General features: G+C 72.7%; 53 protein-coding genes and 1 tRNA gene. 27 read left to right on the top strand and 27 right to left on the bottom strand.

Going from position 1 to position 55,970, the window contains the following annotated elements; translation table 11 throughout:
• The first annotated feature begins 308 nt into the window (after positions 1-308).
• The 4 genes from ACZ58N_RS28990 (at position 309) to ACZ58N_RS28975 (ending at position 6,828) form a co-directional block, all read left to right on the top strand.
• A complete protein-coding gene (locus ACZ58N_RS28990; RefSeq protein WP_471165625.1) occupies positions 309-2,606 on the top strand; it encodes a molybdopterin-dependent oxidoreductase in 2,298 nt (765 codons plus the stop codon).
• A 73-nt stretch (positions 2,607-2,679) separates the two neighbouring features.
• Entirely contained in the window at positions 2,680-4,215 is a 1,536-nt protein-coding gene (locus ACZ58N_RS28985) for a CitMHS family transporter (RefSeq protein WP_471165623.1), read from the top strand.
• Positions 4,216-4,312: 97 nt separating this feature from the next.
• Complete coding sequence (locus tag ACZ58N_RS28980) at positions 4,313-5,725, top strand: aldehyde dehydrogenase family protein (protein WP_471165620.1); 1,413 nt, start codon at positions 4,313-4,315, stop codon at positions 5,723-5,725.
• Between the two features lie 23 nt (positions 5,726-5,748).
• Positions 5,749-6,828: a zinc-binding dehydrogenase gene (locus ACZ58N_RS28975; RefSeq protein ID WP_471165618.1), complete on the top strand. Its 1,080-nt coding sequence runs from the start codon at positions 5,749-5,751 to the stop codon at positions 6,826-6,828.
• Positions 6,829-6,994: 166 nt separating this feature from the next.
• On the opposite strand, the gene ACZ58N_RS28970 is transcribed toward ACZ58N_RS28975, so the two are convergent.
• Positions 6,995-7,639 (bottom strand): TetR/AcrR family transcriptional regulator, encoded by a 645-nt coding sequence (locus tag ACZ58N_RS28970; protein ID WP_471165616.1) that lies wholly within the window; start codon positions 7,637-7,639, stop codon positions 6,995-6,997.
• Between the two features lie 78 nt (positions 7,640-7,717).
• Between ACZ58N_RS28970 and ACZ58N_RS28965 the strand changes: the two genes are divergently transcribed.
• From ACZ58N_RS28965 to ACZ58N_RS28955, 3 genes are all read left to right on the top strand, one after another.
• A complete protein-coding gene (locus ACZ58N_RS28965) occupies positions 7,718-8,869 on the top strand; it encodes an acyl-CoA dehydrogenase family protein (protein ID WP_471165614.1) in 1,152 nt (383 codons plus the stop codon).
• A 59-nt stretch (positions 8,870-8,928) separates the two neighbouring features.
• Positions 8,929-9,234 (top strand): YiaA/YiaB family inner membrane protein, encoded by a 306-nt coding sequence (locus ACZ58N_RS28960; protein ID WP_362877310.1) that lies wholly within the window; start codon positions 8,929-8,931, stop codon positions 9,232-9,234.
• Between the two features lie 129 nt (positions 9,235-9,363).
• Complete coding sequence (locus ACZ58N_RS28955) at positions 9,364-10,002, top strand: TetR/AcrR family transcriptional regulator (RefSeq protein ID WP_471165611.1); 639 nt, start codon at positions 9,364-9,366, stop codon at positions 10,000-10,002.
• Here the strand turns inward: ACZ58N_RS28955 and ACZ58N_RS28950 are convergent.
• Positions 9,993-10,454 carry a MaoC family dehydratase gene (locus tag ACZ58N_RS28950; protein WP_281205846.1) on the bottom strand — a complete coding sequence of 154 codons (462 nt, stop codon included), beginning with the start codon at positions 10,452-10,454 and terminating at the stop codon, positions 9,993-9,995. The genes ACZ58N_RS28955 and ACZ58N_RS28950 overlap by 10 nt on opposite strands.
• Positions 10,455-10,590: 136 nt before the next feature.
• On the opposite strand from ACZ58N_RS28950, the gene soxR reads away from it, so the two are divergent.
• Entirely contained in the window at positions 10,591-11,040 is a 450-nt protein-coding gene (gene soxR / locus ACZ58N_RS28945) for a redox-sensitive transcriptional activator SoxR (protein WP_471165608.1), read from the top strand.
• Between the two features lie 24 nt (positions 11,041-11,064).
• Here soxR and ACZ58N_RS28940 read toward each other — a convergent pair whose 3' ends face one another.
• From ACZ58N_RS28940 to ACZ58N_RS28925, 4 genes are all read right to left on the bottom strand, one after another.
• Positions 11,065-11,895, bottom strand: coding sequence for a 3-keto-5-aminohexanoate cleavage protein (locus tag ACZ58N_RS28940; RefSeq protein WP_471165605.1), 831 nt, complete (start codon positions 11,893-11,895; stop codon positions 11,065-11,067).
• Entirely contained in the window at positions 11,892-12,491 is a 600-nt protein-coding gene (locus ACZ58N_RS28935; RefSeq protein WP_471165602.1) for a hypothetical protein, read from the bottom strand. The genes ACZ58N_RS28940 and ACZ58N_RS28935 overlap by 4 nt, the downstream gene beginning before the upstream one ends.
• A 147-nt stretch (positions 12,492-12,638) precedes the next feature.
• On the bottom strand, positions 12,639-14,177 hold the full coding sequence (locus ACZ58N_RS28930) for an alpha/beta fold hydrolase (protein WP_471165600.1): 1,539 nt from the start codon (positions 14,175-14,177) through the stop codon (positions 12,639-12,641).
• 105 nt (positions 14,178-14,282) lie between these two features.
• On the bottom strand, positions 14,283-15,545 hold the full coding sequence (locus ACZ58N_RS28925) for an exo-beta-N-acetylmuramidase NamZ family protein (protein ID WP_471165597.1): 1,263 nt from the start codon (positions 15,543-15,545) through the stop codon (positions 14,283-14,285).
• Between the two features lie 176 nt (positions 15,546-15,721).
• On the opposite strand from ACZ58N_RS28925, the gene ACZ58N_RS28920 reads away from it, so the two are divergent.
• The 3 genes from ACZ58N_RS28920 to ACZ58N_RS28910 are packed head-to-tail and all read left to right on the top strand — an operon-like array spanning position 15,722 to position 18,978.
• Positions 15,722-16,495, top strand: coding sequence for an SDR family oxidoreductase (locus ACZ58N_RS28920; protein ID WP_471165594.1), 774 nt, complete (start codon positions 15,722-15,724; stop codon positions 16,493-16,495).
• Entirely contained in the window at positions 16,492-18,306 is a 1,815-nt protein-coding gene (locus tag ACZ58N_RS28915; RefSeq protein ID WP_471165591.1) for a class I adenylate-forming enzyme family protein, read from the top strand. The genes ACZ58N_RS28920 and ACZ58N_RS28915 overlap by 4 nt, the downstream gene beginning before the upstream one ends.
• A 60-nt stretch (positions 18,307-18,366) precedes the next feature.
• Positions 18,367-18,978, top strand: coding sequence for a TetR/AcrR family transcriptional regulator (locus ACZ58N_RS28910; protein ID WP_389709134.1), 612 nt, complete (start codon positions 18,367-18,369; stop codon positions 18,976-18,978).
• A gap of 13 nt (positions 18,979-18,991) precedes the next feature.
• Here the strand turns inward: ACZ58N_RS28910 and ACZ58N_RS28905 are convergent, their stop codons facing one another.
• Positions 18,992-20,101 (bottom strand): alkene reductase, encoded by a 1,110-nt coding sequence (locus ACZ58N_RS28905; RefSeq protein ID WP_471165588.1) that lies wholly within the window; start codon positions 20,099-20,101, stop codon positions 18,992-18,994.
• Between the two features lie 59 nt (positions 20,102-20,160).
• On the opposite strand from ACZ58N_RS28905, the gene ACZ58N_RS28900 reads away from it, so the two are divergent.
• A complete protein-coding gene (locus tag ACZ58N_RS28900) occupies positions 20,161-20,541 on the top strand; it encodes a MerR family transcriptional regulator (RefSeq protein WP_471165586.1) in 381 nt (126 codons plus the stop codon).
• A gap of 14 nt (positions 20,542-20,555) precedes the next feature.
• Here ACZ58N_RS28900 and ACZ58N_RS28895 read toward each other — a convergent pair whose 3' ends face one another.
• The 9 genes from ACZ58N_RS28895 to ACZ58N_RS28855 all read right to left on the bottom strand — a co-directional run bounded on the left by ACZ58N_RS28895 (position 20,556) and on the right by ACZ58N_RS28855 (position 28,103).
• The gene (locus ACZ58N_RS28895; RefSeq protein WP_471165583.1) at positions 20,556-21,209 is read right to left on the bottom strand and encodes an acetate uptake transporter; all 654 of its coding nucleotides are present in this window, start codon (positions 21,207-21,209) and stop codon (positions 20,556-20,558) included.
• 267 nt (positions 21,210-21,476) lie between these two features.
• Positions 21,477-22,676 (bottom strand): S8 family peptidase, encoded by a 1,200-nt coding sequence (locus tag ACZ58N_RS28890; protein ID WP_471165581.1) that lies wholly within the window; start codon positions 22,674-22,676, stop codon positions 21,477-21,479.
• A 190-nt stretch (positions 22,677-22,866) separates the two neighbouring features.
• Complete coding sequence (locus tag ACZ58N_RS28885) at positions 22,867-24,111, bottom strand: acyl-CoA dehydrogenase family protein (RefSeq protein ID WP_471165578.1); 1,245 nt, start codon at positions 24,109-24,111, stop codon at positions 22,867-22,869.
• A gap of 9 nt (positions 24,112-24,120) precedes the next feature.
• Positions 24,121-25,161 (bottom strand): phosphotransferase family protein, encoded by a 1,041-nt coding sequence (locus ACZ58N_RS28880; RefSeq protein WP_471165575.1) that lies wholly within the window; start codon positions 25,159-25,161, stop codon positions 24,121-24,123.
• Positions 25,162-25,361: 200 nt separating this feature from the next.
• Positions 25,362-26,285 carry an MBL fold metallo-hydrolase gene (locus tag ACZ58N_RS28875; protein WP_471165573.1) on the bottom strand — a complete coding sequence of 308 codons (924 nt, stop codon included), beginning with the start codon at positions 26,283-26,285 and terminating at the stop codon, positions 25,362-25,364.
• 88 nt (positions 26,286-26,373) lie between these two features.
• Entirely contained in the window at positions 26,374-26,670 is a 297-nt protein-coding gene (locus ACZ58N_RS28870) for a hypothetical protein (protein ID WP_471165570.1), read from the bottom strand.
• 180 nt (positions 26,671-26,850) lie between these two features.
• Entirely contained in the window at positions 26,851-27,168 is a 318-nt protein-coding gene (locus tag ACZ58N_RS28865) for a DUF202 domain-containing protein (protein ID WP_471165567.1), read from the bottom strand.
• Complete coding sequence (locus tag ACZ58N_RS28860) at positions 27,165-27,563, bottom strand: YidH family protein (RefSeq protein ID WP_471165564.1); 399 nt, start codon at positions 27,561-27,563, stop codon at positions 27,165-27,167. Before ACZ58N_RS28860 ends, ACZ58N_RS28865 begins: the two co-directional genes overlap by 4 nt.
• A 9-nt stretch (positions 27,564-27,572) precedes the next feature.
• A complete protein-coding gene (locus ACZ58N_RS28855; protein ID WP_471165561.1) occupies positions 27,573-28,103 on the bottom strand; it encodes an NUDIX domain-containing protein in 531 nt (176 codons plus the stop codon).
• Positions 28,104-28,181: 78 nt separating this feature from the next.
• Between ACZ58N_RS28855 and ACZ58N_RS28850 the strand changes: the two genes are divergently transcribed.
• Entirely contained in the window at positions 28,182-29,837 is a 1,656-nt protein-coding gene (locus ACZ58N_RS28850; protein WP_471165559.1) for an FAD-binding dehydrogenase, read from the top strand.
• A gap of 12 nt (positions 29,838-29,849) precedes the next feature.
• On the opposite strand, the gene ACZ58N_RS28845 is transcribed toward ACZ58N_RS28850, so the two are convergent.
• Positions 29,850-30,305 (bottom strand): ASCH domain-containing protein, encoded by a 456-nt coding sequence (locus ACZ58N_RS28845; RefSeq protein WP_471165557.1) that lies wholly within the window; start codon positions 30,303-30,305, stop codon positions 29,850-29,852.
• Between the two features lie 256 nt (positions 30,306-30,561).
• Between ACZ58N_RS28845 and ACZ58N_RS28840 the strand changes: the two genes are divergently transcribed.
• From ACZ58N_RS28840 to ACZ58N_RS28830, 3 genes are all read left to right on the top strand, one after another.
• Positions 30,562-31,512, top strand: a complete 951-nt coding sequence (locus ACZ58N_RS28840; protein WP_471165555.1) for a hypothetical protein — start codon at positions 30,562-30,564, stop codon at positions 31,510-31,512.
• Positions 31,513-31,578: 66 nt separating this feature from the next.
• Positions 31,579-33,123 (top strand): APC family permease, encoded by a 1,545-nt coding sequence (locus ACZ58N_RS28835; protein ID WP_471165552.1) that lies wholly within the window; start codon positions 31,579-31,581, stop codon positions 33,121-33,123.
• Between the two features lie 218 nt (positions 33,124-33,341).
• Positions 33,342-34,781 (top strand): amino acid permease, encoded by a 1,440-nt coding sequence (locus tag ACZ58N_RS28830; protein ID WP_471165549.1) that lies wholly within the window; start codon positions 33,342-33,344, stop codon positions 34,779-34,781.
• A gap of 121 nt (positions 34,782-34,902) precedes the next feature.
• Here ACZ58N_RS28830 and ACZ58N_RS28825 read toward each other — a convergent pair.
• Positions 34,903-34,987 (bottom strand) — tRNA-Leu (locus tag ACZ58N_RS28825).
• Between the two features lie 167 nt (positions 34,988-35,154).
• On the opposite strand from ACZ58N_RS28825, the gene ACZ58N_RS28820 reads away from it, so the two are divergent.
• From ACZ58N_RS28820 to ACZ58N_RS28810, 3 genes are all read left to right on the top strand, one after another.
• Positions 35,155-36,480: a M20/M25/M40 family metallo-hydrolase gene (locus ACZ58N_RS28820; RefSeq protein WP_281205872.1), complete on the top strand. Its 1,326-nt coding sequence runs from the start codon at positions 35,155-35,157 to the stop codon at positions 36,478-36,480.
• 151 nt (positions 36,481-36,631) lie between these two features.
• Complete coding sequence (chpH, locus tag ACZ58N_RS28815; protein WP_281205873.1) at positions 36,632-36,865, top strand: chaplin ChpH; 234 nt, start codon at positions 36,632-36,634, stop codon at positions 36,863-36,865.
• Between the two features lie 158 nt (positions 36,866-37,023).
• Entirely contained in the window at positions 37,024-37,839 is an 816-nt protein-coding gene (locus ACZ58N_RS28810) for a chaplin (RefSeq protein WP_471165545.1), read from the top strand.
• Positions 37,840-37,876: 37 nt separating this feature from the next.
• On the opposite strand, the gene ACZ58N_RS28805 is transcribed toward ACZ58N_RS28810, so the two are convergent.
• Entirely contained in the window at positions 37,877-38,065 is a 189-nt protein-coding gene (locus ACZ58N_RS28805) for a DUF5703 family protein (RefSeq protein ID WP_281205875.1), read from the bottom strand.
• Between the two features lie 47 nt (positions 38,066-38,112).
• On the opposite strand from ACZ58N_RS28805, the gene ACZ58N_RS28800 reads away from it, so the two are divergent.
• Positions 38,113-38,775: a hypothetical protein gene (locus tag ACZ58N_RS28800; RefSeq protein WP_471165543.1), complete on the top strand. Its 663-nt coding sequence runs from the start codon at positions 38,113-38,115 to the stop codon at positions 38,773-38,775.
• Positions 38,776-38,850: 75 nt separating this feature from the next.
• Here the strand turns inward: ACZ58N_RS28800 and ACZ58N_RS28795 are convergent, their stop codons facing one another.
• Together ACZ58N_RS28795 and ACZ58N_RS28790 are read right to left on the bottom strand one after the other, a co-directional pair.
• On the bottom strand, positions 38,851-41,196 hold the full coding sequence (locus tag ACZ58N_RS28795) for a helix-hairpin-helix domain-containing protein (protein WP_471165541.1): 2,346 nt from the start codon (positions 41,194-41,196) through the stop codon (positions 38,851-38,853).
• A complete protein-coding gene (locus tag ACZ58N_RS28790; RefSeq protein ID WP_471165539.1) occupies positions 41,193-42,176 on the bottom strand; it encodes an aldo/keto reductase in 984 nt (327 codons plus the stop codon). The genes ACZ58N_RS28795 and ACZ58N_RS28790 overlap by 4 nt, the downstream gene beginning before the upstream one ends.
• Positions 42,177-42,285: 109 nt before the next feature.
• On the opposite strand from ACZ58N_RS28790, the gene ACZ58N_RS28785 reads away from it, so the two are divergent.
• Both ACZ58N_RS28785 and ACZ58N_RS28780 read left to right on the top strand, forming a co-directional pair.
• Positions 42,286-43,335 (top strand): LLM class F420-dependent oxidoreductase, encoded by a 1,050-nt coding sequence (locus ACZ58N_RS28785; protein WP_281205879.1) that lies wholly within the window; start codon positions 42,286-42,288, stop codon positions 43,333-43,335.
• 244 nt (positions 43,336-43,579) lie between these two features.
• The gene (locus ACZ58N_RS28780; protein WP_471165536.1) at positions 43,580-44,368 is read left to right on the top strand and encodes a ferritin-like domain-containing protein; all 789 of its coding nucleotides are present in this window, start codon (positions 43,580-43,582) and stop codon (positions 44,366-44,368) included.
• A gap of 28 nt (positions 44,369-44,396) precedes the next feature.
• Here the strand turns inward: ACZ58N_RS28780 and corA are convergent, their stop codons facing one another.
• On the bottom strand, positions 44,397-45,389 hold the full coding sequence (gene corA, locus ACZ58N_RS28775) for a magnesium/cobalt transporter CorA (RefSeq protein WP_471165533.1): 993 nt from the start codon (positions 45,387-45,389) through the stop codon (positions 44,397-44,399).
• A gap of 53 nt (positions 45,390-45,442) precedes the next feature.
• Between corA and ACZ58N_RS28770 the strand changes: the two genes are divergently transcribed.
• The 4 genes from ACZ58N_RS28770 to mshC all read left to right on the top strand — a co-directional run bounded on the left by ACZ58N_RS28770 (position 45,443) and on the right by mshC (position 48,956).
• Positions 45,443-46,150 (top strand): histidine phosphatase family protein, encoded by a 708-nt coding sequence (locus ACZ58N_RS28770; protein ID WP_471165531.1) that lies wholly within the window; start codon positions 45,443-45,445, stop codon positions 46,148-46,150.
• 75 nt (positions 46,151-46,225) lie between these two features.
• Positions 46,226-46,816: a DUF3090 domain-containing protein gene (locus ACZ58N_RS28765; RefSeq protein ID WP_281205883.1), complete on the top strand. Its 591-nt coding sequence runs from the start codon at positions 46,226-46,228 to the stop codon at positions 46,814-46,816.
• The gene (locus ACZ58N_RS28760; protein WP_471165529.1) at positions 46,780-47,616 is read left to right on the top strand and encodes an SCO1664 family protein; all 837 of its coding nucleotides are present in this window, start codon (positions 46,780-46,782) and stop codon (positions 47,614-47,616) included. The genes ACZ58N_RS28765 and ACZ58N_RS28760 overlap by 37 nt, the downstream gene beginning before the upstream one ends.
• Before the next feature lie 110 nt (positions 47,617-47,726).
• Positions 47,727-48,956, top strand: a complete 1,230-nt coding sequence (mshC, locus tag ACZ58N_RS28755) for a cysteine--1-D-myo-inosityl 2-amino-2-deoxy-alpha-D-glucopyranoside ligase (RefSeq protein ID WP_471165526.1) — start codon at positions 47,727-47,729, stop codon at positions 48,954-48,956.
• Between the two features lie 65 nt (positions 48,957-49,021).
• Here mshC and ACZ58N_RS28750 read toward each other — a convergent pair whose 3' ends face one another.
• The 5 genes from ACZ58N_RS28750 to ACZ58N_RS28730 form a co-directional block, all read right to left on the bottom strand.
• The gene (locus tag ACZ58N_RS28750) at positions 49,022-50,116 is read right to left on the bottom strand and encodes a PAC2 family protein (RefSeq protein ID WP_471165523.1); all 1,095 of its coding nucleotides are present in this window, start codon (positions 50,114-50,116) and stop codon (positions 49,022-49,024) included.
• A gap of 127 nt (positions 50,117-50,243) precedes the next feature.
• Positions 50,244-51,851, bottom strand: a complete 1,608-nt coding sequence (locus ACZ58N_RS28745) for a glycerol-3-phosphate dehydrogenase/oxidase (RefSeq protein WP_471165520.1) — start codon at positions 51,849-51,851, stop codon at positions 50,244-50,246.
• A gap of 38 nt (positions 51,852-51,889) precedes the next feature.
• Entirely contained in the window at positions 51,890-53,416 is a 1,527-nt protein-coding gene (gene glpK / locus ACZ58N_RS28740; RefSeq protein ID WP_389709080.1) for a glycerol kinase GlpK, read from the bottom strand.
• A gap of 79 nt (positions 53,417-53,495) precedes the next feature.
• The gene (locus ACZ58N_RS28735; RefSeq protein ID WP_281205888.1) at positions 53,496-54,278 is read right to left on the bottom strand and encodes an MIP/aquaporin family protein; all 783 of its coding nucleotides are present in this window, start codon (positions 54,276-54,278) and stop codon (positions 53,496-53,498) included.
• Between the two features lie 325 nt (positions 54,279-54,603).
• The gene (locus ACZ58N_RS28730) at positions 54,604-55,371 is read right to left on the bottom strand and encodes an IclR family transcriptional regulator (RefSeq protein ID WP_389709077.1); all 768 of its coding nucleotides are present in this window, start codon (positions 55,369-55,371) and stop codon (positions 54,604-54,606) included.
• Positions 55,372-55,623: 252 nt separating this feature from the next.
• On the opposite strand from ACZ58N_RS28730, the gene ACZ58N_RS28725 reads away from it, so the two are divergent.
• Positions 55,624-55,970, top strand: a 347-nt coding sequence (locus tag ACZ58N_RS28725; protein WP_471165515.1) for a homocysteine S-methyltransferase family protein, incomplete at its 3' end; no start/stop codon positions are given.

The raw sequence follows: 55,970 nt of genomic DNA, 5'->3' as shown, positions 1-55,970 counted from the left end.
CCCCACGCCGAGACCCCATGCGCGCGATCTTCGCCGCCGCGTCGGGGCCCCTGCCTCGGGCATCCGGACCCGGGCCTCGCCCTCCGGGGTGGCGTTCCCGGTCGGGTCCCCGACGCGAGGCCCGGGCCGTCGCCCCCGTCCGTCGGTCCCCGTCGTCGGCCCCTCGCTCCCGGTCCAACCCGTCGCCGCCGACCCCTCCCGCCCGTCCCTACCGGTCGGTATGCTCGGGGTCGCCCGCTGCCCGTCCGCCCCCGCGGCCGGGTCCGGCCCGTGTCCGCGCCGCAGCCCGCCGCCTCCCAGGAGCGCCCATGCCTCGCACCGCCCCGCGCATCTGCCCGCTCTGCGAAGCCACCTGCGGCCTCACCCTCACCATCGAGGGCGCCGACGTGATCGGGGCCCGCGGCGACCGCGACGACGTCTTCAGCCGCGGTTTCATCTGCCCCAAGGGCGCGGCCTTCGGTTCGCTCGACGCCGACCCGGACCGGCTGCGCGCACCCCTCGTCCGCCGCGACGGACGGCTGAGGGAGGCCACCTGGGAGGAGGCCTACGACGCCATCGCCGCCGCGGTGCCCGCACTCGTCGCGGAGCACGGAGACCGGTCCGTCGGCGTCGTCCTCGGAAACCCCAACGTCCACACCATGGCCGGAGCCCTCTACCCGCCGCTCCTCATCAACGCCCTCGGCACCCGGAACCTGTTCACCGCAAGCACCCTCGACCAGATGCCCAAGCACGTGTCCAGCGGGCTCCTGTTCGGCGACCCCTTCGCCATCCCGGTCCCGGACCTGGACCGCACGGACTTCCTCCTCGTCCTCGGCGCCAATCCGGTCGAATCCAACGGATCGCTCTGCACGGCCCCCGACTTCCCCGGCCGCCTCAAGGCACTTCGGGCCCGCGGCGGCACACTCGTGGTCGTCGACCCGCGCCGTACGCGCACCGCCCGGCTGGCCGACCGTCACCTCGCCCCGCGCCCCGGCAGTGACGCCCTGTTGTTGGCCGCCCTCGCACACACCCTGATCACGGAGAAGCTCGCGGAGCCCGGCCCGCTCGTCGAACACCTGGAAGGACTCCGGGAACTCGGCGACGCCCTCGCGAGTTTCACCCCTGAGGCCGTCGCCCCCGCCTGCGACCTACCGGCCGCCGAGATCCGCGCCCTCGCCCGCGACCTCGCGGCCGCGCCGACCGCCGCCGTCTACGGGCGGATCGGCAGCTGCACCGTCGAGCACGGCACCCTCGCCAGTTGGCTGGTCGACGTACTGAACATCCTGACCGGCAACCTCGATCGTCCGGGCGGCGCCCTCTTCCCGCTCTCCGCGACCGGCCCGCGTCCCCGCGCCGCCGGGCCGGGCCGGGGGTTCGCACTCGGTCGCTGGCACAGCCGGGTCAGTGGCCACCCCGAGGTGAAGAGCGAGCTGCCCAGCGCCGCGCTGGCAGAGGAGATCGACACGCCCGGGGAAGGGCGGATCCGCGCCCTGATCTGCATCGCGGCCAACCCGGTGCTGTCCGCGCCCGACGGCCGTCGACTCGATGCCGCCCTGGCCGGACTCGACTTCATGGTCAGCGTCGACCCGTACCTCAACGAGACCTCGCGCCACGCCCACGTCGTCCTGCCCCCGCCCCCGCCCTCCCGGAGCGCGCACCACGACTTCGCCTTCAACGGGTTCGCCGTCCACAACCAGGTCCGCTACACGCGCCCGGCCGTCCCCCTCGAAGCGGACCGGCTGGACGAGTGCGAGATCCATGCCCGCCTCGTCCTCGCCGTGTCGGGCATGCACGGCGCAGCCGAGCCCGCCGCCGTGGACGACCTCGCCATCCGCGCCACGCTCGCCAAGGAGACCGCAGACCGGCGCTCCCCCCTGCACGGCGCCGACCCGGAACGCCTCGCAGGTCTCCTCACCGGCGAGAACGGTCCCGAGCGGCGCCTCGACCTGATGCTCCGACTCGGCCCGTACGGCGACCGCTTCGGGACGACCGATGCCGAACCGGGCGCCGGCCCTGCCGGCCCCGGCGCACCGGACGGCGGCCCCGGTGCACCGGCGCGCGACGCCGGGCTCAACCTCGAACGCCTCCTCGCCCACCCGCACGGCATCGACCTCGGCCCGCTGCGGCCACGCCTGCCGGGCGTGCTCAGGACCCGCAGCGGCAGGATCGAGTTGCTCCCGGACCCGATCGCGGCCGAGCTCCCCAGGCTCCGCGCGGCGCTCGCCGAACGCCCCGCCGCCCTGGTGCTCGTGGGCCGCCGCCACCTGCGGTCCAACAACAGCTGGTTGCACAACGTCCCGGCCCTCGTCGGAGGTTCCAATCGCTGCACCCTTCAGGTCCATCCGCAGGACGCGGCGCACCACGGCCTCACCGACGGCGGTCGCGCCCGGATCAGCGCGGACGGCGGCAGCCTGGACGTACCCGTCGAGGTCACCGACACCGTCCGCGCGGGTGTCGTCAGCCTTCCGCACGGCTGGGGCCACGACCGGTCCGGCACCCGGCTTTCGGTGGCCGCCGCCGATCCGGGCGCCAACGTGAACCAGCTGCTCGACGGCACCCGGCTGGACCCCCTGTCGGGCACGGCGGTGCTCAACGCCTTCCCCGTCCACCTGGCACCCCTGCCCTGAGCTGGGGTTTTGCTCGTATTGCTCACGCGCGGACATCTTGTTGGGCGTAGCGGAGGGCACCTACGTTCCCTGCATGCTGACCTTCCTGGGCTTCGCCATGATCGCGACCTTCCTGGTCCTGATCATGCTGAAGAAAATGTCGCCCATCGCGGCGCTCGTGCTCATCCCCGCGCTCTTCTGCGTGTTCGCCGGCAAGGGCGCGCATCTCGGGGACTACGTCATCGACGGGGTCGGCAAACTCGCGCCGACCGCCGCGATGCTGATGTTCGCCATCGTCTACTTCGGCCTGATGATCGACGTCGGCCTCTTCGACCCGATCGTGCGCGGCATCCTGCGCTTCTGCAAGGCCGACCCGATGCGGGTGGTGGTGGGCACGGCCGTGCTCGCCGCCATCGTCTCGCTCGACGGGGACGGTTCGACCACCTTCATGATCACGGTTTCGGCCATGTACCCGCTGTACAAGCGGCTCGGCCTGAGCCTGGTGGTCATGACCGGTGTCGCGGCCACCGCCAACGGCGTCATGAACACCCTTCCCTGGGGCGGTCCCACGGCCCGTGCCGCCACGGCGCTCAAGCTCGACGCCGCCGACATCTTCGTCCCGATGATCCCCGCCCTCGCTGCGGGCCTGCTCTTCGTCTTCGCCCTGGCCTACGTTCTGGGCGTCAAGGAGCGCCGCCGGGTCGGTTCCCTGGTGATGCCCGGCGGAGAAGGGGCGGGGCACGCGGAGGAAGCGACCTCGCAGGACATGGCCGCGTCCGGCACGCGCACCGCCGCCACGGCCACCGCCGGCGCCGCCGCCTCCGTGACCCGCTCCGCCCTCCCGGCCTCCGGTGACGCGCGCGGCGAACACGGTCCCGGCTCCACCGGATCGACCGGCTCCACGAAGACCGCCCCGACCGCAGCGCCCCCCGCACCCGCCCCGCGGACCGGAACCGACGCGAGCGACACCGCGCCGGACGCGGACGGCTTCCAGGGCCTCGACCCCCACCGCCCGACGCTGCGCCCCCGCCTCTACTGGTTCAACGCGGGTCTGACCGTCGCCCTGCTGTCGGCCATGATCATGGAGTTGCTGCCGATCCCGGTGCTCTTCCTGCTCGGCGCCGCCCTCGCGCTCACCGTGAACTTCCCGCACATGCCCGACCAGAAGGCCCGGCTCGCCGCACACGCCGAGAACGTGCTGAACGTGGCGGGCATGGTCTTCGCCGCCGCCGTCTTCACCGGGGTGCTCACCGGTACGGGCATGGTCAAGGACATGGCCGACTGGCTGGTCGGGGCCATCCCCGAGGGCATGGGACCGCACATGGCCCTGGTCACCGGACTGCTCAGCCTGCCCCTCACCTACTTCATGTCGAACGACGGCTTCTACTTCGGCGTCCTGCCGGTGCTCGCCGAAGCGGGCGCCGCCCACGGGGTGTCCCCGCTGGAGATCGCCCGTGCCTCCCTGGTCGGCCAGGCCCTCCACATGTCCAGCCCGCTGGTTCCGGCCGTCTACGTGCTCGTCGGCATGGCCAAGGTCGAGTTCGGCGACCACACCCGCTTCACCGTGAAGTGGGCGGCCCTCACCTCCCTCGTGGTGCTCGCCGCGGGGATGCTTTTCGGCATCATCTGATCCGGACCACCTCTGGCCCCGGAAAACTACCGACGCTAGTTTGTAGGGTGTTGGTGACGTCAGGTCTACGCGCTCGTGCGTGCTCGGGAGGAATGCCATGAAGGCCCACGACGGGATGTACATCGGCGGGGCGTGGGTGCCCGCTGCCGGCGCCGGCCGGATCGAGGTCGTCAACCCGGCGGACGAGCAGGTCATCGCCGAGGTCCCGGCCGGCGGCGCCGAGGACGTGGACGCGGCCGTACGGGCCGCCCGCGCGGCCTTCCCCGGCTGGGCGGCCACGGCCCCGGCCGACCGGGCGGCCCTGATCGGCGCACTGCGTGACGTACTGGTCGCGCGGAAGAGCGAGATCGCCGAGACGATCACCGCAGAGCTCGGTTCCCCGCTCGGATTCGCGGAAGCCGTGCACGTCGGGTCGCCGATCGCGGTCGCCGGCTCGTACGCCGAGCTGGGGGCCTCGTACGACTTCGAGGAGCGGATCGGGAACTCCACCGTGCTGCTGGAGCCGGTCGGCGTGGTCGGGGCGATCACGCCCTGGAACTACCCGCTGCACCAAGTCGTTGCCAAGGTGGCACCCGCACTCGCCGCCGGCTGCACCGTCGTCCTCAAGCCCGCCGAGGACACCCCGCTGACCGCACAGCTCTTCGCCGAAGCCGTGCACGAGGCGGGCATCCCGGCCGGGGTCTTCAACCTGGTGACCGGTACCGGTCCGGTCGCCGGGCAGGCCCTCGCCGAGCACGAAGGGGTGGACCTCGTCTCCTTCACCGGCTCGACCGCCGTCGGGAAGAAGATCGGCGCGATAGCCGGCGCGTCCATCAAGCGGGTCGCCCTCGAACTGGGCGGCAAATCGGCCAACGTCATCCTGCCCGGGGCGGACCTCGCCAAGGCCGTCGCGGTGGGCGTCGGCCACGTCATGAACAACTCCGGTCAGAGCTGCAACGCCCTCACGCGCATGCTCGTCCACCGGGGCCAGTACGAGGAGGCGGTCACCCTCGCGACCGCCGCCGTCGCCAAGTACCCCTCCGGGGACCCCCGCGACCCGGGCACCCGCCTCGGCCCGGTCGTCAACGCCACCCAGCGCGACCGCGTCCGCGCGTACATCGCCAAGGGCGTCGAGGAGGGCGCGCGCCTCGTCGCGGGCGGTCTCGACAGCCCGCACGAGCAGGGGTACTTCATCACCCCGACGGTCTTCGCGGACGTCACCCCCGGGATGACCATCGCCCAGGAGGAGATCTTCGGCCCCGTGCTGGCGATCCTCCCCTACGAGGACGAGGACGACGCCCTGCGCATCGCCAACGGCACCGTCTACGGTCTGGGCGGCGCGGTGTGGGCCGCCGACGAGGAGACGGCCGTGGCCTTCGCCCGACGCATGGACACCGGGCAGGTGGACATCAACGGGGGCCGCTTCAACGTGCGCGCGCCCTTCGGCGGGTACAAGCAGTCGGGTGTCGGCCGCGAGCTGGGCCCGCACGGCCTGGGGGAGTACCTCCAGACCAAGTCCCTGCAGTTCTGACCGCCCGAGACGGAGAAAAGATCATGGTCCGCGCCGCCGTCCTTCCCGCAGTCGGAGCCCCGCTGGAGATCCGGGAGATCGTGCTGCCCGAGCCCGGCCCCGGCCAGGTCCGGGTGCGGCTCGCCGCAGCCGGCGTCTGCCACTCCGACCTCTCCCTCACCAACGGCACCATGCGGGTGCCCGTTCCGGCCGTCCTCGGGCACGAGGGCGCGGGGACGGTCCTCGCCGTCGGCGAGGGCGTCACCCACGTCGCCCCGGGGGACGGGGTGGTCCTCAACTGGGCGCCCTCCTGCGGGGAGTGCCACCACTGCCTGATCGGCGAGGTATGGCTCTGCGCCAACGCGCTGACGGGTGTCGGGGCCGTGCACGCCCATGACTCCGAGGGGAACGAGCTGCATCCCGGGCTGAACGTCGCGGCCTTCGCCGAGGAGACCGTCGTCGCGGCGAACTGCGTACTGCCCGCGCCCGCCGGGATCCCGCTCACCGAGGCCGCGCTGCTCGGTTGCGCCGTCCTCACCGGCTACGGCGCCGTGCATCACAGCGCGCAGGTCTTCCCGGGCGAGTCGGTGGTCGTGTTCGGGGTCGGCGGGGTCGGCCTGGCCGCGCTCCAGGCGGCCCGGATCGGCCAGGCGGGCCCCATCGTCGCCGTGGACGTGTCACCGGCCAAGGAGGAACTCGCCCGCGCCGCCGGGGCCACCGAGTTCGTGCTCGCCTCGGACACCACGGCCAAGGACGTCCGCGCGGTCACCGGCGGACGGGGCGCGGACGTCGCCATCGAGTGCGTGGGCCGCGCGGAGTCCATCCGCGCCGCCTGGGACGCGACGCGGCGGGGCGGCCGGACGACGGTCGTCGGGATCGGTGGCAAGGAGCAGCAGGTCACCTTCCACGCCCTGGAGATCTTCCACTTCGCGCGCACCCTCAGCGGCTGCGTCTACGGCAACAGCGACCCCGCCCGCGACCTCCCGGTGATCGCCGAACACGTTCGGGCCGGCCGCCTCGACCTGGGGAGCCTCGTCACCGACCGCATCACCCTCGACGGCATCCCGGCCGCGTTCGACGCGATGCTCGCGGGCAAGGGAGGCCGCTCGCTGGTCGTCTTCTGACCCGCGCGCGGGTGGGCCGGCACGCGGTTGCCGGCCCACTCGTGGTTCGGACGCCGGCACGGTCGGCCCGCAACCGGTCCGGCCCCGACGCGGTCCTGACGCGGGCCGGGCCCGCGCCCGGCCCGGCACCCGACCCCGCCTGACCTCCGCCCCCGTCGGGCGGGGGTCAGTCGGGGTCGGACGGAAGGGCTGCGAACTGGAGGGTCAGGCCGTCCAGGAGGGCGGCCAGGCCCGTCTCGAAGGCGCCGTCGTCCACTTCGCGATGCCGCTCCGCCAGGAGGTGGGCCTGGCCCAGGTGGGGGTAGTCCGCCGGGTCGTAGGCCGTCTCGTCGTCGACGAACCCGCCGGCGAAGGAGGCCACCGCCGAGCCCAGGATGAAGTACCGCATCAGCGCGCCGATCCGGGTCGCCTGCGCCGGGGGCCACCCGGCCTCGGTCATCGCGCCGAACACCGAGTCCGCCAGCCGCAGTCCCGCCGGGCGTCGGCCCGGCCCCCGGGCCAGGACCGGCACGATGTTCGGATGGTCCGACAGGGCGTCGCGGTACGAGTGCGCCCAGGCGTGCAGCGCCCGACGCCAGTCCCGGCAGTCCTCGAACATCGACAGGTCGACCCGCGCGCTGACCGCGTCCGCGACCGCCTCCAGGATCTCGTCCTTCGTACGGAAGTGGTTGTACAGGGACGGCCCGCTGACTCCCAGCGCGGCGGCGAGCCTGCGCGTCGACACGGCCTCCAGGCCCTCCGCGTCCACCAGCGCACCGGCCGCCTCGACGATGCGGGCTCGGCTGAGGAGGGGCTTGCGCGGTCTGGCCATGCGCCACATAGTAGGGCCTGCCCGCCGTAAACTACCGGTGCTAGTTAAAGGTCGGTCGAGACGTCCCGGAGGTGCCCCGTGAACCTGGAACCGAGTGAGGAGCAGAACGCCGTACGCCGGCTGGCCCGCGCGTTCACCGATCGTGAGATCGTTCCGTACGCCGCGGCCTGGGACCGGGCCGAGAGCGTGGACCGGGGCATCGTGAAGAAGCTCGGTGACCTGGGGTTCCTCGGCCTGACGGTGCCCGAGGAGTACGGGGGATCCGGCGGGGACCACATGTCCTACGTCCTGGTCACCGAGGAGCTCGGGCGCGGCGACTCGGCCGTGCGCGGCATCGTCTCCGTCTCCCTCGGCCTCGTCGCCAAGACCATCGCGGCCTGGGGCGACGAGGAGCAGAAGCGTGACTGGCTGCCCCGTCTGTGCTCCGGAGACGCCCTCGGCTGCTTCGGCCTGACCGAGCCCGGCACCGGCTCCGACGCGGGCAACCTCACCACCCGGGCCGTGCGCGAGGGGGACTCGTACGTCATCGGCGGCAGCAAGATGTTCATCACGAACGGCACCTGGGCCGACGTCGTGCTGCTCTTCGCCCGTACGAACGACACCCCCGGCCACCGAGGGATCTCCGCCTTCCTGGTGCCCGCAGACGCCCCCGGGCTCACCCGCCGCGAGGTCCACGGCAAGCTGGGCCTGCGCGGCCAGGCCACCGCCGAACTCGTCCTCGACGGCGTCCGCGTGCCCGCCTCCGCGATGCTCGGCCCCGAGGGCAAGGGCTTCTCCGTCGCGATGTCCGCCCTGGCCAAGGGCCGCATGTCGGTCGCCGCGGGCTGCGTCGGCATCGCCCAGGCTGCGTTGGAGGCGGCCGTCTCGTACGCCGCCGGGCGCGAACAGTTCGGCAGGCCGATCGCCCACCACCAACTCGTCCAGGAGCTCATCGCCGACATCTCGGTGGACGTCGACGCCGCGCGGCTGTTGACCTGGCGGGTCGCCGACCTCATCGACCGCGGGCAGCCCTTCGCCACCGAGTCCTCCACCGCCAAGCTCTTCGCGTCGGAAGCCGCCGTGCGCGCCGCCGGCAACGCCCTCCAGGTGCACGGCGGCTACGGCTACATCGACGAGTACCCCGTCGGCAAACTGCTGCGCGACGCCCGCGTGATGACCCTCTACGAAGGCACCAGTCAGATCCAGAAGCTGCTGATCGGCCGCGCCCGCACGGGGGTCTCCGCGTTCTGAGTACCCGGCTGAGTACGTGCGCCCATGTGCGGCCGGCCGCCGCCGCCGATGCTGGACCCATGAACGAGACACCGGTCAAGCAGCAGAACACGGGGGCCTATTACGGCCAGGCCGTCGCCTCCTTCGGCGTGGCCATCGCCGCCGTGGCGCTCGGGATCTACAACATGGACGCCGACGGCTGGGTCCGCGCCTTCCTCGGCATCGCGGTGCTCTACCTGACCACCTCGGCGTTCACCCTCGCCAAGGTCATCAGGGACCGCCAGGAGGTGACGCAGATCGTCACCCGCGTCGACCAGGCCCGGATGGAGAAGATCATGACCGGCTACGACCCCTTCGCGCCGAAGCCCCCCACCCAGGACCGCTGAGCGCGCGTCCCGGGCCCCCGGGACGCGCCCCCGCCGACAGGACCGGCCACCCGCCCTCCCGAAGCGCTAAGCGCTTGCTCACCCTCCGGTAGGGTGTTCCTTCCTACAAGCGGAAGAGGTGGACGGGCCATGGAGAGCGCGGCGGAAACCGGCGGATACCAGCCGTGGTCGGAGGTCACCCCCGACGCCGCGCGGCGGCTGCTCGTCGCCGCCGTCGAGGCCTTCGCCGAGCGCGGCTACCACGCGACCACCACCCGGGACATCGCGGGCCGGGCCGGGATGAGTCCGGCCGCGCTCTACATCCACTACAAGACCAAGGAAGAACTGCTCCACCGCATCAGTCGCATCGGTCACGACAAGGCGCTGGAGATCCTGGAAACCGCCGCCTCCGGTCCCGGTACCGCCGCCGATCGGCTCGACGGTGCCGTGCGGTCCTTCGTCGGTTGGCACGCGGCGCACCACACCACCGCGCGCGTGGTCCAGTACGAGCTCGACGCCCTCGCGCCGGAGCACCGCTCCGAGATCGTGACCCTGCGCAGGCGGACCGACGCGGCCGTGCGGCGCATCATCGCCGACGGCGTGCGGGCGGGGGAGTTCGCCGTCCCGGACGTCGCGGGCACCACCCTGGCCGTGCTGTCGCTGTGCATCGACGTGGCCCGCTGGTTCAGCGCGGCCGGCCCGCGCACGCCCGACGAGGTCGGCGCGCTCTACGCCGACCTCGTGCTCCGCATGGTGGGCGCGACGCCCGCCGGGGCCGCTCAGAAGTAGTAGCGGGACACCGACTCCGCCACGCACACCGGCTTCTCGGCCCCCTCGCGCTCCACGGTCACCGTCGCCGCCACCTGCACACCTTCGCCGACCTCGGTGACCGAGGTGATCAGCGCGGTGGCGCGCAGGCGCGAACCGACGGGCACGGGGGCGGGGAAGCGCACCTTGTCCACGCCGTAGTTGATGCCCATCCGCATGCCCTCGACCAGCATGATCTGCGGCACCAGGCTCGGCAGCAGCGACAGCGTGAGGTAGCCGTGCGCGATCGTCGAGCCGAACGGCCCGGATGCCGCCCGCTCGGGGTCGACGTGGATCCACTGGTGGTCACCCGTCGCGTCCGCGAACAGGTCGATCCGCTTCTGGTCCACCTCCAGCCATCCGCTCGGACCGAGCGGCTCGCCGATGCCGGCGCGCAGTTCCTCGGCGGATGTGAAGATCCTCGGTCCGGCCATGCCCTGCCCCTGTCTGTCGACGTCTGCTGGGCGCTCTTCGGCACGTCCACCCGGCCGCCCCGATCGAATAAGCGCTTGCTCAGCATGCTGCGCCGCGTGTGTGAATGTCAACGGACCTCCGACTAGGCTCGGTCGGGTGCCGCAGATTCCCGAGAAGATCCACGAACTCACCGTCGGTCAGCTGTCCATGCGCAGCGGGGTCGCCGTCTCGGCGCTCCACTTCTACGAGACCAAGGGCCTGATCAGCAGTCGGCGCACCTCCGGCAACCAGCGCCGCTACAGCCGGGACGCGCTGCGCCGGGTCGCGTTCGTGCGCGCCGCGCAGCGGGTGGGCATCCCGCTCGCCGACATCGGCGAGGCGCTGTCCCAACTGCCGGAAGGGCGCACGCCGAACCGCGAGGACTGGGCGCTCCTGTCGGAGGCCTGGCGTTCCGAACTCGACCAGCGCATCGAGCAACTCAGCGACCTGCGGGACCGTTTGACGGACTGCATCGGCTGCGGCTGCCTCTCCATGAAGACCTGCGCGCTGTCGAACCCGGACGACGTCTTCGGTGACCGCATGAGCGGCTCCAGGCTCGCGTACTGACGCCGCCCCCACCCGGGCCGGGCATCACCGCCCGGCCCGACCGGCGGACTCCCTCTCCCGGCCCCCCGCCGGAGCGGCTCCGGCAGTGATCCCCACGGCGGCCGCCACCAGTTCGGCGTTCGACCGGGCGGGCCTGCCGTCCGGCAGGTGCAAGACCTCTCCTACGCCGATCCGCGCACCGGCACCGCACCGGGAGGCCAGCCGCAGTACGGGCCAGGCCGCGCCCTCCCTGCCGTACAGCACGACGGGTACGGGAGGCAGCCACCGCAGCCCCGCCACCAGGGCGGGATCGGCCCGCGCCAGCTCCGCCACCAGCCGCACCCGCCGGTGGTCGGTCGGGGCCCATGCCAGGAACCGGGCCAGCGGCTCCGGCCCGGCCCCACCGCCCAGCGGCACCACCGCGTCGACCGCCACCCCGCGCGCCAGCAGGGCGGAGCCCAGCTCGCCGGCGTCGGGCTCGGCGAAGGACACCGTCGCCCGGTCCGGCAGCACCCGCCAGTCCCGCACCCGCTCCCGGCGCCCCGCCGGATCAGGCTCCGCCGCGATGGAGGCGGGCACCGCCAGGGGTACGCGGACCCCCGCGCCGCGCAACTCCTCCAGCAGGGGCCCGACCACCCGGGGCGAGAGGCTCTCCCGACCGCACGGGGTCCGTGGGTGCACCAGTACCTCGTCGGCCCCGGCGGCCACCGCGGCCAGCGCCGCCTCCGCGAGCGCCCGCGGGGACATCGGTACGGCCACCCCGTCGGCGGCGTCCCGCGAACCGTTGAGCCCGACCTGGAGCCGCGCGCCGGCCCCGCCCCGGAGCGGCGGCCCGCCCCGACCGGCCGATCCCGCGCCCGACCCCGTCCCGCTCATGCCGCGTCCACCGCGGCCGGACGCACCACCGCGGCGTAGGTGAGGGCCGGCCCGGGAACCACGATCCCGCAGCCCCCGCACACCGGCCCCTCGCACGCCCAGGCCCCGCCCCAGTCGCCGTGCCCGGACTGCGCGGCCGGCCAGCGCAGCTCCTCCTCGCCACACACCGGACACGAGGTCCCCGGCTCGGATTCCAGCACCGTCACCAGCCTCCGCAGCACCTCGGCCAGCGTCCCCTCCGGCCGGACCCAGGGGTCGGCGCAGCGCACCACCGCGTCCCCGTTGGCGCCCCAGGCCCACTCCGGGCGGCGCACCCCGTCGTGCTTCTCACGTCTGCGTCGCGCCGCGAACTGCCGCTCGTACTCCAACCAGACCGCCCGCGCCTCTTCCAGCTCCTCCAGCGCCGCGACCAGCCTCAGCGGGTCCGCACCCCGGTCCTCGGGGGCGATCCCGTGCCGGTCGCACAGGTGCCACCACGTCGCGCGGTGCCCGTACGGGGCGAACCGTTCCAGGCAGCGGCGCAGCGAATGGCGCCGCAGGGCCCGGTCGTTGCGCGCGTCGCGCACCTGATAGGCCAGACTTCGAAAACCCGCCATCGCACCTTCACCTCCGCCGTCCCCCCACACCCGTGCCCGTGCCACTCCGTCGAACGAAGCAGCCCGCCCCGACGTGCCCAACATGCCCGGCGGGATGTGGGCGCATGCGGGGGCGGTCGAGGCGTGTGGGTGGCACATGGCCGGAATTCAGCGCCCCATGCGCCCCGCGGACACCACGAGCCGGGCCAATTCCTCGTGGCAGATGTCACTGTGCGCCCCCGACGGAGCCCCTCCCCGGCGGACCACGGAGCCCGCATCGACGCTGACGCAGCCGGTACGCGGCAGTCCGTCGCGCAGCGCGGCGGCGAGGTCCAGCCGGGGCGCGCCCGGTAGGGCCCGCACCCCGTCGTGCCCGATCGCGCCCCACCGCTCGTCGAAACCGAGGAGTCCGGCCGAATCCCCCGCCATCCGGGAGGCCAGCGGATAGAACACCCCGAGCGAGGAATCGTGTGCGGAGTGACAGGCCACGAGGGGGCCGTCCACCCGGCTCTGGAGCCCGCGCAGGGCCCCGCCGCGGCTCGGGTCGTGGGGGAGTCGCTCGCTGAAGGCGTAGTGCGAGAAGGCTCCTTGGAGCAGCGTCAACGACTTCGGGTTCCGTCCCCCCTCGGGCAGGGCACGCAGCGCGAAGGACACCACGCGAGCGCCGAAGCTGTGGCCGATGAGGTGGACCCGCAGGGCGGGCCGGCGTCCCGCCAGGTCCGCCAGGACCGGTCCGAGTCCGCGTTCGCCGACCACCCCGGCCCGCCTCTTCATCTCGTAGTACGTGGCCTGCCGCAACAGTTCCTTGGCCCCGCTCCACAGGGCCCGCAGCCCGCCCCCGAGCGCCAGGCCCGGCGCCCCGGCGGGCGCGGGCGCCGCGTCCGCGTCGGCGTCCCGCGCGCCCCCCACCTGCTCCAGCGCGTCCGCGAGGCTCCGGCAGACCGCCAGGACGTCCTCGGCGAAAATGGCCGGTACGTCGTGCCGGGCGGCCGCCCCGGCGCCGGCCCCGGCCGGTTCCGGGGCCGGCATGGGGCCGAGCAGGTCGACGGGCGTGCCGACCCGGTCCGCCCGCAGCAGCTCCCGCACCAGCGCGCCGAACTCGACGAGGGCCGCAGCCGACTCCGGCCGCTCCTCCAACAGCTCCGCGATCCGGCCGAGTTCCGCCTCGCGGCCCGGCCAGAACTCCGCGAGGGCCCGCCGCGTCCCGGGGTCCAACGCCGTTGCGGAACCCGGCGGGGCCGCCGCGCCACGGGGTTCGAAATCGGGTATCGGCTCGTCGGAGAACCGGATCGAAGGCCATACGACACCCACGTACCCGAGCCGCACGCCCGTCCCCACCAGCTCGGGGAAGGGCGCGAAGAACCGGTCGTAGAGCCGGGTCGCGGTCGAGCGGTCGCTGTTCCAGCCGTGTGCGAAGACCAGCAGGTCCGTGGCCTCGATGCGGGCCACCGTCTCCCGGGTCGCCGGGTCCACGTCGCCCTGCGCGTCGAAGGTCAGCTCCCGGTACGGGCCGACGCCGATCCCGGCCGGGACCGCGGCCGGGCCGACCGCCGCGACGCCTCCAAAGCCCCGGCCACCCACCCCCGCCCCGAACGAGCCCTCCGCCCCGAACGAGCTCCCCGCCCGGGCCCGAGGCGCCGCCGCCCCGCCCGCCGTGCCCGTGGTCCCGGTCCCGCCGTCGGATCCGCCCGGCCGTCCACCCGCCATGAGGTCCCCCCTCCGCGCCGCGCCTGTGCTGCATGCAGCATCCCGCCGCGCGGGCCGCCCGACCAGCCCCGCGACGCCACGGATCGGGGGCGGGCCGCCCGGCGGTCAGGGGTAGAGCAGGTACTTCTCCCGCACCGCCGCGAAGCGCGCCAGTCCGGCCGACCAGTCGTCCACGATCTCCGGCACCCCGGCCCCGGCGTCCACCATCGTGCGCACCCGGTCCGAACCCGTCAGCCGGTCGATCCAGTGGTCGGAACGCCACGCGAACCCGGACCACACCCGGCGCGCGGTGACGAGCAGCCCGATCCCGGTCCGCACCGGATCGAAGGCGTCCCGGTCGTGCACGATCAGCCGGACCCCGCCGCAGACCTTCCCGGAGTGCTTGGAGAAGGACGGGGTGAACCAGGTCTCGCGGAACCACACCCCGGGCAGCCGCAGGTCGTTCGCCGCCTCGGCCCACCGCCGGTCGACGCCCTCCGCGCCCACCACCTCGAAGGGGGTGGTGGTGCCCCGGCCCTCCGACAGGTTGGTCCCCTCGAACAGGCAGGTCCCCGCGTAGGCGAGCGCCGTGTCCGGGGTCGGCACGTTCGGGCTCGGCGGCACCCAGGGCAGCCCGGTCGCCCCGAAGAACGAATCCCGCCGCCATCCGGCCATCCGTACCGTCAGCAGCCGCACCGGCCCCTGCGGGAAGGCCGTGCCCCGGAGGAACTCGCCGTTGAACAGCAGCGCCAGCTCGGCCGCGGTCATCCCGTGCGCCAGCGCGATCGGCTCCCGACCGACGAAACTCGCGTACGGCCGTTCCAGCACCGGTCCGGCCGCCCGCCGCCCACCGACCGGGTTCGGCCGGTCCAGCACCACCACCGACTTGCCCGCGAGCGCGGCCGCGCGCATGCAGTCGTAGAGGGTCCAGACGTAGGTGTAGAACCGTGCCCCGACGTCCTGGATGTCGAAGACGACGGTGTCGATGCCCGCCTTGGTGAACAGGTCGGCGAGCTGTTGCCCGCTGGTGGAGTACGTGTCGTACACGGGCAGCCCGGTAGCGGGATCGCGCCCCGCCCCCTCCGAGCCGCCCGCCTGGGCCGTGCCGCGGAATCCGTGCTCCGGCCCGAACACCGCGACCAGGTCGACCCGTTCGTCCTCGTGCAGGACGTCGACCAGGTGACGGGCGTCCGCGGTGATCCCGGTGGGGTTGGTGACCACCCCGACCCGCTGCCCGGCCAGCGCCGCGTACCCGTCGGCGGCGAGCTGTTCGAAGCCGGTACGGACCCGCTCCGATCGCGGGCCCGCCGCCGCGGCGGCCCCCGAGTTCGCCCCGAGGGCGCCCACGGCCCCCGCCAGTCCCAGCACCCCGCGTCGTGACAGCGTCATCCCGCCACGCTAGGTCCTCCCCTCCGGATCCCGCCCGACCCACGCCGTCCGGTGGCGCGCCCGAGCGGGGACGGGCACGGGGCTTCGGCGCGATCCATGGGCGCCACGCCCTTCCGGCCGGGCATACCGACTGGTTAGTCTGCCCGGAACCGGCCCCACCGGGGCAGCGACGAAAGGTGACCCCCGTGAGCGCGTACCAGGACCAGCGAGTCGTCGTCACCGGCGCGGGCGGCGGTATCGGCGCGGCACTCGCGCACCGGTTCGCCGCCGAGGGCGCGACCGTCGTCGTCAACGACCTCGACCCCGCCAAGGCCGCCGCCGTGGCGGACGCGATCGGCTCCCGGGCCGTCGCCGTGCCCGGCGACGCCTCGACGGTGGTCGCCGAGGCCCGGGAGGCGCTGGGCGGAGCCGTGGACGTCTACTGCGCCAACGCCGGTCTCGCGTCCGGCGGTGACGCCTTCGCGGACGAGGCCGTGTGGGAAGCCGCCTGGGACACCAACGTCATGGCCCACGTGCGCGCCGCGCGTACCCTGCTGCCCGACTGGCTGGAGCGGGGCGGCGGCCGTTTCGTGTCCACCGTCTCGGCCGCAGGGCTGCTGACCATGATCGGAGCGGCGCCGTACAGTGTGACCAAGCACGGCGCCCTCGCCTTCGCGGAATGGCTCTCGCTGACCTACCGGCACCGGGGCGTTCTGGTCCACGCCATCTGTCCGCAAGGGGTGCGCACCGACATGCTGACGGCCGCCGGATCGGCGGGCGAGCTGGTCCTGGCGCCGACCGCGATCGAGCCCGACGCGGTCGTGGAGGCACTGTTCGACGGTATGGAGAAGGGCCGGTTCTTGATCCTCCCGCACCCCGAGGTGGCGGACTACTACGCCGCGCGCGCCACGGAACCCGACCGCTGGCTGAGCGGCATGAACCACCTCCAGCAGAAGTGGGAGTCCTCGTGACCCCGGCCCACGCCGCCCCGCCACCCGAAGCCCCGACCGCTTCCCCGGCCGCCGCAGCCCCGCCCGTCGCCGTCGACCCGCCCGCCGGGGCCCTCGGCTCCCGGTACGCCGCCCGCCCCTGGCTGCGGCAACTGAGTCCCGCCCAGTCGGCCGCCGTCTCGCCGCCGCCCAGCGTGCTGCACGCGTTCCGGGCGGCCGTCGCCCGCGCACCCGGCCACCCGGCCCTCGCGTACTTCGACGGCCGGATCTCCTACGCGGAGGCCGAGGCCCTCTCCGACTCCCTCGCCGGTCACCTGTCCGCGCGGGGCGTCGGCCGGGGCGACCGGGTCGCCGTCATGCTGCAGAACACCCCGCACTTCGTGCTCGCGGTGCTGGCCGCCTGGAAGACCGGGGCGGTGGTCGTCCCGCTCAACCCGATGTACAAGTCCGCCGAGGTCCGCCGCGCCCTGCGCGACTCCGGCGCCGTCGCGCTGGTCTGCGAGGAGCGGTCCTGGCCGGCGTACCTGCGGGAGGCCGTGCGCGGGACGGGCGTACGGGCCGTCCTGACCGCCCGCGACCGGGACTTCCAGACCCGCGACGACCCCCGCGTCCTGCCCGAGGGCCCCCCGCACGCCGAACCCCCGCACGCCGAGCCCCCGTACCCCCCGGAGGACGCCGCCGACGCCGCGCGCGGGGCCGAGGTCCCCGTCCCCGTCGACCTCGCCGAGACGGCCCGCCTGGGGCACCGGGCGCCGCCCGACCCGCACCTGACGGCCGCCGACACCGCCCTGATCAGCTACACCTCCGGTACCTCGGGCACCCCCAAGGGCGCGGTGAACCCGCACGGCGCGCTCACCTACAACGCCACCCGCCAGGTCACCGGACACCCCCTCCCGGAGGGCGCCGGCTACTTCGCCCTCGCCCCGCTCTTCCACATCACCGGCATGGTCTGCGAGCTCGCCGCCTGCTTCACCAACGCCGGCACCCTCGTCCTCGCCCACCGCTTCGACGCCGGGACCGTGCTGGACGCCTTCCTCGAACACCGCCCCGCCTACACCATCGGGCCGGCCACCGCCTTCATCGCGCTCGCCGCTCACCCCGCCGTCACCCGCGACCACTTCGCCTCCTTCCAGGTGGTCTCCTCCGGCGGCGCACCGCTGCCGCCCGCGCTCGTCGCGCGGCTGCGCACCGCCTTCGGCTTCTACCTGCGCAACGGCTACGGACTCACCGAGTGCACCGCCCCCTGCGCCTCCGTCCCCGCCCACCTCGAAGCCCCGGTCGACCCCGCCTCCGGCACCCTCTCGGTGGGTGTCCCCGGCGCGCAGACCCTCGTACGGATCCTCGACGAGCGGGGCGCCGAGGTCCCCTTCGGCGAGACCGGGGAGATAGCCGTCCGCGGCCCGCAGGTGGCGCTCGGCTACTGGGGGCTGCCCGAGGAGAGCGCCGAGGCCTTCCCGGACGGCGAACTGCGCACCGGTGACGTCGGCTTCATGGACCCGGACGGCTGGCTCTACGTCGTCGACCGGAAGAAGGACATGATCAACGCCTCCGGGTTCAAGGTGTGGCCGCGGGAGGTGGAGGACGTCCTCCACACCCACCCCGCCGTCCGCGACGCGGCCGTCGTCGGGGTGCCCGACCCGTACCGGGGCGAGAGCGTGAAGGCGTACGTGAGCCTGCGGCCGGGGGCCTCGGTGGAGCCCGCCGAACTGGCCGCCCACTGTGCCGAACGCCTCGCCGCCTACAAGTACCCGCGCGTAGTCGAGATCCTGCCTGTTCTTCCCCGGACGACCAGTGGCAAGATCCTGCGACGGGAACTGCGCGAACGAGGCTGAAAACAGTCGGATGGTCGTACGACGCAGCAGCTGGAACATCAGGAGAGGAAGGCGAGCGCCATGGCAGCCAGGACCACCACGGAGCCGGCGGAGAACAACCGGGAGACCCCGGTGCCGCAGCGGCTGCTGGCCGTGGCCACCAGGCTGTTCGCCGAGCGCGGCTACGACCGCACCTCCGTCCAGGAGATCGTCGAGGCCGCGGGCGTCACCAAGGGGGCGCTGTACCACTACTTCGGGTCGAAGGACGACCTGCTGCACGAGGTGTACGCGCGCATGCTGCGCCTCCAGCAGCAGCGGCTCGACGCGGTGGCCGGATCCGATGCCCCCGTCGAGGAGCGGCTGCGGGCCGCGGCCGCCGACGTGGTGGTCACCACCATCGAGAACCTCGACGACGCGATGATCTTCTTCCGGTCGATGCACCAGCTCAGCCCGGAGAAGTACAAGCAGGTGAGGGCCGAGCGCAGGCGCTACCACGAGCGCTTCCGGGCCCTGGTCGAGGAGGGCCAGCGCACGGGGGTGTTCGCCGCGGCCACCCCCGCCGACCTGGTGGTCGACTTCTACTTCGGCTCCGTCCACCACCTGTCCACCTGGTACCGCACGGACGGCCCGCTCACCCCGCTCCAGGTCGCCGACCACCTCGCCGACCTGCTGCTGCGCTCCCTGCGCCCCTGAGCGGCGGTCCTGCTCACACGCGGGCCAGGGCGGGGTAGTCGGTGTACCCCTCCGCGCCCCGCACGTGCATCAGGAACTCCGGGCGGAGCTCGTTGAGCGGGGACCCGGCGCGCAGCCGTTCCACGAAGTCCGGGTTGGCGATGAAGCCCCGCCCGAGCGCGATCAGGTCGGCGCCCGCCTCCAGCAGCCGCTCGCCCCGCCGCTTGCCGCCGTCGTCCGCGACCTCCTCGCGCGTGAGCGCGGGGTTGGCGATCAGCGTGCCCGGCCAGGCCGCCCGGAGCCCGGCGAAGCCCGGCCCGTCCGGATCGGCGTACACCTGGTGCAGGTAGACCGGTCCGACGTCCGCCAAGGCCGCGATGAGCGCCGGATAGATCTCCTCGGTGTCGCCCTCCTCGATGCCGTTGACCCCCAGCCCGGGCGAGACGCGCACGCCCACCCGGTCGGCGCCGATCGCCTCCACGACGGCCCGGACCACCTCGACGGTGAAGCGGATCCGGTGGCGCACGGGGCCGCCCCAGTCGTCGGTGCGGCGGTTCGTGTTCCGCGAGAGGAACTGGTGGAGCAGGTGCCCGTTGGCCGAGTGCACCTCCACACCGGCGAAGCCCGCCTCGACGGCGTTGCGGGCGGCGGTCGCGAAGTCGGCGACGGTGGCCCGGATGTCGGCGACGGTCATCGCGCGGGGCGGCAGGGCGTCCCGGAGCCCGGAAGGGGTGTGCAGCGGTTCGGGGAAGCGGACCGCGGACGGGGCGAGCGGGACGAGCCCGCTGGTGGCGGGGTGACCGACCCGACCGCCGTGCTGGAGCTGGAGGAACATCCGCCCGCCGGCGGCGCGCACCGCGTCGGTGACCCGCCGCCAGCCGGCGATCTGCCCGGGGGAGTGGATGCCGGGGATGTACGGGTACGTCTGGCCGACGGCGTTCGGGGTGGTGCCCTCCGCGATGATCAGCCCTGCCGAGGCGCGTTGCGCGTAGTGGGCGGCCATGAGCTCGCCCGGCACGCCGTCGGCCCCGGCCCGGTTGCGCGTCAGCGGCGCCATCACCAGGCGACTGGGCAGTTCCAGGCCGCCGAGGCGGGCGGGCTCGAAGAGGCGGGATGCGGCGGGTACCTGCTCGGTGTGCGTCATGCCGGTACCGTAGAACCTCACATCGGTGTCAGGTTCAAGGTCTCGGGTCGGGGGACGGCATGCGGATCGGTGAACTGGCGGCGCGCACCGGGGTCGGCGCGCGGTCGCTGCGCTACTACGAGGAGCAGGGGCTGCTGGCCTCCGACCGGACCCCGGGTGGCCACCGAGACTACCCGGAGCGGGCCGTCGACCGGGTCATCCGGATCCAGGAGCTCTACGCGGCCGGACTGCACAGCGGGAGGATCGCCCGGATCCTGCCCTGCATGCGGGACGAGGACGGTGGCCCGTCGGTGCGCGCGACCCCGCTGCTCGTCGCCGAACTGACCGCCGAACGGGAACGGATCGACCGGATGATCGGCGATCTGGAGCGTTCCCGCGACGTGCTGGACGAGGTCATCGGCACGGCCGCCGGCCTGCTCGCCGCCGACGGCCCCGCCTGATCGTCCCCGGGACCTCAGCCCAGCGGGAGGACCTTGCGGCCCCAGGTCTCCTCGGCCACCACGGCGAAGGAGACGTACCAGGCGATGCCCGCGCACAGCAGTCCGAGGAAGCCGCCGACGTGGCCGAGGGCGGTGACCTCGGTGAGGTCGCCCAGGGCCAGGAAGAGGAAGGTCAGGGCGAGCACGGTGAAGAGCAGTCGGTGCGCCAGGTCCAGCTTCAGGGCGGCGACGGCCATGTAGGCGGTGAAGACGAACCAGGCGATGAGGAACCAGCCGGTCGCGATGTGGGCCTGGCCGGCGGGCAGGGTCGGGACGACGAACTTCACGTACCCCGCGAAGGACATCCAGAACGCGCCGTAGGAGACGAACGCCGTGGTGGCGAAGGTGTTGCCGCGGCGGAACTCCATCGCGCCGGCGACGAACTGCGCGAGGCCCCCGTAGAAGAGGGCGAGCGGCAGGACGACCGCGCTCAGTGCCGTGTCCGCGATCAGGCCGGAGTTGAAGAGGCTGAGCACGAAGGTGGTCAGCGCGAACGCGGCCAGGCCCAGCGGGCCCGGGTTGGCGACGCGGGGCGCCGGCTCTCGCGGGGCGGCCTGCGGGGCGGTGATCCGCGGGGCGGTCGTGCCGGCCGGGGCGGGGGCGGCCGGGGTCAGGGTGGAACTGGGCATGGCGATATGCACCTTCGGTGGGGGGATGTTCCGAATATAGCCCACCGTGCGGGACCCCTCCGACCGGTTCGACCGGGACCCGGCAGGGCCGAGGTCCCGTCCCGAAGGGGCCGATCGGCCGGGTCGGTCGAGGGGTCCCGCCCGGCGGAGGCGCCCCGCACGACGGACCGGCCCGCCCCCCGGCGCGCCCCTGGTGGGGGCGGCAGGAGGACGGGCCGGTCCGGTTCATCGACTGTGCCCGGTGCGTCCGGTACGTCGGGTCACCCGTTACGGGGCGACCTTCAGCAGCTTGTTCGCCGTGCCGGTCGAGGGGTTGGTGACCGCTCCCGCGGTCGCCGCCGCGGTCAGGGCCGCCGCGGTCTGCGCCGGGGTCGAGTCCGGGTGCCCGGACAGGTAGAGGGCTGCGGCGCCCGCCACGTGCGGGGCGGCCATCGAGGTGCCGGAGATGGTCTTCGTGCCGGTGTCGCTGTCGTTCCAGGCCGAGGTGATGTCCGAGCCGGGAGCGTAGAGGTCCACCACGGAGCCGAAGTTGGAGAAGTCGGACTGCGCGTCGTCGATGGTGCTCGACGCCACGGTCAGGGCCTCCGTGACCCGGGAGGGCGAACCCTGACCCGCGTCGCTCGACTCGTTGCCCGCCGCGACCGAGAAGGTGACGCCCGCGGCAACGGCACGCCGCACCGCCTCGTCGAGCGCCTCGTCGGCGCCGCCGCCCAGGCTCATGTTGGCGACGGAGGGGCCGGAGTGGTTCTTGGTGACCCAGTCGATGCCGGCGACGACCTGCTCGGTGGTGCCCGAGCCGTTGTCGTCCAGCACCCGCACCGCCACCAGCTTCGCCTTCTTGGCGACGCCGTGCGCGGTCCCCGCGACCGTGCCGGCGACGTGCGTGCCGTGGCCGTTGCCGTCGTCGGCGCTGTCGTCGTTGTCGACGGCGTCGAAGCCGTGCGTGGCACGACCGCCGAAGTCCTCGTGCGTCACGCGTATGCCGGTGTCGATGACGTACGCCGTGACCCCTTCACCGGCCTTGTCCGGGTAGTCGTACTTCTTGTCACCTTCCTTCGCGGTCTGGTCGATGCGGTCCAGCCCCCAGGACGGCGGGTTGGGCTGACTGGCCTTGATGGTGAACTTCTTGTTCTGCACGACCTTGCCGACGGCAGGGTCCGCCGCGAGCCGCTTGGCCTCGGTCTCGCTCAGCCCGGAGGCCGAGAAGCCGTTGACCTGGGAGCCGTAACTGCGTTGCAGTTCGCCTCCGTACTTGTTGGCGAGCTTCGCCTTGTCCGCGGATTCGTCCAGGATGACGACGTAGCTTCCGCTGATCGCACCGGGGGCGCCCAGTCCGTAGACCGTGCCCTCGGCCGGCGCCGCCGCCCCCGCGAAGGGGGTGGCGATCAGGGTCACGGCGGCCGCGGTGGCGGCTCCCGCACCGATGGCCGCGTAACGGAAACCGCGCGAACGCTTGTGAGTTGCCATGTGGAGGGTTCTCCTCGTGGGTGACGTGTGGGGCGTCGAACCTTCTGGAGAACCCTGTTCCGATTGACAGGCGCAAATCAAGATCGCCCCTGCCTTTCAGCCTTATTCAACAAGGTTTCTTAAAAGGCCCCCCGCATCGCCTTCACCGTGCACACACGTTCACCCGAACTCCCGCACGAATGCCCCACTTTCAGGGTCGGCCGCCCGCGTACTTCCTCAGCTCCCGGCGCGCCAACGAGCGCTGGTGCACCTCGTCGGGCCCGTCGGCCAGCTGCAAGGTCCTTGCCGCGGCCCACAGTTCGGCCAGCGGGAAGTCCTGACTCACACCACCCGCGCCGTGCAGCTGCACCGCCCGGTCCAGGATCCCCACGACCGTGCGCGGGGTCGCGATCTTGATGGCCTGGATCTCCGTGTGCGCCCCCCGGTTGCCCACCGTGTCCATCAGCCACGCCGTCTTCAGCACCAGCAGCCGCAACTGCTCGACGGCGACCCGCGCGTCCGCGATCCAGCCCTGCACGACCCCCTGGGCGGCCAACTCCTTGCCGAAGGCGGTACGTCCCACCGCGCGCCGGCACATCAACTCGATGGCACGCTCCGCCATGCCGATCAATCGCATGCAGTGGTGGATCCGCCCCGGGCCGAGGCGGGCCTGCGCGATGGCGAAACCGCCGCCCTCCTCGCCGACCAGGTTCCCCACCGGGACCCGGGCCCCGTCGAAGACCACCTCGGCGTGCCCGCCGTGATCGTGGTCCTCGTACCCGTACACCTTCATCGCCCGGCGGACCTCCACTCCCGGGGTGTCGCGCGGCACCAGGACCATGGACTGCTGGCGGCGCGGATCGGCGCCCTCCGGGTCGGTCTTGCCCATCACGATGAAGACCTTGCAATCCGGGTTCATCGCCCCGGAGATGTACCACTTGCGTCCGGTGACGACGTACTCGTCACCCACCCGCTCGATCCGCGTCTCGACGTTCGTCGCGTCCGACGAGGCGACCTCGGGCTCGGTCATCGCGAACGCGGAGCGGATCTCGCCCGCCAGCAGCGGCTCCAGCCACTGCTTCCGCTGCGCCTCGTCCCCGAACTGCGCGAGCAGCTCCATGTTCCCGGTGTCCGGGGCCGCGCAGTTCGTCGCCATCGGCGCCAGGTGCGGACTGCGGCCGGTGATCTCCGCCAGCGGGGCGTACTGGAGGTTGGTCAGACCGGCGCCGTACCCGGTGCCCGGTCCGCCGTGCTGGTCCACGAAGAACAGGTTCCACAGGCCCTGCCGGCGCGCCTCGGCCTTCAGTTCACCGAAGACGGCCGGGGTGTCCCAGGGTGAGGCCAGCCGTGCGCGCTGCTCGGCGGCGACTGCCTCCGCCGGGTACACGTACTCCTCCATGAACGCGAGCAGTCGCTCGCGGAGTTCCTCGGTCCGGGTGTCGTATGCGAAGTCCATGGGGAGTCCTCAGCCCTTCTGAAGTTCTTCGAGTGTGGTCAGGCCGTGCTCGATGAAGACCGGGACCAGCTCGCCGATCCGGTCGAAGCCCGCACCGACGGTCTGCCCGAGCGTGTAGCGGTAGTGGATGCCTTCGAGGATCACCGCGAGCTTGAACCAGGCGAAGGCCGTGTACCAGGCGATGGCACCGGTGTCCCGCCCGGAGCGGACGGCGTAGCGCTCGATCAGCTCGGCGGGCGCCGGATGCCCCGGGGCCCGGCTCGTGGTGCTGACCGGGGAATCGACGAGGCCCAGGTCGGAGCTGTACATCACCAGCAGCCCGAGGTCGGTCAACGGGTCGCCCAGCGTGGACATCTCCCAGTCCAGCACCGCCCTGATGGTGTCGTCCGGCCCGCCGATCAGCACGTTGTCCAGCCGGAAGTCCCCGTGCACCACCGTCGGCGCGGGGGAGCGGGGCAGGGTCCGGCCCAGGGTGTCGTGCAACTCACCGATCCCGGCGAGCTCCCGCCCCCGGGAAGCCGCGAGCTGCTTGCCCCAGCGCCGCAACTGTCGTTCCAGGAAGCCGTCGGGCCGGCCGAAGTCGCCCAGCCCCACCGCTTCCGGATCGACCGCGTGCAGGTCGACGAGGGTGTCCACCAGGCCGAGCACCGCCCGCCGGGTGCGCTCGGGCCCGATCCCGGCGAGCTGGTCGGCCGTCCGGTAGGGGACGCCGTCCACGAACTCCATCACGTAGAACGGCGCCCCCTGCACGGACCCGTCCTCGCAGAGCAGCAGGGGCTCCGGCACCGGCACGGCCGTCCCGTGGAGGGCCGCGATCACCCGGTGTTCGCGCCGCATGTCGTGCGCGGTCGCCAGGACGTGGCCGAGCGGCGGGCGGCGCACCACCCACTGGCCGACGCCGTCGGTGACCACGTACGTCAGGTTCGAGCGGCCGCCCTCGATCAGTCGGCCGCTCAGCGGACCGGACACGAGGCCGGGCAGATCGGCGTCGAGGCGGTCGCGCAGCCTTTCCAGGTCGAGGCCTCGCGGATGGTCCGGGGCTGGGGTCATGGTGGGCACCTCCGTACGGAGTGGACGGCAACGGGCTGAACATCCGGGAGCCATCATGCCGACCAGTCGGTATGCCGTCCAGAGCATGGCCGTGGGAAACCCCGTCCGGCCGCACGGACCGGCCCGTCCGGGGCGCCGCCGCCGCGCCCGTCCCCCGCGTGCCCCACGTACTCGGCACGCGTATGACGCGCGTGCTCAGCTCACGCGTGGCACAGGATCGGCGTCCCGCCGTTCATCACCGTCATGTCCCGCAGCACCGCCAGGATGTCCAGCGGCGCCCCCTCCGGCTCCCCGGCCAGCTCCGCGTACGCCCGGTGGACGTTCGCCACGAGCCGCTCGCTCTCCCGCCAGGCGGCGAACTCGCCCAGGTCGGCCCGGCCCGCCGTCTCCAGCGGGGTCAGTCCCCGCGCCCGGCCCTCCCGGGCGAGCTCGCCCACGTAGCGCAGGTACCGCTCCGTGGACTCGTACGCCGACGGGTCGGTCAGCGGCCCGTGGCCCGGGACGACGGTCCGCGCGCCCAACTCCCGCAGCCGCTCCAGCGCGCGCAGCGAGCCCGACAGCGAGCCCATCGCCAGGAACGGCGTACCGCCGGCGAAGACCAGGTCGCCCGTGAACACGACCTTCTGCCGGGGCAGCCACACGACCGAGTCCCCGGTGGTGTGCGCGACGCCGGGGTGGAGCACCCGCACCTCGATGCCGCCGACGTGCAGGGTCAGTCGGTCGACGTACGTCAGGTCGGGCGGGGTGATCTCGACCTTGCCGAAGTCCGTCGCGGGCCAGATCATCTCCAGCTGGTGCCCGGCGGCGAGCTGCTCGGTCCGCGCGGCCTCGTGCCCGACGATCACCGCCCCGGGGGCGAAGACGTCGTTGCCGTAGGTGTGGTCGCCGTGGTGGTGGGTGTTCACCACCGTCCGGGGCAGCGGCGCCCCGGCCGCGAGGACGGCCCGGCGCAGGGCCAGGGACCGTCGTTCCGTGGCGGCCGTGTCGACGAGCAGGGTCCGTCCGCCGTCCGTCACGAATCCCGCGTTGTTCAGGCACCAGCCGCCGTCCGGCTGGACGTAGGCGTACACGCCGGGCGCGGGTTGGACGAGGTACGGCTCCTCGACGAGCTCTTCGACGGACATCCGGACTCTCCCCGGGTCGCTGTGACGGTCCGTCGGCATCCTGCCACCCGGCGCCCCGCACGGGGAGGGCGGGTGCCGGGTGGCAGGGTCAGTGGTCGTCGTAGTGGCCCTCGTGCTCGGCGTGCCGGTGCCCGTCGTGCAGGTAGTCCAAGTGGTCGCCGTGGGGGACCGCGTCGTGCCCGCAGCCCGATCCGTGCGCGTGCGGGTGGGCCTCGTGCGTGGTGTGCCCCGAGGGCTCGCACTCGTCCCAGTGGCCGGAGTGCTCCCGGTGCAGGTGCCCGTCGTGCGCGTAATCGACGTGGTCGCCGTGCGAGACCGCCTGGTGACCGCAGGCCGGGCCGTGGGTGTGCTCGTGCGTCGGGTGTTCGTGGTGCAGGGTCGTCATGGCGCAGAGGCTAGTGCGATTCGCCCCGGAACACCCGGTGTGTGCCGCTTCGTGTCGCGGCCGCGTGCGGGGCGGGCGCGGGCACCCGCACGGGAACGGGAACGGGCACAGGCACAAGCGCGGGCACCGGCAGCGGCAGCCGCACAGGCAACGGAAGCGCCGCGGGGCCACCCGTACCGCTCAGAGGATCACCGCGACGGCGAGTACCGCCAGCGCCACCGTGCACGCCACCAACCCGAGGGCGGCCCGCGGCGCCAGACCCCGGGGGCGGACAGCCGCCAGCTCCCGCATCCGCCGGTGCGCCACCCACAGGAAGGCGACCCAGATCAGGACGGTCACCGCCGCCCCGGCCACCTCGGTCGAACTGCCCGTCCCCCGCAGCGCCTGCCGCACGGCGAGCACCGCCACTACGGAGCAGGCCAGCGTCGTACGCCGCCACGCGAGCCGGGTCCGCTCCGGTTGCAGCCCCGCGTCACGGACCTCCCCGGAAACGCTCACCGCCCCGTCGTCCAGCCCAGCAGGACGACGGCGACCATCACCACCGCGACCAGCCCGACGCACAGGCTCAGCACCACGGGGAACCGCGACAGCGGCAGGTCCTCGCCCCGCCGCATCGCCCGCTCGCACCGCGTCCAGTGGTTCACCGCGCGCAGGGCGCACGCCGCGCCCACCGCCAGCAGCGCGAAGGCCATCCCGACGCGTACCCCCCACCGCAGGTCGGGCAGGAACTGGTCCACCGCGAACCCGCCGCCCACCAGGGCCAGCGCGGTGCGGACCCAGGCCAGGAAGGTCCGCTCGTTGGCCAGCGAGAAGCGGTAGTCGGGGGTCTCGCCCTCGTCCCTCAGCCGCGATGGTGCGAACCAGAGGCGCACGTCCTTGACGAAGTCGATCACCCGACCAATCTACTGGCGCGGCCCCCGGAACTCCCGCAGCCGCCGGTACGCCTCCAGCCCGTCCGGCACCCAGGGCCACCGGGTGTCCGCGACGCGCCGCTCCAGTTCGTCGGGAGCGAGCCAGTCGTGCCAGTCCACCTCCGAGACCTGCGGGGACACCGGCAGCTCGCAGCGCACCTCGTACACCGAGGACCACCAGGCCCCGCCCGGACCCTCGTACAGGAACTTGAACAGCGGCGCCGGCGGTTCCAGCCCCCGCACCCCCAGCTCCTCCTCGGCCTCCCGCAGCGCGGCCTCCGCGTAGTCCTCCCCGGCGCCCAGCACCCCGCCCACGAACATGTCGTAGTACGAGGGGAAGACCAGCTTCGACGCGGTCCGGCGGTGCACGAAGACCCGCCCCCGAGCGTCCGTCACCCGGACGAACGCGCACCGGTGGATCAGCCCCCGGGCATACACCTCGCCCCGTGGGGCCCGCCCGGTGACCCGGTCGTCCCGGTCCACCACGTCCAGTACTTCATCACCGGCATTCACGGGATCCATCCAACCACCGCTGTTGACTGGTTACCGCTCCGTAGCCAAGGATCTGCCCCACCACCGACTCCGGAGGACGGGCAACGCATGACGTACGACGCTGACGTGATCGTGATCGGAGCGGGGCTCGCCGGCCTCGTGGCCACCGCCGAGCTCGTCGACGCGGGCCGGAAGGTCATCCTCGTCGACCAGGAACCCGAGCGGTCGATGGGCGGCCAGGCCCACTGGTCCTTCGGCGGCCTGTTCTTCGTGGACTCTCCCGAGCAGCGCCGCATGCGCATCAAGGACACCCACGAACTCGCCCTCCAGGACTGGCTCGGCACGGCCGGGTTCGACCGGGAGGAGGACGCCTGGCCGCGCCGCTGGGCCGAGGCGTACGTCGACTTCGCGGCGGGAGAGAAGCGACCCTGGCTGCACGCCCAGGGCGTCCGCTTCTTTCCCGTCGTCGGCTGGGCGGAGCGCGGCGGCTACGACGCCAACGGCCACGGGAACTCCGTCCCCCGCTTCCACATCACCTGGGGCACCGGCCCGGGACTGGTCGCCCCCTTCGAGCGGCGGGTCCGCGCCGGGGTCGCCCGCGGGCTCGTCCGTCTCGCGTTCCGTCACCGCGTCACCGGCCTCGCCTCGACCGCCGGCGTCGTCGACACCGTCACGGGGGAGGTCCTGGCCCCCTCGGACGCCGAACGGGGCACCGCGAGCAGCCGCGAGACCGCCGGCGCCTTCAGCCTGCGGGCCCAGGCGGTGATCGTGACCAGCGGGGGCATCGGCGGCAACCACGACCTCGTCCGCCGGCAGTGGCCCGCCCGCCTCGGCACCCCGCCCGAGCGGATGCTCTCCGGTGTGCCCGCCCACGTGGACGGGCTGATGCTCGGGATCACCGAGGACGCCGGCGCCAGCCACATCAACAAGGACCGGATGTGGCACTACACCGAGGGCATCGAGAACTGGAACCCGATCTGGTCCCGCCACGGCATCCGGATCCTGCCCGGCCCGTCCTCGCTGTGGCTGGACGCCACCGGCCGACGACTGCCCGTACCGCTCTTCCCGGGCTTCGACACCCTCGGCACCCTCGAACACATCATGCGGACCGGCCACGACCACACCTGGTTCGTCCTCAACGAGCGCATCATCGGCAAGGAGTTCGCCCTCTCCGGCTCCGAGCAGAATCCGGACCTCACCGGCAAGTCCGTCCGTGACGTCATCACCCGCGCCCGCCAAGCCGTACCCGGCCCCGTGAAGGCCTTCATGGACAACGGCGCCGACTTCGTCGTGGAGCGGGACCTGTCGGCCCTGGTGCGCGGCATGAACGCCGTCACCAAGGAGGACCTGCTCGACGAGACCACCGTCCGGCGCGAGCTGGTGGCCCGCGACCGGGAGATCGCCAACCCCTTCACCAAGGACCTCCAGGTCACGGCGATCCACGGCGCCCGCCGGTACCTCGGCGACAAGCTGATCCGCACCGTCGCCCCGCACCGGATCCTGGACCCCGCGGCGGGCCCGCTGATCGCCGTCCGGCTCTCGATCCTGACCCGCAAGTCGCTCGGCGGCCTGGAGACCGACTTGTCCTCGCGCGTCCTGACCCCCGCCGGTGACCCGCTCCCCGGGGTGTACGCGGCCGGCGAGGCGGCCGGCTTCGGCGGCGGGGGAGTGCACGGCTACCGCGCCCTGGAGGGCACCTTCCTCGGCGGCTGCATCTTCTCGGGCCGCGCCGCGGGTCGCGCCGCGGCGAAGGCGGTGGGGTGACCCGGGGAACCCCTACCCCCCCGCCGCCGCCGGCCGGAGGTCCCGGACGAGCCGTTCGGTGACCCGGAACCGCTCCGCGACGACCAGCGTGTCGTCGTCGACCGTGTACCCCGGGTCGCCGAGCACCGCGCGCACCGGCTCGGAGTGCCAGAAGCCCTCGTGCGCCGTGCGCCATTCGGCCACCGACCCGTACCCCTCACCCTCGTCGAGGGCGTGCCGCAGGGGTACGTCCGCCAGCCGCAACACCTCCACGCCGGTGACCTCGACCACGGCCAGACCCGCCTCGTCCGAGTCGACGAGGACGGCCCGGTCACCCGGCGCCGGCAGCGGTTCGCCCTCGGCCTCGTACTCCGCGAGGAGGCCGGTGGTACTGGTCTTCGCGCCGCTCAGCACCGCCGCGACCAGCCGGTCGCGCAAGGGACCGGGGAAACCGAGGAGGTAGGGAGGGAGATCGTCGGGAGATGCCATGCGCCCACCCTATGCGTCGCCCCGAGCCGCTCCGAACGATATTCCGGCCGCCCCAACTGGGGTCTCATGAGCACCAGTTGAAACCCGCCACGCAGTGGACTGGACCTTGACGTGGAGCTGTGCGTACCGCTTAGCTGTATGTGATCATCCGAGTCCTCACCGGCATGATCCAACCCGCACCACCGCACCGTTCACCACCCCGTGCGCTTCCGCGCACGTCGTCCACCCGCGCCCGCGCCCTGGAGGGAACCCGCGGATGTCCCCGCCTCCGCCGCCCCTCGGCCGCGCCCGCAAACGCGACGCGCAGCTCTTCGACCCGGCCCTGTGCGACACCGAACTCGTCGACGTGCGCACCCAGTTCGCGCAAGGCCGATGGTCCCGGGTCCGCGCCCTCCTGGTGGGCACCGGTGACGACTGGGACCGCCGCGGCCACCGCGTCGTCGTCCTGGCCGAGACCCCGGCCGCCACCGCCTGGGCCCGCGAATGGCTGCTCGCCGAACCCGACAGCGCCGACGCGGCCACCCTCCTCGCCTGCGCCAGCGTCTTCACGGCCCTGCGACACAAGGGCACCCCCGAAGCCGCCGACGAGGCCTGCCGCCGCGCCGCGGTCCTGCTCCCCGCCGACCCCACCCCCTGGCTGGGCCTGCTCATGCTCTCCGGGGCCTTCGGCACCGAGGAGGAATTCAGCCGGCACTTCGACCAGGTCCGGGCCCGCCACCGCGAGCACCACCACGCCCACCACCTGATGGTCGCCCGGCTCGCCGAGCGGACCCCCGCCACCGGCCAGGACCCCCTCCACGAGGTCTACGACTTCGCCGCCTGGGCCGCCGAGGAGTCCCCGGCGGACTCACCGCTCGCCGTGCTCCCCGTCATCGCCCACGCCGAGCGCTACCGGGTCCTCGCCGCGGCCCAGGGCCGCACCGCCCCCGGGGCCGCAGCCGAGCACTGGTCCGGCCGCCGCGCCCGCACCGTGCTGCGCTCCGCCTTCGACTGGTGGCTGGAGTGGGAGCGCGAGGACCACCCCCGCAACAGGGTCGACCTCAACTTCCTGGCCCACGCCAAACTCTGCGAGGGCCGCTCCGCCGAGGCGGCCGCCCTCTTCCACCGCATCGGCGCCCACGCCACCCCGGCTCCCTGGTCCTACCCCGACCGGGACCCGCACAAGGCCTTCCTCGCCGCGCGCAGCGTCGCGCTCGGCACCGCCTAGCGCCGGCGCCCCACCGACCGTCCCCGCAGACCGCTCCCGCCCCTGCTCCCGGAAGGAAACCCCGCCATGCCGACGGGCAGATCCACCACGCTCAGCGAACCGACCGAGATACGCACGTACAAGGGCCAGGACCGCGCCCTGCGCGCGGACCGCCTCGGCACCGCCGGGCTGCTGCTCTCCGTACTCGCGGCCAGCGCGCCCCTGATGGTCGTCGCCGGCGTCATGCCCACGATCTTCGGGGTCATGGGCATCGTCGGACAGCCGCTGCTCTTCGTGATCCTCGGCGTCGTCCTCGCCCTCTTCAGCATCGGCTACGCCGAGATGAGCCGGCACGTCCACAACGCCGGTGCCTTCTACGCCTACATCGCCCGCGGCCTCGGCCCCACCGCCGGAGCCTGCGCCTCCCTCGTCGCCCTCGTCGCGTACAGCGCCATGCAGGTCGGCGTCTACGGCATCCTCGGCTTCGAGATCTCCGGCCTCTTCGCGACCTACCTCGACACCGAGGTCGCCTGGTGGATCCCGGCCCTGCTCGCCGTCGCCGCCACCGGCGCGCTCGGCTGGCTGAAGATCGACCTGAACGCCAAGGTGCTCGGAGTCCTGCTCCTCATCGAGTGCGTCCTCGTCGTCATCTTCGACGTGGCCGCGCTCGGCAAGCCCGGACCCGAGGGCCTGTCCCTCAGTGCCTTCGACCCGAGCACCCTCTCCGGCGCCGGTCTCGGCACCGCCCTGTGCTTCTGCATCGCGGCCTTCGTCGGCTTCGAGCAGTCCCCGGTGTACGCCGAGGAGACCAGCAAGCCGCACATCGTCGTCTCCCGCGTGATGTTCCTCGGCGTCGGCTTCGTCGCCCTCTTCTTCGCCTTCAGCGCCTGGGCGCTGACCGTCGCCACCGGCCCCGCCGCGATCACCGACGCCGCCGCGTCCTCCGGCCCCGGCCTGCTCTTCGAGCTGACCGAGACCCGGCTCGGCGCCGGCTTCACCGACGTCCTGCACGTGCTCTTCGTCACGGGCATGTTCGCGGCGATGCTGAGCTTCCACAACGTCGTCGCCCGCTACGCCTTCGCCATGGGCCGCGAGGGCCTGCTCCCGGCCCGCTTCGGCCGCACCAACCCCGGCACCGGCGCCCCGGCCACGGGCTCCCTCCTCCAGACCGGCGTCGCCGCCCTCGTCGTCGTGGCCTTCGCGCTCACCGACGACCTTCCGACGGGCGACCCGACCGCTCCCGTCCTCCACCTGTTCACGTGGATGGGCAGCGTCGGCGCCCTCGGGGTGACCGTCCTCATGGCCGCGTCCTCCTTCGCCGTCATAGCCTTCTTCGTCCGCCGCGGCACCGCCGGCGCCCAGGTCTGGCGGCTCGTCGCGGCGGGGCTCGCCGGACTGGCCCTGGTCGGCATCGCCCTCTACACGGTCAAGGACTTCGCCGTCCTGGTCGGCGCCGAGAAGGGCTCCGCGCTCAGCTGGGCGCTGCCCGCGATCATCGCCGTCGCGGCCCTGGCGGGCCTGGCCCACGGCCTGTACCTGAAGTCCCGCCGCCCCGAGACGCACGCCCGGATCGGTCTCGGCAACGAGGCGTTCCGACTGGATCAGGCGGCGGAGTCCACCCCGCACGACTGACCCGCTCCGCCTCGCATTCGTGCCCCCCGGAGGCCCCCGGCGACCGTTTCCATGGTCGCCGGGGGCCTCCGTGCGCAGGGAACCGATTTTGGCGGGGGACGGAGCCTCATGGTCTCCTGGGGCGACAAAACCACCGGATCGCGGCACGGGGGACACCACCCAGCTCTCCCGCGCGGCCGTTCCGACCTGCCTGTCCGACCCACGAAGGCGAAGTCCGTATGAGTGACCGCACCTTGACCGAGGCCCCCGCCGAGGCGTCGTCCCGCCCCGTCGACGCCGGTGACGAGGGCTACAGCAAGGACCTCAAGTCCCGCCACATCAACATGATCGCCATCGGCGGGGCGATAGGCACCGGCCTGTTCCTGGGCGCCGGCGGCCGCCTCGCCGGAGCGGGCCCCTCGCTCGCCATCGCCTACGCGGTCTGCGGCGCCTTCGCCTTCTTCGTGGTCCGCGCCCTCGGCGAGCTGGTCCTCTACCGCCCGTCCTCGGGCGCCTTCGTCAGCTACGCGCGCGAGTTCATGGGGGAGAAGGGCGCCTACACGGCGGGCTGGCTCTACTTCCTCAACTGGTCCACCACCACCGTCGCGGACATCACGGCCGCCGCGACCTACGCCCACTTCTGGTCGATGTTCACGGACGTCCCCCAGTGGGTGCTCGCCTTCATCGCCCTGGCCGTCGTCCTCACCGCGAACCTGATCTCGGTCAAGTACTTCGGCGAGATGGAGTTCTGGTTCTCCCTGGTCAAGGTGGCCGCCCTGACGATCTTCCTGCTCGTGGGCATCTACCTCGTCGCCACCAGCCACGACATCGGCGGCAACACCCCGGGCCTCGCCAACATCACCGACAACGGCGGCATCTTCCCGGCCGGTGTCCTGCCCATGCTCCTGGTCATCCAGGGCGTGGTCTTCGCCTACGCCTCCGTCGAGCTCTGCGGAGTCGCCGCGGGCGAGACCGAGAACCCCGAGAAGATCATGCCGAAGGCGATCAACTCGATCATGTGGCGGGTGGGCATCTTCTACGTCGGCTCGGTCGTCCTGCTGGCCCTGCTGCTCCCGTACACCGCCTACTCGGACGGCCAGAGCCCCTTCGTCACCGTCTTCGACAAGCTCGGCGTCCCGGGCGCCGCGGGCATCATGAACCTGGTCGTCCTGACGGCCGCCCTGTCCAGCCTGAACTCCGGCCTCTACTCCACCGGCCGGATCCTGCGCTCGATGGCCATGTCCGGCTCCGCGCCCAAGTTCACCGGCGTCATGAACAAGGGCAAGGTCCCCTACGGCGGCGTCCTCTTCACCGCGGCCTTCGGCGTCGCCGGCGTCGGTCTGAACTACCTGATGCCCGAGGACGCCTTCGAGATCGTCCTCAACTTCGCCTCGCTCGGCATCCTCGGCACCTGGGCGATGGTCATGCTCTGCTCGCTGCACTTCTGGCGGAGGGCGAAGCAGGGCCTCCTGGAGCGCCCGTCCTACCGGCTGCCCTGGGCCCCGTACACGCAGATCGTGACGCTGGTCTTCCTCGTCACGGTCCTGGTCCTGATGTGGTGCGACGGCGGCGTCGGCCGCACCACCGTGCTGTTCGTCCCGGTCATCGGCGCCGCCCTGGTCGGCGGCTGGTTCCTGGTCCGCGGCCGGGTGGCGGAGATCGCGGCCTCCCGCCGCTGACCCGACGCACGCACGAAGGGGCCCCGGCCCGGGATCCGATCCCGCGCCGGGGCCCCTTCCCCGTCCCCGCACGCGCGGGAAACGAAGAAGGACCCCGCCGAAGCGGGGTCCTTCTCTTCTGTGTCCGAGGGGGGACTTGAACCCCCACGCCCGATAAAGGGCACTAGCACCTCAAGCTAGCGCGTCTGCCATTCCGCCACCCGGACAAGGTGTCTGTCTCGCGTCCCTCGCGGGCCGTTCCGACGTGGAAAACATTACCAAACATTCCGGGGGCCCGATCACACCCCCCGGTGACCGGGGAGCGCCCTTGGGCGCAGCGCCCCGGCGCGCGAGGATGGGGAGGTAGCCGGTACTGATCAGTGGGAGGAACAGCGTGAGCGAATCGGGCGCGGGCAGGACCGTCTCCGGACAGGACGAGGTCGTCGACCTCTGCCGGGACCTCATCCGGATCGACACCAGCAACTACGGGGACCACTCGGGCCCGGGCGAGCGCAAGGCGGCCGAGTGGATCGCGGAGCAGCTGGCCGAGGTGGGTCTGGAGCCGCAGATCTTCGAGTCCCACAAGGGCCGCGCCTCGACCGTGGCCCGGATCGAGGGGGAGGACCCGTCGCGGCCGGCCCTGCTGATCCACGGGCACACCGACGTGGTCCCGGCCAATGCCGCCGACTGGACCTACGACCCGTTCTCGGGCGAGATCGCCGACGGGTGCGTGTGGGGCCGCGGCGCGGTCGACATGAAGGACATGGACGCGATGACGCTGGCCGTCGTGCGCGACCGCATGCGCAGCGGGCGCAAGCCCCCGCGCGACATCGTGCTGGCCTTCCTCGCCGACGAGGAGGCGGGCGGCATCTACGGGGCCCGCCACCTCGTCGACAAGCACCCCGGCCTCTTCGAGGGAGTCACGGAGGCGATCGGCGAGGTCGGCGGCTTCTCCTTCACCGTGAACGAGAACCTGCGCCTCTACCTCGTGGAGACCGCGCAGAAGGGCATGCACTGGATGCGGCTCACGGTGGAGGGCACCGCGGGTCACGGTTCGATGACCAACAACGACAACGCCATCACGGAACTGTGCGAGGCCGTGGGCCGCCTCGGCCGGCACCAGTGGCCCGTGCGGGTCACCAAGACCGTGCGTTCGTTCCTGGACGAGCTCTCGGACGCCCTGGGCACCCCGCTGGACCCCGACAACATGGACGAGACCCTCGCCAAGCTCGGCGGCATCGCGAAGATGGTCGGCGCGACCCTGCGCAACTCGGCCGCCCCGACGATGCTCGGCGCCGGCTACAAGGTCAACGTCATCCCCGGCCAGGCCACGGCGCACGTCGACGGCCGGTTCCTGCCCGGCTACGAGGACGAGTTCTTCGCCGACCTCGACCGGATCCTCGGCCCCCGCGTGAAGTACGAGGACGTGCACGCGGACAAGGCGCTGGAGACGGACTTCGACGGGAAGCTCGTCGACGCCATGCAGGGCGCCCTGAAGGCCGAGGACCCGATCGCGCGGGCCGTCCCGTACATGCTCTCGGGCGGTACGGACGCGAAGTCCTTCGACGACCTCGGGATCCGCTGCTTCGGCTTCGCCCCGCTCCAGCTGCCCCCCGAGCTGGACTTCGCGGGCATGTTCCACGGAGTGGACGAGCGGGTGCCGGTCGACGGCCTCAAGTTCGGCGTCCGGGTCCTCGACCGGTTCATCGACAACGCGTGACGGGCCACTCCTAACGCCGGGAAATCGGGAAGGTGTGCGGATTCCACTGAGAAGAGTGAATGCGCTCATACGCTCGTAGCCCCGGTGGGAACTCCTCGTTACAGGTGGTGCGGTCCGCGGCTGGGACCGCACTTGCCTACTAGGAGGAACAATGCTCAAGAAGGTTGTCGCCGCTGCGGCTGCTACCGGTGGTCTGGTTCTCGCGGGTGCGGGCCTGGCTGTCGCCGACGCGGGTGCCCAGGGTGCGGCCATCGGCTCCCCCGGTGTCCTGTCCGGCAACGTCGTCCAGGTTCCGGTCCACGTGCCCGTGAACGTCTGCGGCAACACGATCTCCGTGATCGGCCTGCTGAACCCGGCCTTCGGCAACACCTGCGTCAACGCCTGACGCGTCTGAAGACCCGGCCCCGGAGCGCATTCCAGCGCTCCGGGGCCGCCGGGCTTTCACGGCCCGATCCATCGACTTTTCGGCGCACCAGGCAGGGGAGCCTGGACGGCCCGGCCGCCGCGCGCGGCCGTCGACGTACCAACAGGGGACGATTTCAGATGCGACGACCGATCCAGGTCACGAGGAAGACGCTGATCACCATGGCGGCCGCGGGGGGTGTGCTCGCGCTGGCCGGCGGTCAGGCGCAGGCGGCCTCCGGGGCGTCCGGCCATGCCGCGAACTCACCGGGCGTGCTGTCCGGGAACAACGTGCAGGCCCCGCTGGAAGTGCCGGTGAACGTCTGCGGCAACACCGTCAACGTGATCGCCCTGCTGAACCCGGCCTTCGGGAACGGCTGCGCCAACGAGTCGGGCAAGCACCGCCCGCCGGGCAAGCCGCAGCACCCGGACCACCCGGGCGGCCACGAGGAGCCGTGCGACGACCACCCGGGCGGTGGGAACCCCGGTGGCGGGAACCCGGGCGGTGGGAACCCGGGTGGTGGGAACCCCGGTGGGGGTAACCCGGGTGGTGGCAATCCCGGTGGCGAGACCCCCGGTGGTGGCAACCCGGGCGGTGGCAACCCGGGCGGTGGAAACCCCGGTGGTGGCAATCCGGGCGGCGGGAACCCCGGTGGTGGCAACCCGGGCAGTGGTAACCCCGGTGCCGAGACCCCCGGTGGTGGTAACCCCGGTGGCGAGACCCCCGGTGGTGGCAACCCGGGTGGTGAGACCCCCGGTGGCGGCACCCCCGGTGGCGGCACCCCCGGCACCCCGGGCGGGCAGGCGCCCGGTCAGGGCCCCGGCCAGGGGACGGGCGGACAGGGTGGACTCGCGGCCACGGGCGCCGGTGACGCGCTCACGGCCGGAGTGCCGCTCGCGGGCGGACTGCTGCTCGCCGGAGCCGTGCTCTACCGGCGGGCCCGCAACGCCGCCTGACGGACGTTCATGACGTGGGCCCGCTCCCGGGCCCGCGTCACCAGGTCGCGCGGACCTGACGGATGATCCGGCGGCGCAACCGCACTCTGCGGCTGCCGTCCCGGTGGAGCGTCAGGCGGTCCAGTTCCCAGTGGCCGTACTCGGCGTGGTCGGTCAGTAGTCGGGTCGCCTCCTGGCGGGGGGTCCCGCGAGGCACGTACACGTCGACGAATTCGTATTCCGGCATCGCATCTATTGTGCGGGCAGAGCCCGGCTACGGATAGCGTCTGCACTATGTCTGATGCCGCTCTGCCCACTGTTGCCGAGGTCCGCGCCGCCGCCGAGGCGGTCAAGGCCGCTCTCGACCGCCACCTCGCCGCGGTCGAGAGCAGGATCGGGGACGAGGACCCGGCCGTCTACGCCGCCTTCAACGAACTCGCCGCCGCCGCCGAGGAATACGACGAACTGCTCTACGACCGCTACGACGAGGTCACCCCGTTCGAGATCCCCACGCCGGAGGACGGAGTTCCGTACACCGGGCCGGCGGAACCCGCGGCCTTCAGCGTGTTCATCCGCCGTGACTACGCCGTCGTCGAACCGGCCCGCCTGATCGCCCAGGCGGAACGCGTCGCCGCGCACGACCGCGCCTCCGAGTTCGTCGACGACGCCGGCACGGCCGGTGCGCTCGGAGTGCTCTTCGGGGAGTACGAGCCCGACGAGATCGCCTCCCGCTACAAGGAGTTCGGATTGGAGGAGGGCGACTCCACCCTCTGGATCGCGGCGCTCGAAGAGGTCGCGGAACCGGGCGATTGGCTCGACGCGCCCTTCGGACAGACCGACCCCCAGGACGTGCTGCACCGTTTCGACGTCAGCTCCGTCTTCGACGAGGACCCCGAGGACACGGAAGGGCCGGGGGAGTTCGAGGAAGCCGCCGAGCCCGGCCTGACCCCGGCCTGACCTGCTCCCGGCGGAACGCCCCCACCCCTCCCGGGCGGGGGCGTTCCGTCGTCACCCCGGGGTTTCCACTCCCCGCTACTGCGGCGCGGCCTCCTGGGCGGCCGTCAAGGCCCTCAGCAGGCCCGTGAGACGGGTCGTGCGCGGCTTCGGCGGCACCTGGGCCACCGCGTGCGGCAGCGCTTGGTCGACCCCGTGGACGACGGACAGGTGTCGCTCCGCCCGCCCGAACGCCGTGTACACCCAGTCCCGGGACAGGGCCTGCGCGGCGTCCCCCGGAAGGACGACCACCACCGCGGGCCAGCGCGTCCCGACGGCCTGGTGCGCGGTCACCGCCCAGCCGTGCCGCACCTGGGAAGCGACCCGTTCCTGGGGTACGACGATCCGGGCCCCCGCGAGGTCCAGGTGCAGCCCCTCCTCGTCGGCCGACACCACCCGTCCCGGCAGCGCCCGCCCGGGAGAGGGCACGTGCACGATCCGATCGCCGGGGTCGAAGCCGCCGAACCGGCGGGGGCCGGGGTTCAGCCGCTCCTTGAGGGCCGCGTTCAGCGCGCGGGTGCCCGCCGAGCCGCCGTGGCCCGGGGTGATGACCTGCACGGCCTCGGCCGGGATCCCGAACGCGCGCGGCACCGACTCGGCGACCAGCTGCACGGTGCGGTGCACCGCCTCTCCGGCGTCCTGCACCGGGACGATCACGACCTCCTTGCCCGGGGCGTGGACCTGGTTCAGCTCCCCGACCCCGATGCCCGAGACCAACTCGCCGACCGGGCCGGGATCCGGCGTCCGGGACACGACCTGCGGCCAGGCGCGCGCCGCCAGCACATCGGCGAACACCCGCCCGGGACCGGCCGACCCGAGCACCCCGGGGTCCCCGGACAGCACCAGCCGGGCCCCGTCCGGGACGGACTCCACCAGGGCCGCGGCCGTCTCCACGTCCAGCTGCGGCGCGTCCAGCACCACCAGGAGGTCCAGCTCGAACCGCCCGTCGGCATCCCGCCCGGGACCCTGCGCCCCGGTCAGCAACCCGGCCGGGGTGACCCGGTCCGGGCCCGGCGCGTGCGCGGCCAGGACGGCGCGCAGGCCCAGCTTCCGGGCCGCCTCCCAAAGCGCCGTCGGCTCGGCCCGGGCGGCCTCACCGCCGGTGTGGGCCACCACCCCGTGACCGGCGACGGCCCGGATCAGCTCGCTCCCGGTCCCGGTGGCGACCTGCGACCAGTCGGCGGGAACGGTGACGCCGGCCGCCAGCCGGGCCAGGCCGTCGGCGAGGCTCTCCTCGGCGAGGGCGTACTCCTCCAGCCCGACGAGGACCCGTACGGGCCGCTCGATCTCCCCGGCCTCCTGCTCGGCGTCCGCGGCGGGCGTCGGCGCGGGACCGTCCAGGGGCTCCTCGAACACGAGCACCGCGCCCTCGCCGACGGCGTGTTCGAGGGCTCCGGCCGGGTCCGGCACCCCGTACTGGGCGAGGGCCTTCTCCAGTACCGGGGTCTCCAGGGCGGTGTGTCCCTTCTCCGCGGCCCGGTCCAGCAGCCAGCCCACCAGGGCCGCGCCGCGGCGCTCGTCCGCGGGGCCGGCCTCGGCGCCCAACAGGGCCTGCGCGAAGCCGTCCGCCTGGGCCGGGCGGACGCCGGCGACCGCCAGCAGTCGCCAGGGGTCCTCGACGAGCTGCCCCGCGGCGCCCTCCCCGAGGATCCGGGCGGCCGGCCCGGCCAGCGCCTCGGGGGCGCCGCCGCGGGCCAGCACGGCCCGTACGGCCTCGATCTCGGCCGCGGTGGGCTCGGGGGCCGCCGTGACGGGCCGGGGCTGCTGCGGGGGAACGGGGGCGGCCTTGCGGGGGGCGGCCGGGGCCTCGTCGAAGTACACCGGGGCCGGTGCGGCGCCGCTCTCCACGGCGCGCACGGCCGCCAGCAGGTCGGCGGCCTTCCCGCTGAGCTTCGCACCCGCCTCGACCGGGCCCTCCCGCTCGGCCTTGCGCCGCGCGATGCGTTCCCGTTCGACCTTCTGCGCCGCCAACTCGGCCTGCGCCTCGGTGAGCGAGGGCGCCGCCGCCTCCGCGGCGCCGCCCGCGTCCCCGCCGGTGGGAGCGGCCTGCTTCGCGGTGGCGTCCGCGTCGAGGACGCCGTCCCCGTCCGGCTCGCCGGCGGGAGCGGTGTCCTCCGTGCGTCGTTCCTCCGGGTCGCCCGGTGCGGCGTCCCCGTCCGGCGCGTCCTCGTCCGGCTCGTCCGACGCCTCGGAGCCGGCCTCGGAGCCGGCCTCCGGCGCGTCCTGCTCCGGCGCGCCCTCCGCCGGCTCCGGGGCGGGGCCGCCCTCGGGTTGCCGGCCGGCGTCCGCCGTGGCGGGGTCCTCGGGCGCGGTCCCGCCGGCCCCGGCCCCTTCCTCCGCGGCAGCGGGCGCGGCGGCGGCGGTGGTCTCGGGGTCCGTACTCACAGCGTGCTCCAGTCCTGATCGGGGTAGCGGTGCACCGGGACGGAAACGTCGTCCAGCGCACGGCAGATCTCCTCGGGAAGACTAAGGGCCTCCACCGACAGCGCCGCCCCGAGCTGGGTCGACGTCCGCGCGCCGACGATCGGGGCGACCACCCCCGGCCGGTCCCGCACCCACGCCAGCGCCACGTGCAGGGGCGTCACGCCCAACCCCTGGGCGGCGGTGACCACCGCGTCGACGATCCGGCCCGCCGGTTCGTCGAGGTACGGGTCCACGAAGCCGGCCAGGGACTCCGAGGCACCCCGGGAGTCGGCGGGCGTGCCGTCGCGGTACTTGCCCGTCAGCACCCCGCGACCCAACGGGGAGGAGGGCAGCAGGCCCACACCCAGGTCCAGCGCGGCGGGCAGCACCTCCCGCTCCACGCCCCGCTGGAGGAGCGAGTACTCCATCTGCGTCGAGGCCAGCCGGGTCCGTACCCCCGGCACCGCCAGCTGCCACGTCGCGGCCTTCGCGAGCTGCCAGCCGCAGAAGTTGGACACCCCCGCGTACCGGGCCCGACCGCTGCTGACGGCGAGGTCCAGGGTCTGCAGGGTTTCCTCCAACGGGGTACGGGGATCGAAGGCGTGGACCTGCCACAGGTCCACGTAGTCGGTGCCGAGCCGGTCCAGGGAGTCGTCGAGCGCGGCCAGCAGGTGGCCGCGCGAGCCGTTGAAGCGCCGGTCGGGATCCGGCACGCTGCCCGCCTTCGTCGCGATGACCAGGTCGCGGCGCGGAACCAGCCCGGCCACCAGCTGCCCCAGGATGTACTCGGCCTCGCCGCCGCCGTACACGTCGGCCGTGTCGACGAGCGTGCCGCCCGCCTCCCAGAACGTCTTCAACTGCTCGGCGGCGACTTCCTCGCCGGTGTCGCGGCCCCAGGTCAGGGTGCCGAGGCCGATCCGGGAGACGCGCAGTCCGGTGCGGCCGAGATGCCTCTGCTCCATGAGCGCTGAGACTACTGGGGCGCTGACGCGGGAGACCTTGGCGCGCTACAGTCCCCCGCAGACCCACGTTACTGATCGGTAAATCGGCTTCACCGTTAGGGGACGACACATGCGGCTCGGCATCAATCTCGGCTACTGGGGTGCGGGCATGGACGCCGACAACCTCTCCGTCGCCCAGGAGGCCGACCGGCTCGGCTACGACGTCTGCTGGGCCGCCGAGGCCTACGGCTCCGACGCGGCCACCGTGCTGGCCTGGGTCGCGGCCCAGACGGAGCGGATCGACGTCGGCTCGGCCATCTTCCAGATCCCGGCCCGCCAGCCCGCGATGACGGCGATGACCGCCGCCACCCTGGACTCGCTCACCAAGGGCCGCTTCCGACTCGGCCTCGGCGTCTCGGGGCCGCAGGTCTCCGAGGGCTGGTACGGCGTCAAGTTCGACAAGCCGCTCGCCCGGACCCGCGAGTACGTGGAGATCGTCCGCAAGGCGATGACCCGCGAGCGGCTGTCCTACGACGGCGCCCACTGGACCCTCCCGCTGCCCGACGGCCCGGGCAAGCCCCTCAAGCTGACCGTCCATCCGGAACGCGAGCACATCCCGCTCTACATCGCCGCGATCGGGCCGAAGAACCTGGAGCAGACCGGCGAGATCGCCGACGGCGCCCTGCTGATCTTCCCGGCCGCCGAGCACCTGGAGGAGACGGCCCTGCGCCACATCCGCGCGGGTCGCGAGAAGGCCGGCCTGACCATGGACGGCTTCGACGTCTGCCCGACGGTGCCGCTGGCCCTCGGCGAGGACGTGACGGCCCTCGCCGACATGTTCCGGCCCTACACCGCCCTGTACGTCGGCGGCATGGGCAGCCCGAAGCAGAACTTCTACAACCAGCTCGCGCAGCGGATGGGCTACGAGAAGGAGGCCGCCGAGATCCAGACCAAGTACCTGGGCGGCGACAAGACGGGCGCGGCCGCGGCCGTCCCGCACTCCCTGATCGACTCGACCACCCTGTTGGGCTCCGTGGAGCGGATCGCCGACGGCATGCGCGCCTACGCCGACGCCGGGGTCACCACCCTCACCCTGGCCCCCGCCGGCTTCACCCTGGACGAGCGCATCGCCGCCCTGCGGGCCGGCACCGAGGCCCTGGAGCTCGCCGGTCTCGCCTGATCCCGGGAGTCGACGACCCCCGACACGACGACGGAGCCGCGCGTGGTGCGCGCGGCTCCGTCGTCAGGTCCTGCGGCCGTGGTGGGGGCTCGGGGGGTCTTCCCCGCCACGGCCGACACAGCAGACAACGCCCCGCCCCGTCCCCGGGTTACGCCCTCGTGCCGAGCCGCCGATTTCGTTCATTCGGCCGAGTCGGGCGGCCCTCTCGGTTGCCCGCCCGATCGATCCGCATTTGACTCGTTCCATGCTCTCTGCCCGCAGCCTGTTCCAGGAGATCGTCGACCACGACGACGCCTTCCAGCTGTTCTGCTCCATCGCCGCCAGCGGGGAGTCCCAGGGCGGTTGGGAGAACGCACGGATCGCCGCGCTCGTCCCCGCGTCGATGCGCGACCTGGCCCCCAAGATCACCCGGCACGGCGCCGACGAGGACAAGCACGGCAGGATCTTCCAGGCCCTGCTCCGCAAACGCGACCTGCGGCCCGTACCCGTGCCACCGGAGACCGACTACACGATGCTGCTGGAGCGCCGCGGCATCGGCCTCGCCCACGAGAAGCTGCGCGGCGACCGGCCGCTGACCGAGGAGGACATCGTCCTCTATCTCGCGCACAGCCGGGTCACCGAGCAGCGCGCGGCCGACCAGATGGTCATGCTCGTCCGGTACTTCGGCGACCACCCCGAGCTCGGCAGGGCCGTCCGCATGATCAGCGCGGACGAGGACAACCACCTCGCCTACTGCCACGAGGAACTGCTGCGCCTCGCCCGGCGCGGCCACGGCCGCACCATCCACCGGATCCTGCGCGAGAGCGCCCTCGCCGAGATCGGCGTGTACCGGGACGTCAGCCTCGCCGTCATGGCCCACATGGGCCGGCTCCTGCGCTGGCCCGCGCCCAAGTCCGCCGCCCTCGCCGCCGGCATCCGCGCCGCGTACGCGTACGAGCGCTTCAGCGGCTGGCACCGGGCGGTCCGCCTGACCCCGCCCGAGCGGGTCGACGCCCTCGGAGGCGCCCCTGTACCCGCACCGGGGCTCGCCTGACCGGGCACCGGCCCGTCCGACCCGCCCCTCACAGCCAGCCGCGGCGCTTGAACATCCGGTGCAGGCCCAGGCACACGGCGACCATGAGGGCCACCACCCCCGGATAGCCCCACCCCTGCCGCAACTCCGGCATGTCCTCGAAGTTCATTCCGTAGATCCCGGCGACCATCGTCGGGACCGCGGCCATCGCCGCCCATGCGGAGATCTTGCGCATGTCGTCGTTCTGCCGGACACCCATCTGCGCCAGGTGCGCGGCCAGCGCGTCCGACAGCAACCGGTCCAAGCCCTCGACGTACTCGTTCGCCTTCGTCAGGTGATCGGCGACGTCCCGGAAGAAGGGCTGCGCGTGCTCGTGCACGAACGGCACGTGCCCGGACGCGAGCCGGTCCATCGGCTGGAGCAGCGGGCTCGTCGCCCGACGGAACTCCAGCACCTGCCGCTTGAAGCCGTAGATCCGGGACGCCGTGTTCTTCGAGTCCGGGGCGTTCGGCGCGAACACCTCCGCCTCCAGCTCCTCCAGATCGCCCTGGAGCTCGGCGGCCACCTCGATGTAGTGGTCGACCACCGCGTCGGACACCGCGTAGAGCACCGCCGTCGGCCCGTGCCGCAGGACCTTGGGATCCTGCTCCAACCGGTGGCGCACCGCGGTCAGTGCCGCGCCCTCGCCGTGCCGGACCGTGACCACGAACGAGTCGCCGATGAACACCATCAGCTCGCCCGTCGTCACCGTGTCCGCGTCGTCGTCGTACAGCACCGGCTTCAGGACGACGAACAGCGAATCGTCGTACACCTCCAACTTCGGCCGCTGGTGCGCCGTCAGCGCGTCCTCCACCGCCAGCGCGTGCAGCCCGAACTCCCGGCTCACGTGCTCGAACTCGGCCTCCGTCGGCTCGTGCATGCCGATCCACACGAAGGCGTCGCCCCGGGCCCGCGCCTCGGCCAGGGCGTCCGAGAAATCGGCGGGCGCCGCGGAACGGCGGCCGTCACGGTACATCGCGCAGTCGACAATCACGCCGCGCATTCTCCCCCGACCTCCCCCGGCCCGCACCCGGGCGACACCCCTACCCTGTACCCATGGCCACGTTGATCCTCGTACGGCACGGGCGCTCCACCGCCAACACCGCGGGCTTGCTCGCCGGATGGACTCCGGGAGTCGGCCTCGACGAACACGGAGCCGGGCAGGCCGCAGCACTGCCCGACCGGCTCGCCGGGGTCCCGCTGGCCGCCGCCGTCACCAGCCCCCTCCAGCGCTGCCGGGAAACCCTGGCGCCCCTCCTCGCCGCCCGCCCCGAGCTGCCCCTGCACACCGACGAACGCATCGGCGAGTGCCACTACGGCGACTGGTCGGGCCGCAAACTCTCCGAACTCGCCGGAGAACCCCTCATGAAGATCGTCCAGCAGTACCCCTCCGGCGCCGCATTCCCCGGCGGCGAGTCCATGCGCGCCATGCAGGCCCGCGCCGTGGACGCCGTACGGGAGTGGAACGCCCGGATCGAGGACGAGCACGGCAGCGACGCCGTCTTCCTGATGTGCTCGCACGGCGACATCATCAAGTCCCTCGTCGCCGACGCGCTCGGCATGCACCTCGACCTCTTCCAGCGGATCCACGTCGACCCCTGCTCGGTCACCGCCGTCCGCTACACCCCCACCCGCCCCTTCCTGCTGCGCCTCGGCGACACCGGCGACCTCACCCCGCTGATCCCGCGCCCCGCCCCGATCGCCGAGGGCGGGTCCGAAGGCGACGGGAACGCCGTCGTGGGGGGCGGCGCGGGCGCGGCGTGATCGAACGGCGCAGTAGGGTGGCATGGCCGATACGCGTGCGCGGACCCGCCCACGCCTGAGACTTGGAGACTGGACGTGCCCCGTCAGGTGTTCCTTTACGATCCGCCGGACCGCTTCGTGGCCGGCACGGTCGGTCTGCCTGGGCGCCGTACGTTCTTCCTGCAGGCCTCCGTGGGTACCCGCGTCACCAGCGTCTCCCTGGAGAAGACCCAGGTGGCGGCGCTGGCCGAGCGGATGGACGAGCTGCTGGACGAGGTCGTGCGGCGCACCGGCGGCAACGCCCCCGTCCCGGCCGTCGCCTCCACCGAGGCCGCCGACACCGCCCCGCTCGACGTGCCCGTCGAGGAGGAGTTCCGGGTCGGCACCATGGCCCTCGCCTGGGACGGCGAGGAACAGCGGATGATCGTCGAGGCCCAGGCGCTCGTCGAACTCGACGCCGACTCCGACGAGGACCTCGCCGAAGCCGAGGAACGCCTCCTGCAGGACGAGGAGAACGGCCCGCCGATGCTCCGGGTGCGCCTCTCCGGCGCCCAGGCCCGGGCCTTCGCCAAGCGCGCCCTGGACGTGGTCAACGCCGGCCGCCCCCCGTGCCCCCTGTGCAGCCTCCCGCTCGACCCCGAGGGACACGTGTGCCCCCGCCAGAACGGCTACCGGCGCCAGGCGTGAGCGCCGTGAGCACGATCGAGGAACTGCTCACCCGGGGTGAGCTCACCGTCCGAGGACGGATCGCCGAGGCCTCCAACGCGGTCCTGCTGTGCACCGTCGCCCACGACGGCCGCACCGCGGACTGCGTCTACAAGCCGGTCAAGGGCGAGCGACCGCTGTGGGACTTCCCCGACGGGAACCTCGCCCGCCGCGAGCGCGCCGCCTACCTCGTCTCCGAGGCCACCGGCTGGGGCCTGGTCCCCGCCACCGTCCTGCGCGACGGACCGTACGGCGAGGGCATGGTCCAGCACTGGATCGACTCCGGGGAGACGCCCGAGGCGGATCTCCTCGCGCTCGTCGAGGGCGAGGAGGCGGCGGACGGCTGGAAGCCCGTCGCGCTCGCCGAGGTCGGCGAGGGCCGCACCGCCCTCCTCGTGCACGCCGACGACCCCCGGCTGCGCCGCCTCGCCGTACTCGACGCCGTGATCAACAACGGCGACCGCAAGGGCGGCCACCTGCTGCCCGCCCCCGACGGCCGGCTGTACGGCATCGACCACGGCGTGACCTTCCACGCCGAGGACAAGCTGCGCACCCTGCTCTGGGGCTGGGCGGGGGAGCCCCTCACCGACGAGGCCCGCACGGTGCTGCTCTCCCTGGAATCCCAGCTGGCCGCGGGAGGGCCGCTCGCCACCCGGTTGGCCGAACTGATCACCGACACCGAGCTGGACGCCGTACGGGCCCGCGTGGCCGCCCTGCTGCGCACCGGGACCCATCCGCAACCCTCGGGACAGTGGCCCGCCATTCCCTGGCCCCCGGTCTGACCAGGCACGGCACGGGACGCACAGAACCGGCCAGACGGCAAGAGCGCGGTTCAGGCCAACAGTGACGCTCCGGTTCGTTTCCGGAACACTCGTCCGGTTAGTCTCAAGGCATGCATGCCTGGCCCGCTTCTGAGGTCCCCGCCCTGCCCGGCAAGGGCCGCGACCTCCAGATCCACGACACCGCGACCCAGGGGACGATCACCCTCGCCCCCGGTCCCGTCGCCCGTATCTACGTCTGCGGGATCACTCCGTACGACGCGACCCACATCGGTCACGCGGCGACCTACAACGCGTTCGACCTCGTTCAGCGCGTGTGGCTCGACAACAAGCGGCAGGTCCACTACGTCCAGAACGTCACGGACGTGGACGACCCGCTCCTGGAGCGGGCGCTGCGCGACGGACACGACTGGACCGAACTCGCCGAACGCGAGACCGCCCTGTTCCGCGAGGACATGACCGCCCTGCGGATGCTGCCCCCGCAGCACTACATCGGAGCGGTCGAGGCCATACCCGGCATCGTGCCGCTGGTCGAGCGGCTCCGCGACGCGGGCGCCGCCTACGAGCTCGACGGCGACGTCTACTTCTCCGTCGAGTCCGACCCGCACTTCGGCGGGGTCTCCCACCTGGACGCGGAGGCGATGCGGCTGCTCTCCGCGGAGCGCGGCGGCGACCCGGACCGCCCGGGGAAGAAGAACCCGCTCGACCCGATGCTGTGGATGGCCGCCCGCGAGGGCGACCCGAGCTGGGACGGCGGCTCGCTGGGCCGCGGCCGGCCCGGCTGGCACATCGAGTGCGTCGCCATCGCCCTGGACCACCTGGGCATGGGCTTCGACATCCAGGGCGGCGGCTCCGACCTGGCGTTCCCGCACCACGAGATGGGTGCCTCGCACGCCCAGGCGCTGACGGGCGAGTTCCCGATGGCCAAGGCCTACGTCCACGCCGGCATGGTCGGTCTGAACGGCGAGAAGATGTCGAAGTCCAAGGGCAACCTGGTCTTCGTCTCGGCCCTGCGCCGCTCCGGGGTCGACCCGGCGGCCATCCGCCTCGCCCTGCTGTCGCACCACTACCGGGCCGACTGGGAGTGGACGGACGCGGTCCTCGCCGAGGCGGTGGCCCGTCTGGAACGCTGGCGCGCGGCGGTCTCGCGCCCGGACGGCGTTCCGGCGGACGCCCTGGTCGAGGAGGTCCGCGAGGCCCTCTCCCGCGACCTGGACGCCCCCGCGGCGCTGGCCGCCGTGGACCGTTGGGTCGAGCTCCAGCTGGCCACCGACGCCGACGACGAGTCGGCGCCGGGCCTGGTCTCCCGCACGGTCGACGCCCTGCTCGGCGTCGCCCTCTAGGAGCGACGAGAACGCCGGGCCGGCCGCGGGTGCGGCCGGCCCGGCGTTCTCGTTCGACGGCCCTGCTAGGCGTCGGGGGAGGCCCCCGGTGCCTCGGGCGCCTCCGGCTTCTCCGGCGACTCGGGCGACGTGGGCGTGCCCGCCGTCCCCGCAGCCTCCTGGGCTCCGGCAGCACCGGACGCCTCCTCGGCCCCGCCGACGGCCCCGTCGGGCGTCGGCGCGACGGGCGGCTCCGGCTCGGGCCTGCGCTTCGAGGGCCGGCTCAGGCCACCGGCGGTGTCCCGCAGGTACGAGGCGTCACCCGGATCCGCGGTCGCGGAGGGGTCCCGTCGCCGCAGGTACCGTTCGAACTCCCGGGCGATCGCGTCGCCGGAGGCCTCCGGCAGGTCCGCCGTGTCCCTCGCCTCCTCCAGCGTCTGGACGTACTCCGCCACCTCGCTGTCCTCGGCCGCCAGCTGGTCCACGCCCAGCTGCCAGGCCCGTGCGTCCTCGGGCAGCTCGCCCAGCGGGATCCTGATGTCGATCAGGTCCTCCAGCCTGTTGAGCAGCGCCAGCGTGGCCTTCGGGTTCGGCGGCTGCGACACGTAGTGCGGCACCGCCGCCCACAGCGACACCGCGGGAACGCCCGCGTGCGTACAGGCCTCCTGCAGCACGCCCACGATCCCCGTCGGACCCTCGTACTTCGTCTCCTCCAGGTCCATCGTCCGCGCCAGGTCGGCGTCCGAGGTCACCCCGCTGACGGGCACGGGCCGCGTGTGCGGGGTGTCCCCGAGCAGCGCGCCCAGGATGACGACCATCTCCACGCCCAGCTCGTGCGCGAAGCCGAGCAGCTCGTTGCAGAACGACCGCCACCGCATGGACGGTTCGATGCCCCGCACCAGCACCAGGTCGCGCGGCTTCGCACCGCCGATCCGGACCACGGACAGCCGCGTCGTCGGCCAGGTGATCTTCCTGACCCCGTTGTCCAGCCACACCGTCGGCCGGTTGACCTGGAAGTCGTAGTAGTCCTCGGCGTCCAGAGCCGCGAAGACCTCGCCCTTCCACTCCCGGTCCAGGTGCGCCACCGCACCGGAGGCGGCGTCACCCGCGTCGTTCCAGCCCTCGAACGCGGCCACCATGACCGGGTCGATCAGCTCGGGCACGCCCTCAAGCTCGATCACCCAGGTCTCCTTCCGAAGTTCCCTTGCGTACGTGGGTCAGCCTAAGCCTTGAGGTGGCACCGACCACAGCCCACGACGGAGGGGCGGTTCCCCTCGGAACCGCCCCTCTTCCCCACCTGCGCGGGAGCTATGCCTTGTGACCCAGCATCTCCTCGACGCGGGCGCGCACGGAGGCGTCGTCCAGACCACGCACCGTCACCGTCGTGCGGCGGCGCAGCACGTCGTCGACCGTCTCGGCCCACTCGTTGTCACGGGCGTAGGCGACCTGGGCCCAGATCTCCGGACCGTCCGGGTGGATGCGCTCGGCCAGCGCCGGGTCCTCGTTCGCGATGCGCGCGATGTCGAAGGCCAGCGAACCGTAGTGCGAGGCCAGGTGGCGGGCCGTCAGCGGGTCCATCCGGGTGCCGGGCTCGCGGTCCACCAGCAGTCGGTGCGCGACCGCGTTCGGGTTGGCGACACCGGGCAGCGGGATCCGGCGCACCAGCGACTTCTGCGGCTCCATGTCCTCGGTCAGCGGGCTGCCCGGGAGCTTGGCCAGCTTGTCCATGACCACACGGCCGATGTGACGGTACGTCGTCCACTTGCCGCCGGCCACCGACAGCATGCCGCCCGCGCCCTCGGAGACGACCGTCTCGCGCTTGGCCTTCTCCACGCCGCCGGGACCGCCGGGCAGCACCCGCAGGCCCGCGAAGGCGTACGTCATCAGGGAACGGTCGAGGTCCGCGTCGTTCACGGAGAACGCCGCCTCGTCGAGTATCTGCTGGATGTCGGACTCGGTGGCGCGCACGTCCGCCGGGTCGCCCTCGTAGACCTCGTCGGTCGTACCGAGCAGCAGCTGGTCCTCCCACGGGAGGGCGAAGGTGATGCGGTACTTGTCGATCGGGGTGGCCATGGCGGCCTTCCACGGCGACTTGCGCTTCATCACGATGTGCGCGCCCTTGGACAGGCGGATCGACGGCATCGAGTGCTTGTCCTCCATGCGCCGCAGGTGGTCCACCCACGGGCCGGTGGCGTTGAGCACGACACGGGCGTCGACGCCGAACTCGGTGCCGTCGAGGCGGTCCTTGAGCTCGGCACCGCTGACCCGGCCGCGCGTCATGCGCAGCCCGGTGACCTCGGCGTGGTTGAGGACGACCGCACCCGACTCGACGGCCGCGCGGACCGTCATGACGGCGACGCGGGAGTCGTTCATCTGGTGGTCGTAGTAGACCGCGACGGCCTTCAGGTTGTCCGTCTTCAGGCCCGGGTTGTCGGCGACGGCGCGGGCCGGCGAGATGACCTTGCCGATCCCGTCACCGAAGGCCGAGAGCGCCGAGTACGCGAACACGCCCGCGCCCAGCTTCGCCGCGCCGACCGGACCGCCCTTGTACACGGGCAGGTAGAAGGTCAGCGGGTTGACCAGGTGCGGGGCCACGTCCTTGGCCAGCACCCGGCGCTCGTGGTGGTTCTCCGCGACGAGCTTGACCGCGCCGGTCTGCAGGTAGCGCAGACCGCCGTGGACGAGCTTGGAGGAGGCGGAGGAGGTGGCGCCGGCGAAGTCACCGGCGTCCACCATGGCGACCCGCAGACCCGACTGCGCGGCGTGCCAGGCCACCGAGGTGCCCAGGATTCCACCACCGATGACCAGCAGGTCGTACGTGGCCTTGGCCAACTGCTCACGGGTCTCGGCGCGGCTCGCGTTGGAACCGGCTGTCGGGTGCGTACCCAGGGTGGGGACGCTCTGCAGGCTGCTCATGTCTCTTTAGCTCCTCGTCGATTCGTCAGCCGGTACGGTCAGCTGGCGTCTTCGTCGTCGACCCAGCCCATGGACCGCTCCACGGCCTTGAGCCAGCTCTTGTACTCGCGGTCCCGCTGCTCGGCGGGCATCCGCGGGGTCCACTCGGCCGCGCGGCGCCAGTTGGCGCGCAGGGCGTCGGTGTCGGGCCAGAAGCCGACGGCCAGGCCGGCGGCGTAGGCGGCGCCGAGGCAGGTGGTCTCGGCGACCATCGGGCGCACCACGGGTGCGTCCAGGAAGTCCGAGAGCGTCTGCATCAGCAGGTTGTTGGAGGTCATACCACCGTCGACCTTGAGGGCCGCCAGCTCGACGCCGGAGTCCTTGGTCATGGCGTCGGTGATCTCGCGGGTCTGCCAGGCGGTGGCCTCCAGGACGGCACGGGCGATGTGCGCCTTGGTGACGTACCGGGTCAGGCCGGTGATCACGCCGCGGGCGTCGGAGCGCCAGTACGGGGCGAACAGGCCGGAGAAGGCCGGCACGAAGTAGGCGCCGCCGTTGTCCTCGACCGAGGAGGCCAGGGTTTCGATCTCGGCGGCCGACTTGATCAGGCCCATCTGGTCGCGCATCCACTGGACGAGCGAGCCGGTGACGGCGATGGAGCCTTCCAGGGCGTAGACCGGCTTCTGGTCGCCGATCTGGTAGCCGACCGTGGTCAGCAGGCCGCTGTAGGAGTTGATGATCTTGTCGCCGGTGTTCATCAGCATGAACGTGCCGGTGCCGTACGTGGACTTCGCCTCGCCCTCGGCGAAACAGGTCTGTCCGAAGAGGGCGGCCTGCTGGTCACCGAGCGCCGAGGCGACCGGGACGCCGGCGAGGACGCCTTCCTTGACGTGGCCGTAGACCTCGGCGGAGGACTTGATCTCGGGGAGGACGTTGAGCGGGACGCCCATCGATTCCGCGATCTTGTCGTCCCAGGCCAGCGTGTGCAGGTTCATCAGCATGGTGCGCGAGGCGTTGGTGACGTCGGTGACGTGCACGCCGCCCTGGGCGCCGCCCGTGAGGTTCCAGATGACCCACGAGTCCATGGTGCCGAAGAGGATGTCGCCCGCCTCGGCGCGCTCGCGCAGGCCCTCGACGTTGTCGAGCAGCCAGCGGACCTTGGGGCCGGCGAAGTAGCTGGCGAGGGGGAGCCCGGTCTCGCGGCGGAAGCGGTCCTGGCCGACGTTGCGACCGAGCTCCTTGCACAGGGCGTCGGTGCGGGTGTCCTGCCAGACCAGCGCGTTGTGCACCGGCTCGCCGGTGTTCTTGTCCCACAGCAGGGTGGTCTCGCGCTGGTTGGTGATGCCGACGGCCTTGACGTCGGCGGCGGTGATCTCCGCCTTGGCGATGGCTCCGGCGACTACCTCCTGGACGTTGGTCCAGATCTCGGCGGCGTCGTGCTCGACCCAGCCCGGCTTCGGGAAGATCTGCTCGTGCTCCTTCTGGTCGACGGCGACGATGCGCCCGTCGCGGTCGAAGACGATGCAGCGGGAGGAGGTGGTGCCCTGGTCGATCGCGGCGATGAAGGGGCCGGTGCTGCTGGTCATGATGGCTGCTCCTGGCAGGTCTGGTGAGTTGGCGGAATCAGGAGTGCGGTGCGGATCTTACGAGCGCTGCAGATGCTGATCAGGCGAACGCGATGTTGTACAGACCGCCGGCGAGAACGGCACCGACGAGCGGGCCGACGACCGGGATCCAGGAGTACCCCCAGTCCGAGCCGCCCTTGTTGGGCAGCGGGAGCAGGGCGTGCACGATGCGCGGACCGAGGTCGCGCACCGGGTTGATGGCGTAGCCGGTGGGGCCGCCCAGCGAGAGGCCGATGCCGACGACCACGAACGAGGTGATCAGGACACCGATCACACCGAGTCCCTTGCCGTCGTCCTGGAGGCCCTGGGTCAGGATGGCCAGGACCAGGACGGCGGTGCCGATGATCTCGGTGGCGAGGTTCTGCACGACATTACGGATCTCGGGGCCCGTGGAGAAGATGCCGAGGACCGGGCCGGCTTGGTCGTGCGGGTGCGGGTCCTCGGGACCGAGCTTGGCGTCGCGGATGTGCTCCGGGTCCGACAGGTGCACGCGGAACTGGCCGTAGTACGTGATCCACATCAGCACGGCACCCAGCATGGCACCGAGGAGCTGTCCCGCGAGGTACACGGGGACGTCGCCCCACTCGCCGGTCTTGACGGCGATGCCGAACGTGACGGCCGGGTTCAGGTGGGCCCCGGAGAGCGGAGCGGAGACGTAGGCGGCGATCAGTACGGCGAAACCCCAGCCGAAGGTGATCGCGAGCCAGCCCGCGTTGCGGGCCTTGGAGCTCTTGAGGGTGACGGCGGCGCAGACGCCACCACCGAGAAGAGTGAGCAGGGCGGTACCGATGGTCTCGCCGATGAAGATGTCGGAGCTGGACACCCGCGACTCCTTTGTTCTTACGTCCAGGGGTGGGTGGACACCGGGTCCCTCCGGTGGTCCACACACTCGGTGAGTGCTGCACCGGTCCTTGGCCTCGCCATAGCCTAACGCGTATTGCCGGTAGGTGTTCGACAATGCCGACCGATGAACGGCAGTTTTCCGCCTGGATGAAGAACGCGTCAAGGGTTGGCCAGGTCAAAGAACCGGATCGTTACCACACGGTACGATCGCCCAAATCAGGCCATTGAGCGGTCCGGAAATGACAAAACCCACCCAAAGAGCGCCTGAAGCGCCCCTTGGGTGGGCCGAACGAATCAAGTCAAGCTCAGAACCGGCCCGCCCCGAGATCGCGCGAAACCGACCGTGCGCAGTCCCGGACCGAGGCCACCAGTGACGCCCGGGGCTCCCCGCCCTCCCCGCAGACCCGCTCCACGGCCCCCGCGACGGCCACCGCCCCGACCGGCATCCGGCGCCGGTCGTGGATGGGCGCCGCGACCGACGCGATGCCCTCCCAGGTCTCTTCCACGTCCGCGGCCCAGCCGCGCGCCCGGGTCAGCGCCAGGACCTCCTCGAAGCCCACCGCGTCCGTGACCGTGCGGGGCGTGAACGAGTCCCGCTCCACCTCCACCACCTGCGTGTGCGCGACCGGGTCGTAGGCCGACAGGACCTTGCCCAGGGCTGTGGAGTGCAGCGGCTGCATGGCCCCCACCTCCAGCACCTGACGGCTGTCGTCCGGCCGGAACACGTGGTGCATGATCAGCACCCCGCTCTTGTGCAGCACCCCCACGTACACGCTCTCGCCGCTGGCCCGGGCCAGGTCGTCCGTCCACACCAGGGCGCGGGCGCGCAGCTCGTGCACGTCCAGGTAGCTGTTGCCCAGGCGCAGCAGCTCCGCGCCCAGCTGGTAGCGCCCCGACGCCGGGTCCTGCTCGACGAAACCCTCGGCCTGCAGGGTGCGCAGGATCCCGTGCGCCGTGCCCTTGGCCAGGCCAAGGGACGACGCCACATCCGAAAGTCCCAGTCGGCGCTCCCCGCCCGCCAGGAGCCGCAGCATCGCAGCGGCTCGTTCGAGCGACTGGATGTTCCGTGCCATCGCGCAGCCTCCTGCTGACGTAGTTCGACAATGCTGAACACTATCGGTCGATGCCGACCTTGTGCATGGTTGGGCGATTCCCGCAGTCAGTGCACACCGTCACACCCCCGGGCGTAGTCCCGCGCACAGAATGCAGTCCGCCACGTGGGACGCCCCCACCGGGGTTGTTGCCGCACGGTTACCCTGACCGCGTGCACCCTTGACACGAGGGGGTGCAAAGCCGACAGCCGTCGCATCCCAGGGAGCACAACCATGGCCTCGTTGCCGAACCCGCCCGCAGACACCCAGACCCGGGCCGACGCCCTTCGGGAGGCGCTCGCCACCCGTGTGGTCGTCGCCGACGGAGCCATGGGAACGATGCTCCAGGAGCAGGACCCGACGTTGGAGGACTTCCAGCAGTTGGAGGGCTGCAACGAGGTTCTGAACGTCACCCGACCGGACATCGTCCGCTCGGTCCACGAGGCCTATTTCTCCGTCGGTGTCGACTGCGTCGAGACGAACACCTTCGGCGCGAACTTCGCCGCCCTCGCGGAGTACGACATCCCGGAACGCAACTTCGAGCTGTCGGAGTCCGGTGCCCGGATCGCCCGCGAGGTCGC

This window comes from Streptomyces sp. NPDC040432, from assembly GCF_055595445.1.
The sequence above is the reverse complement of the archived record's forward strand: the minus strand, read 5'-3'. Positions and strand labels throughout refer to the sequence as shown.

Coding starts and splice junctions, on each gene's coding strand:
- ACZ58N_RS28935 (WP_471165602.1), bottom strand. CDS start 12,491: ATGGCGGGTTTTCGAAGTCTGGCCTATCAGGTGCGCGACGCGCGCAAC.
- ACZ58N_RS28745 (WP_471165520.1), bottom strand. CDS start 51,851: ATGAGCAGCCTGCAGAGCGTCCCCACCCTGGGTACGCACCCGACAGCC.
- ACZ58N_RS28885 (WP_471165578.1), bottom strand. CDS start 24,111: ATGGACTTCGCATACGACACCCGGACCGAGGAACTCCGCGAGCGACTG.
- ACZ58N_RS28840 (WP_471165555.1), top strand. CDS start 30,562: ATGTCCCCGCCTCCGCCGCCCCTCGGCCGCGCCCGCAAACGCGACGCG.
- ACZ58N_RS28790 (WP_471165539.1), bottom strand. CDS start 42,176: ATGGAGCAGAGGCATCTCGGCCGCACCGGACTGCGCGTCTCCCGGATC.
- corA (WP_471165533.1), bottom strand. CDS start 45,389: ATGCGCGGCGTGATTGTCGACTGCGCGATGTACCGTGACGGCCGCCGT.
- chpH (WP_281205873.1), top strand. CDS start 36,632: ATGCTCAAGAAGGTTGTCGCCGCTGCGGCTGCTACCGGTGGTCTGGTT.
- ACZ58N_RS28905 (WP_471165588.1), bottom strand. CDS start 20,101: ATGACGCACACCGAGCAGGTACCCGCCGCATCCCGCCTCTTCGAGCCC.
- ACZ58N_RS28875 (WP_471165573.1), bottom strand. CDS start 26,285: ATGTCCGTCGAAGAGCTCGTCGAGGAGCCGTACCTCGTCCAACCCGCG.
- ACZ58N_RS28785 (WP_281205879.1), top strand. CDS start 42,286: ATGCGGCTCGGCATCAATCTCGGCTACTGGGGTGCGGGCATGGACGCC.
- ACZ58N_RS28900 (WP_471165586.1), top strand. CDS start 20,161: ATGCGGATCGGTGAACTGGCGGCGCGCACCGGGGTCGGCGCGCGGTCG.
- glpK (WP_389709080.1), bottom strand. CDS start 53,416: ATGACCAGCAGCACCGGCCCCTTCATCGCCGCGATCGACCAGGGCACC.
- ACZ58N_RS28955 (WP_471165611.1), top strand. CDS start 9,364: ATGGAGAGCGCGGCGGAAACCGGCGGATACCAGCCGTGGTCGGAGGTC.
- ACZ58N_RS28810 (WP_471165545.1), top strand. CDS start 37,024: ATGCGACGACCGATCCAGGTCACGAGGAAGACGCTGATCACCATGGCG.
- ACZ58N_RS28980 (WP_471165620.1), top strand. CDS start 4,313: ATGAAGGCCCACGACGGGATGTACATCGGCGGGGCGTGGGTGCCCGCT.
- ACZ58N_RS28895 (WP_471165583.1), bottom strand. CDS start 21,209: ATGCCCAGTTCCACCCTGACCCCGGCCGCCCCCGCCCCGGCCGGCACG.
- ACZ58N_RS28830 (WP_471165549.1), top strand. CDS start 33,342: ATGAGTGACCGCACCTTGACCGAGGCCCCCGCCGAGGCGTCGTCCCGC.
- ACZ58N_RS28940 (WP_471165605.1), bottom strand. CDS start 11,895: ATGAGCGGGACGGGGTCGGGCGCGGGATCGGCCGGTCGGGGCGGGCCG.
- ACZ58N_RS28890 (WP_471165581.1), bottom strand. CDS start 22,676: ATGGCAACTCACAAGCGTTCGCGCGGTTTCCGTTACGCGGCCATCGGT.
- ACZ58N_RS28835 (WP_471165552.1), top strand. CDS start 31,579: ATGCCGACGGGCAGATCCACCACGCTCAGCGAACCGACCGAGATACGC.
- ACZ58N_RS28880 (WP_471165575.1), bottom strand. CDS start 25,161: ATGACCCCAGCCCCGGACCATCCGCGAGGCCTCGACCTGGAAAGGCTG.
- ACZ58N_RS28805 (WP_281205875.1), bottom strand. CDS start 38,065: ATGCCGGAATACGAATTCGTCGACGTGTACGTGCCTCGCGGGACCCCC.
- ACZ58N_RS28950 (WP_281205846.1), bottom strand. CDS start 10,454: ATGGCCGGACCGAGGATCTTCACATCCGCCGAGGAACTGCGCGCCGGC.
- ACZ58N_RS28800 (WP_471165543.1), top strand. CDS start 38,113: ATGTCTGATGCCGCTCTGCCCACTGTTGCCGAGGTCCGCGCCGCCGCC.
- ACZ58N_RS28960 (WP_362877310.1), top strand. CDS start 8,929: ATGAACGAGACACCGGTCAAGCAGCAGAACACGGGGGCCTATTACGGC.
- ACZ58N_RS28855 (WP_471165561.1), bottom strand. CDS start 28,103: ATGGATCCCGTGAATGCCGGTGATGAAGTACTGGACGTGGTGGACCGG.
- ACZ58N_RS28985 (WP_471165623.1), top strand. CDS start 2,680: ATGCTGACCTTCCTGGGCTTCGCCATGATCGCGACCTTCCTGGTCCTG.
- ACZ58N_RS28925 (WP_471165597.1), bottom strand. CDS start 15,545: ATGACGCTGTCACGACGCGGGGTGCTGGGACTGGCGGGGGCCGTGGGC.
- ACZ58N_RS28870 (WP_471165570.1), bottom strand. CDS start 26,670: ATGACGACCCTGCACCACGAACACCCGACGCACGAGCACACCCACGGC.
- ACZ58N_RS28850 (WP_471165559.1), top strand. CDS start 28,182: ATGACGTACGACGCTGACGTGATCGTGATCGGAGCGGGGCTCGCCGGC.
- ACZ58N_RS28975 (WP_471165618.1), top strand. CDS start 5,749: ATGGTCCGCGCCGCCGTCCTTCCCGCAGTCGGAGCCCCGCTGGAGATC.
- ACZ58N_RS28770 (WP_471165531.1), top strand. CDS start 45,443: ATGGCCACGTTGATCCTCGTACGGCACGGGCGCTCCACCGCCAACACC.
- ACZ58N_RS28970 (WP_471165616.1), bottom strand. CDS start 7,639: ATGGCCAGACCGCGCAAGCCCCTCCTCAGCCGAGCCCGCATCGTCGAG.
- ACZ58N_RS28990 (WP_471165625.1), top strand. CDS start 309: ATGCCTCGCACCGCCCCGCGCATCTGCCCGCTCTGCGAAGCCACCTGC.
- ACZ58N_RS28910 (WP_389709134.1), top strand. CDS start 18,367: ATGGCAGCCAGGACCACCACGGAGCCGGCGGAGAACAACCGGGAGACC.
- ACZ58N_RS28930 (WP_471165600.1), bottom strand. CDS start 14,177: ATGGCGGGTGGACGGCCGGGCGGATCCGACGGCGGGACCGGGACCACG.
- mshC (WP_471165526.1), top strand. CDS start 47,727: ATGCATGCCTGGCCCGCTTCTGAGGTCCCCGCCCTGCCCGGCAAGGGC.
- ACZ58N_RS28845 (WP_471165557.1), bottom strand. CDS start 30,305: ATGGCATCTCCCGACGATCTCCCTCCCTACCTCCTCGGTTTCCCCGGT.
- ACZ58N_RS28730 (WP_389709077.1), bottom strand. CDS start 55,371: ATGGCACGGAACATCCAGTCGCTCGAACGAGCCGCTGCGATGCTGCGG.
- ACZ58N_RS28780 (WP_471165536.1), top strand. CDS start 43,580: ATGCTCTCTGCCCGCAGCCTGTTCCAGGAGATCGTCGACCACGACGAC.